50 protein-coding genes (1 of these 50 running past the window's edge) are annotated in these 57,671 nt (G+C 35.3%); 38 read left to right on the top strand and 12 right to left on the bottom strand.

Going from position 1 to position 57,671, the window contains the following annotated elements:
• From BM157_RS01115 to BM157_RS01095, 5 genes are all read left to right on the top strand, one after another.
• Positions 1-1,508: the 3' portion of a SpaA isopeptide-forming pilin-related protein gene (locus BM157_RS01115; protein ID WP_055306383.1), read on the top strand. Its footprint begins 1,468 nt before the window's first position; only the last 1,508 of its 2,976 coding nucleotides appear in the window; its start codon lies off the left edge, out of view; the stop codon is at positions 1,506-1,508.
• A gap of 16 nt (positions 1,509-1,524) precedes the next feature.
• Complete coding sequence (locus BM157_RS01110) at positions 1,525-1,908, top strand: signal peptidase I (RefSeq protein ID WP_022503003.1); 384 nt, start codon at positions 1,525-1,527, stop codon at positions 1,906-1,908.
• Between the two features lie 131 nt (positions 1,909-2,039).
• Positions 2,040-2,753 (top strand): hypothetical protein, encoded by a 714-nt coding sequence (locus BM157_RS01105; RefSeq protein WP_022503002.1) that lies wholly within the window; start codon positions 2,040-2,042, stop codon positions 2,751-2,753.
• Between the two features lie 247 nt (positions 2,754-3,000).
• Complete coding sequence (locus BM157_RS01100) at positions 3,001-4,068, top strand: GGDEF domain-containing protein (protein ID WP_090139595.1); 1,068 nt, start codon at positions 3,001-3,003, stop codon at positions 4,066-4,068.
• A gap of 131 nt (positions 4,069-4,199) precedes the next feature.
• Positions 4,200-4,556: a PilZ domain-containing protein gene (locus BM157_RS01095; RefSeq protein WP_022503000.1), complete on the top strand. Its 357-nt coding sequence runs from the start codon at positions 4,200-4,202 to the stop codon at positions 4,554-4,556.
• A gap of 165 nt (positions 4,557-4,721) precedes the next feature.
• On the opposite strand, the gene BM157_RS01090 is transcribed toward BM157_RS01095, so the two are convergent.
• Positions 4,722-6,302, bottom strand: a complete 1,581-nt coding sequence (locus BM157_RS01090; protein ID WP_022502999.1) for an LCP family protein — start codon at positions 6,300-6,302, stop codon at positions 4,722-4,724.
• A gap of 186 nt (positions 6,303-6,488) precedes the next feature.
• Here BM157_RS01090 and upp point away from each other — a divergent pair, with 186 nt between their 5' ends.
• Positions 6,489-7,133 carry a uracil phosphoribosyltransferase gene (gene upp / locus BM157_RS01085; protein ID WP_022502998.1) on the top strand — a complete coding sequence of 215 codons (645 nt, stop codon included), beginning with the start codon at positions 6,489-6,491 and terminating at the stop codon, positions 7,131-7,133.
• 157 nt (positions 7,134-7,290) lie between these two features.
• Here upp and BM157_RS01080 read toward each other — a convergent pair whose 3' ends face one another.
• The gene (locus BM157_RS01080; protein WP_090139592.1) at positions 7,291-8,700 is read right to left on the bottom strand and encodes a uracil-xanthine permease family protein; all 1,410 of its coding nucleotides are present in this window, start codon (positions 8,698-8,700) and stop codon (positions 7,291-7,293) included.
• A 257-nt stretch (positions 8,701-8,957) separates the two neighbouring features.
• On the opposite strand from BM157_RS01080, the gene BM157_RS01075 reads away from it, so the two are divergent.
• The 3 genes from BM157_RS01075 (at position 8,958) to BM157_RS01065 (ending at position 13,600) form a co-directional block, all read left to right on the top strand.
• Positions 8,958-10,526: an O-antigen ligase family protein gene (locus tag BM157_RS01075; RefSeq protein ID WP_090139590.1), complete on the top strand. Its 1,569-nt coding sequence runs from the start codon at positions 8,958-8,960 to the stop codon at positions 10,524-10,526.
• Positions 10,527-10,606: 80 nt separating this feature from the next.
• Positions 10,607-12,589 (top strand): methyl-accepting chemotaxis protein, encoded by a 1,983-nt coding sequence (locus BM157_RS01070; RefSeq protein WP_090139588.1) that lies wholly within the window; start codon positions 10,607-10,609, stop codon positions 12,587-12,589.
• A 33-nt stretch (positions 12,590-12,622) separates the two neighbouring features.
• Positions 12,623-13,600 (top strand): sugar ABC transporter substrate-binding protein, encoded by a 978-nt coding sequence (locus BM157_RS01065; RefSeq protein ID WP_090139587.1) that lies wholly within the window; start codon positions 12,623-12,625, stop codon positions 13,598-13,600.
• A 158-nt stretch (positions 13,601-13,758) separates the two neighbouring features.
• On the opposite strand, the gene BM157_RS01060 is transcribed toward BM157_RS01065, so the two are convergent.
• Entirely contained in the window at positions 13,759-15,249 is a 1,491-nt protein-coding gene (locus BM157_RS01060) for an AAA family ATPase (RefSeq protein WP_055175703.1), read from the bottom strand.
• 163 nt (positions 15,250-15,412) lie between these two features.
• Between BM157_RS01060 and BM157_RS01055 the strand changes: the two genes are divergently transcribed.
• The 6 genes from BM157_RS01055 to BM157_RS01030 all read left to right on the top strand — a co-directional run bounded on the left by BM157_RS01055 (position 15,413) and on the right by BM157_RS01030 (position 20,067).
• Positions 15,413-15,631 carry a hypothetical protein gene (locus tag BM157_RS01055; protein WP_090139586.1) on the top strand — a complete coding sequence of 73 codons (219 nt, stop codon included), beginning with the start codon at positions 15,413-15,415 and terminating at the stop codon, positions 15,629-15,631.
• Positions 15,621-16,256, top strand: a complete 636-nt coding sequence (locus tag BM157_RS01050; RefSeq protein ID WP_090139585.1) for a hypothetical protein — start codon at positions 15,621-15,623, stop codon at positions 16,254-16,256. The genes BM157_RS01055 and BM157_RS01050 overlap by 11 nt, the downstream gene beginning before the upstream one ends.
• Before the next feature lie 161 nt (positions 16,257-16,417).
• Positions 16,418-17,278 (top strand): DUF3737 family protein, encoded by an 861-nt coding sequence (locus tag BM157_RS01045; RefSeq protein WP_055175695.1) that lies wholly within the window; start codon positions 16,418-16,420, stop codon positions 17,276-17,278.
• Between the two features lie 73 nt (positions 17,279-17,351).
• Positions 17,352-17,912: a flavin reductase family protein gene (locus BM157_RS01040; protein WP_055175692.1), complete on the top strand. Its 561-nt coding sequence runs from the start codon at positions 17,352-17,354 to the stop codon at positions 17,910-17,912.
• Between the two features lie 257 nt (positions 17,913-18,169).
• Positions 18,170-19,024 carry a DUF6033 family protein gene (locus BM157_RS01035; protein WP_022502990.1) on the top strand — a complete coding sequence of 285 codons (855 nt, stop codon included), beginning with the start codon at positions 18,170-18,172 and terminating at the stop codon, positions 19,022-19,024.
• A 65-nt stretch (positions 19,025-19,089) separates the two neighbouring features.
• Positions 19,090-20,067, top strand: coding sequence for a hypothetical protein (locus tag BM157_RS01030; protein ID WP_055175688.1), 978 nt, complete (start codon positions 19,090-19,092; stop codon positions 20,065-20,067).
• 152 nt (positions 20,068-20,219) lie between these two features.
• On the opposite strand, the gene BM157_RS01025 is transcribed toward BM157_RS01030, so the two are convergent.
• The 4 genes from BM157_RS01025 to BM157_RS01010 all read right to left on the bottom strand — a co-directional run bounded on the left by BM157_RS01025 (position 20,220) and on the right by BM157_RS01010 (position 22,952).
• Positions 20,220-20,966, bottom strand: a complete 747-nt coding sequence (locus BM157_RS01025; protein ID WP_055306391.1) for a DUF4097 family beta strand repeat-containing protein — start codon at positions 20,964-20,966, stop codon at positions 20,220-20,222.
• Between the two features lie 27 nt (positions 20,967-20,993).
• On the bottom strand, positions 20,994-21,965 hold the full coding sequence (locus tag BM157_RS01020; RefSeq protein WP_090139583.1) for a permease prefix domain 1-containing protein: 972 nt from the start codon (positions 21,963-21,965) through the stop codon (positions 20,994-20,996).
• Positions 21,966-21,968: 3 nt separating this feature from the next.
• The gene (locus BM157_RS01015; protein WP_022502986.1) at positions 21,969-22,307 is read right to left on the bottom strand and encodes a PadR family transcriptional regulator; all 339 of its coding nucleotides are present in this window, start codon (positions 22,305-22,307) and stop codon (positions 21,969-21,971) included.
• A 237-nt stretch (positions 22,308-22,544) separates the two neighbouring features.
• On the bottom strand, positions 22,545-22,952 hold the full coding sequence (locus BM157_RS01010; RefSeq protein ID WP_022502985.1) for a MerR family transcriptional regulator: 408 nt from the start codon (positions 22,950-22,952) through the stop codon (positions 22,545-22,547).
• Between the two features lie 291 nt (positions 22,953-23,243).
• Between BM157_RS01010 and BM157_RS01005 the strand changes: the two genes are divergently transcribed.
• The 5 genes from BM157_RS01005 (at position 23,244) to BM157_RS00985 (ending at position 26,457) form a co-directional block, all read left to right on the top strand.
• Entirely contained in the window at positions 23,244-24,014 is a 771-nt protein-coding gene (locus tag BM157_RS01005) for an NAD-dependent protein deacylase (protein ID WP_090139581.1), read from the top strand.
• Positions 24,015-24,121: 107 nt separating this feature from the next.
• Complete coding sequence (locus BM157_RS01000; RefSeq protein WP_055175674.1) at positions 24,122-24,550, top strand: SseB family protein; 429 nt, start codon at positions 24,122-24,124, stop codon at positions 24,548-24,550.
• Positions 24,551-24,595: 45 nt separating this feature from the next.
• On the top strand, positions 24,596-25,180 hold the full coding sequence (locus tag BM157_RS00995; RefSeq protein WP_082421601.1) for a GNAT family N-acetyltransferase: 585 nt from the start codon (positions 24,596-24,598) through the stop codon (positions 25,178-25,180).
• 27 nt (positions 25,181-25,207) lie between these two features.
• Positions 25,208-25,444, top strand: coding sequence for a hypothetical protein (locus BM157_RS00990; RefSeq protein ID WP_055175670.1), 237 nt, complete (start codon positions 25,208-25,210; stop codon positions 25,442-25,444).
• A gap of 11 nt (positions 25,445-25,455) precedes the next feature.
• A complete protein-coding gene (locus BM157_RS00985; RefSeq protein ID WP_055306394.1) occupies positions 25,456-26,457 on the top strand; it encodes an asparaginase in 1,002 nt (333 codons plus the stop codon).
• Positions 26,458-26,600: 143 nt separating this feature from the next.
• Here the strand turns inward: BM157_RS00985 and BM157_RS00980 are convergent, their stop codons facing one another.
• Positions 26,601-28,082, bottom strand: coding sequence for a methyl-accepting chemotaxis protein (locus BM157_RS00980; protein WP_055175666.1), 1,482 nt, complete (start codon positions 28,080-28,082; stop codon positions 26,601-26,603).
• 306 nt (positions 28,083-28,388) lie between these two features.
• Here BM157_RS00980 and BM157_RS00975 point away from each other — a divergent pair, with 306 nt between their 5' ends.
• On the top strand, positions 28,389-30,008 hold the full coding sequence (locus BM157_RS00975; RefSeq protein WP_055306395.1) for a glycoside hydrolase family 43 protein: 1,620 nt from the start codon (positions 28,389-28,391) through the stop codon (positions 30,006-30,008).
• Positions 30,009-30,152: 144 nt separating this feature from the next.
• A complete protein-coding gene (locus BM157_RS00970; protein ID WP_318255715.1) occupies positions 30,153-32,939 on the top strand; it encodes a glycosyl hydrolase family 95 catalytic domain-containing protein in 2,787 nt (928 codons plus the stop codon).
• Positions 32,940-32,991: 52 nt separating this feature from the next.
• On the opposite strand, the gene rfbC is transcribed toward BM157_RS00970, so the two are convergent.
• The 3 genes from rfbC to rfbA form a co-directional block, all read right to left on the bottom strand.
• A complete protein-coding gene (gene rfbC, locus BM157_RS00965; protein ID WP_022502976.1) occupies positions 32,992-33,597 on the bottom strand; it encodes a dTDP-4-dehydrorhamnose 3,5-epimerase in 606 nt (201 codons plus the stop codon).
• A gap of 87 nt (positions 33,598-33,684) precedes the next feature.
• Positions 33,685-34,704 carry a dTDP-glucose 4,6-dehydratase gene (gene rfbB / locus BM157_RS00960; RefSeq protein ID WP_090139577.1) on the bottom strand — a complete coding sequence of 340 codons (1,020 nt, stop codon included), beginning with the start codon at positions 34,702-34,704 and terminating at the stop codon, positions 33,685-33,687.
• A gap of 77 nt (positions 34,705-34,781) precedes the next feature.
• Positions 34,782-35,681: a glucose-1-phosphate thymidylyltransferase RfbA gene (gene rfbA, locus BM157_RS00955; protein ID WP_055306398.1), complete on the bottom strand. Its 900-nt coding sequence runs from the start codon at positions 35,679-35,681 to the stop codon at positions 34,782-34,784.
• Positions 35,682-36,035: 354 nt separating this feature from the next.
• Here rfbA and BM157_RS00950 point away from each other — a divergent pair, with 354 nt between their 5' ends.
• The 13 genes from BM157_RS00950 to BM157_RS00890 all read left to right on the top strand — a co-directional run bounded on the left by BM157_RS00950 (position 36,036) and on the right by BM157_RS00890 (position 53,393).
• Positions 36,036-37,280, top strand: a complete 1,245-nt coding sequence (locus BM157_RS00950) for a MerR family transcriptional regulator (protein WP_022502973.1) — start codon at positions 36,036-36,038, stop codon at positions 37,278-37,280.
• 133 nt (positions 37,281-37,413) lie between these two features.
• Entirely contained in the window at positions 37,414-38,703 is a 1,290-nt protein-coding gene (locus tag BM157_RS00945; RefSeq protein WP_022502972.1) for a glycosyltransferase family 4 protein, read from the top strand.
• An 80-nt stretch (positions 38,704-38,783) separates the two neighbouring features.
• Positions 38,784-39,575 carry an ABC transporter permease gene (locus tag BM157_RS00940; RefSeq protein WP_022502971.1) on the top strand — a complete coding sequence of 264 codons (792 nt, stop codon included), beginning with the start codon at positions 38,784-38,786 and terminating at the stop codon, positions 39,573-39,575.
• A gap of 48 nt (positions 39,576-39,623) precedes the next feature.
• Positions 39,624-40,898 (top strand): ABC transporter ATP-binding protein, encoded by a 1,275-nt coding sequence (locus tag BM157_RS00935; protein ID WP_022502970.1) that lies wholly within the window; start codon positions 39,624-39,626, stop codon positions 40,896-40,898.
• Between the two features lie 21 nt (positions 40,899-40,919).
• The gene (locus BM157_RS00930) at positions 40,920-41,987 is read left to right on the top strand and encodes a hypothetical protein (RefSeq protein ID WP_022502969.1); all 1,068 of its coding nucleotides are present in this window, start codon (positions 40,920-40,922) and stop codon (positions 41,985-41,987) included.
• Positions 41,988-43,571 (top strand): MBOAT family O-acyltransferase, encoded by a 1,584-nt coding sequence (locus tag BM157_RS00925; RefSeq protein ID WP_055175645.1) that lies wholly within the window; start codon positions 41,988-41,990, stop codon positions 43,569-43,571. It begins immediately after the preceding gene.
• A 46-nt stretch (positions 43,572-43,617) separates the two neighbouring features.
• On the top strand, positions 43,618-44,028 hold the full coding sequence (locus tag BM157_RS00920; RefSeq protein ID WP_022502967.1) for a hypothetical protein: 411 nt from the start codon (positions 43,618-43,620) through the stop codon (positions 44,026-44,028).
• Between the two features lies 1 nt (position 44,029).
• Entirely contained in the window at positions 44,030-45,109 is a 1,080-nt protein-coding gene (locus BM157_RS00915) for a glycosyltransferase (protein ID WP_022502966.1), read from the top strand.
• Between the two features lie 5 nt (positions 45,110-45,114).
• Positions 45,115-46,293, top strand: coding sequence for a glycosyltransferase family 4 protein (locus BM157_RS00910; RefSeq protein WP_055306401.1), 1,179 nt, complete (start codon positions 45,115-45,117; stop codon positions 46,291-46,293).
• Between the two features lie 14 nt (positions 46,294-46,307).
• Positions 46,308-47,501, top strand: a complete 1,194-nt coding sequence (locus BM157_RS00905; RefSeq protein WP_022502964.1) for a glycosyltransferase family 4 protein — start codon at positions 46,308-46,310, stop codon at positions 47,499-47,501.
• Positions 47,482-49,257 (top strand): hypothetical protein, encoded by a 1,776-nt coding sequence (locus BM157_RS00900; protein ID WP_090139576.1) that lies wholly within the window; start codon positions 47,482-47,484, stop codon positions 49,255-49,257. Before BM157_RS00905 ends, BM157_RS00900 begins: the two co-directional genes overlap by 20 nt.
• A gap of 227 nt (positions 49,258-49,484) precedes the next feature.
• Positions 49,485-51,323: a thiamine pyrophosphate-binding protein gene (locus BM157_RS00895; protein WP_022502962.1), complete on the top strand. Its 1,839-nt coding sequence runs from the start codon at positions 49,485-49,487 to the stop codon at positions 51,321-51,323.
• Positions 51,324-51,407: 84 nt separating this feature from the next.
• Entirely contained in the window at positions 51,408-53,393 is a 1,986-nt protein-coding gene (locus BM157_RS00890; protein WP_090139574.1) for a hypothetical protein, read from the top strand.
• A gap of 177 nt (positions 53,394-53,570) precedes the next feature.
• On the opposite strand, the gene BM157_RS00885 is transcribed toward BM157_RS00890, so the two are convergent.
• A complete protein-coding gene (locus BM157_RS00885; RefSeq protein WP_090139572.1) occupies positions 53,571-55,649 on the bottom strand; it encodes a hypothetical protein in 2,079 nt (692 codons plus the stop codon).
• A gap of 199 nt (positions 55,650-55,848) precedes the next feature.
• On the opposite strand from BM157_RS00885, the gene BM157_RS00880 reads away from it, so the two are divergent.
• The 3 genes from BM157_RS00880 to BM157_RS00870 form a co-directional block, all read left to right on the top strand.
• Positions 55,849-56,034 carry a hypothetical protein gene (locus tag BM157_RS00880; protein ID WP_055175633.1) on the top strand — a complete coding sequence of 62 codons (186 nt, stop codon included), beginning with the start codon at positions 55,849-55,851 and terminating at the stop codon, positions 56,032-56,034.
• A gap of 151 nt (positions 56,035-56,185) precedes the next feature.
• Positions 56,186-57,256 carry a mannose-1-phosphate guanylyltransferase gene (locus BM157_RS00875; RefSeq protein WP_022502959.1) on the top strand — a complete coding sequence of 357 codons (1,071 nt, stop codon included), beginning with the start codon at positions 56,186-56,188 and terminating at the stop codon, positions 57,254-57,256.
• Between the two features lie 35 nt (positions 57,257-57,291).
• On the top strand, positions 57,292-57,671 hold a 380-nt coding region (locus tag BM157_RS00870; RefSeq protein ID WP_318255714.1), incomplete at its 3' end, for a GDP-mannose 4,6-dehydratase.

Genomic DNA, 57,671 nt, shown 5'->3' with positions numbered 1-57,671 from the left:
TAGCCACACTCACTGACAACAGTGGAAATGTAATTGCTGTTACAAGAACTAAAGTACAGTATATAGACGGCAAGAAGAGTTATGCGGTTGAAAATGTATTTAACAGCAGTATTGTCAATACAAGAAATGTAAGCATAGAGGATTTTATCGTTGATAAGCAGGTAAGGGTAGAGGATTGGGATAACCGCACATATAAGATTAATCTTATGACAGGTATCAGCAATAATAATGGAAGCTATGCAGAAGGTGATGTGATTAATAATGTAATAATAAGAGATTACATTGATTCGAGATTTGACATTATAGCTGATAATAACGAGATAGTTACGGCTGATAAAGCGGCTGACCAGCCATACAGTGTGAATGGCGGTAATATAAAGTATGATAAGGAAAGAAATCTTCTGTATGTAGAATGGGATAACCAGTCAGTACAGTATTCTGATAGTAAGCTGTATACCTGGGAGAAAAGCATATTCGTAAAGGCAAAGGACAATTATATAGGTGGTAATAATGTCACGACTAATGCTTCGGCTTCTGGTGTAATTATCAATGGAGGTATTAAGGAATTCGATACACCGACGGTTAATGTAAAAGTCAACGGAACTCTTAAGTGCAGGGAAAATGTAATATTTTACGGAGAAAATATTACCTCAGCAGATTATGAAATGTCCGAAATGTTCAAACTTAACGGCAATATCCGTGAAGACGGAAATGCATTAACAGAGCAGGATTATTATACGGAGTGGTATGAGGATAATAATGGAACATTAGGAAGTGTTATAACTAAGGCAGATGTTATTAACAGAATTAATAGTAATGCCAGCACAGGAAGTGACAGCGTATATTATGTGAAAGGATTTTATAATGTAACACCTGTAAGTAATAGCGATGAGTGTACTATTAATACAGATGGACATATAGCAAGCAGCATAATATACAACAATGACGAGCCAGGTGATCATTATGGCAGTGATTGTGCGTGCTATAGAATAAAGGTTGTTAAGGGGCAGCTTGATATAACTAAATATATTGATGAGCAGTATATTGATAACAAAGTTATAAGAGCTAACCAGACATTTATATTCAGAATAGAGCAGTATGGTGTTGTGAATGAAGATAATACAGAGAACAAGGGTGCATTAGAGGCGGTATTCTATGCCACAGCTTCATTTGATGCCAATGGTGATGTATTGTCAGCGACAAGTACAGTGACTGGTTTAAAGAAAGGCTTTTATAGTGTTATAGAGGAAGAAAGCTGGACACCGGAATATACCTTAATTAAAAAGAGTGATAACTATTCTGGCAATGACTCCTATAAGGAATGTGAGGATATATTTATAGGAAAGAGAATAGATGGCACAAAACCGGAATTCTTCGGGCTTGATAAACTGCATTATGGAAATACTGCTGATGGAGATAAGGCACAGGCAGATTTTAGCAATGTTATTAAGAAGAATTATAACTGGTTAAGAGATGCAGCATCAGCAGTTAATAAGTTTATAAGATAATGCACGAGAGGGGAATATGAAAAGGTTTATTAAAATTGTCACTGATATTTTGTTGGTGATTGTGTTGGTTATAGCGGCAGTTCTATATATTCCAAGGCTTATGGGACTTAAGACTTATAAGGTGCTGTCGGGAAGTATGGAGCCTGAATATCACGTTGGAAGTGTTGTATATGTGGAGAAATCATCAATTGATGATATTGAGGTGGGTGATGTTATTACATTTTATATTAATGATAATACAGTCGTCACCCACAGGGTTATTGATAAAGATAATGACACAGAGAGCTTTCACACCAAAGGTGATGCGAATGAGACTGAAGATGGCGGAAGTGTAGCTTATGATAAGGTTGTGGGGAAAGTGGTATTAAATGTGCCGTATCTTGGATACATTTTAAGATAGAGAGAGCCTTATAGCTATTAAGCTTCTTGATAGTTATACAGTAATATTATGAATGGTTTACAGGTTAAAAATTTATAAAGTCCATATGAGGTAATAATTAAAAAAAATAACTGGAAGGAAGTCAGAAGTATATGGGAAAGTTAAAAAAGACTGCACTGGCGGCTGGGATAACTGTATTACTTATGGGTGCTGCTGCCGGGACTACTTATGCCCTGCTTAATACAAGGACAGTGACAGTGGCTAACCAGTTCGCAGGTGCGGCGGTTAATATAGGTGTAGTTGAGCACTTCAATGATGATAATATAATAATATATGAAGATATGGGTGAACAGCTTACGGATAATATTAATGATGTTTATGATAGAATTAGAGACGACAATACTACGAGAACCAAGGAAATAGCTGTAAAGAATATTGATTCGGATGAGTATCCAACAACTGATACTTATGTGAGAGTAAGGTTAGTACCTATGATTGTATATGATGACAGTAAGGAAAATATTAAGGCAGGAATTGCAGGAAATATAGCCGCTGTTGATATGAGGGGCAAGGTCAGTTATTCGTATGCCAATGAGTTAAAGAGTAAAGCTGATGTTGATAAAGCTATGAAGGATAATGAAGATTTAACCGGAAGCTGGTTCTATATGGATAATTCTTCATCTGACGATAATGAGAGATATTATTATTATAGTGTGCCGGTTGCACCGGGGGATATGACCTCACGTTTGATTAATAAGGTAACATATACAGGTGATATTCCAGAAAATGCACATTTTGAATTAAAGGTACTTGCAGAGGGGGTGTCTTCTAAGCAGGAAGACAGCAGGGCAGACTGGGGCTTATAGTTATGCAGTTTAATGCTGATATTATTGATTATATTATAGCAATGTAATATTATTCTATATTTGAAATATAAATATATAGTAAATACTACAGGGACTAAGGTACAGATATAGTACTTTAGTCCCTAATTATTCATACTTTTTTCTTAAACTTCTATTGCCTTGTATAAAGGTATATTGTATAATGCAGTTTATGTTTGGAACTTATAATATTTAATTGAGAGCTAATAAAGATTAAGAAGGTAGTATAATGGTTAATAAAGATCTTAAGAAAAACAGTAAGATAAGAACAGTAAATATGATGATACAGAGTGCATTGATTATTATACTTATTGTATTGGTTGCTAATATGATGGTAGAGATTAAAAATCTTCAGGGAACTGCAAGAGTAATTAATTATGCAGGACTTGTGAGAGGTGCAACACAGAGGGCAGTTAAGCTTGAGGTTATCGGTAATTCCGATGATGAGCTAATAGAATATCTTGATGATGTCCTTGCAGATTTGAAGTATGAAGATGGTGAGTATAATCTTGTAAGCTTACGCGATACAGACTACCAGAAGAAGCTTGATATACAGATTGATTACTGGGGTAAGCTTAAGAATGAGATTAATAATGTAAGGGAAAACGGAGTTGATAATTCAGATATTGTTGATATGAGTGAGATGTATTTTTCGCTTGCAGACCAGACAGTATCTGCGGCAGAAAGATATTCAGAGGATATAGCCGACAATATCCATTTTATAGAGACAATTACAGTTATTGATATGGCAGGGCTGCTTTTACTTATAATTATTCAGATGATACAGGCAATTATAATTGTAAGAAAGAATAAAGTGCTTGAACAGAAAGCATATCTGGATGCTCATACAGGACTTCCTAATAAGAGCAGATGTGAAGAGGTATTCCACGATTTAAGATTTCTTGACAGGAATGTTGCTTGTATAATGTTTGACCTTAATAATCTGAAGATTGCAAATGACACATTAGGACATTCTGTTGGTGACCAGTTGATTGTTAATTTTGCCAATATATTAAGAAATGTCATACCGTCAAAGGAATTTGTTGGAAGATATGGCGGAGATGAGTTTGTTGCAGTTATCAGGGATATGCCTAAGGAAGATGTTATTGGCTTGCTTGAAAAGTTAAAGGAAGAGGTTGACGATTTTAACGACCACGGAAAGAATATTAAGATAAGTTATGCGTATGGCTGGGCATTTTCTGATGATTATACAGAATGTACGCTTAGAACATTGTTTGACAGGGCGGATAAGCATATGTACGAGAATAAACGCCTTGTAAAATTAGCACAACAATAAAATATTAATTTATACAAAATTAATAAAAATGTAATAAAATATTATAAATAATAGAAATATGTCGAATAATGTGATAATATATACAAGTATTATACAATTTTATATTATATTGAATGGGAGATGGATGTAATATGGGTGCTGAGATGAGAAAAGCAAGGAGAACAGATATAGATGTAACGGTATCACTTAATCAGCTAGGGGTAAATGCCGCAGATCGTATTCAAAATAAAGCTGATGTTCACGTTGTAGACATATCTAAAGGTGGGATAGCATTTAAGTCTGGCTATGATTTTAAAGTTAATTCTTTTTATGACACGGTTATAACTCTTGCTAATGGCGAAAAGCTTTACGTTGTAGTTGAAATTCTACACAGAGATTCTTGTGAGAATGACGAGTATATGTATGGCTGTAGATTTGTTGGAATAGGTGCAGAAGACCAGTTCAAGATTGAAGCCTACCAGATAGTAGATACAGGTAGTGCGATATAGATATTATTATGTAACTACATATAACTGGACATAATTTTATATTTATAGTAGTGACATATAATTATCTATGACAAATTAATATTTAACATATAAATCCCCATTGAAATGTTTGCTTTCAATGGGGATTTATATGTGTTTATTTTAAATATTATTTAATAAAGCTTATTAGTTATCTGAATTAAGGTATGTGTCAACATCGAAGGTTTCACCAGCGATAACCTTATTCATAAGCTTGGTTGCTGTGCTTATATCTTCTTCGTATGGAAGTACGATAGAAGCACCATATACATTAGATACCTCAAGATGACGATATTCATCAGTCTTACCAGATATACTGTATGTCTGTATATTCCAAGGTGTGCTGTTGCTTAACTGTAACTTTACAAGGTCAGATATTGCACTTGAAGGTATATTTGTTAAGAACATATCACTAACTGTATCCATAACTGCTGAGTAGCGTGTAAGTATTGCAGGTGATGTGGCCTTTTGAATAATACCTTTAATAACGGCTGTCTGATTACGTCCACGCTGGAAATCACCAGCTGCAAAGGCTTTACGTTCTCTTGCGAAAGCAATAGCCTTTTCTCCATCACATTCATTAGCACCCTGAACAAAATGGTAAGAAACAGGAGCAGCTTCCCATCCATTGGTAAATTCTATCTCTGATTCAATTGTAATACCACCGAGGGCATCAATAACTGCCTGTGAACCAGCAAAATTAATCTTTACATAATAGTCAATATTAATTCCGTACAGATTTTCAAGGGCTTCGATAGATTTATCGACACCATAAGAACCTGCGTGTGCAAGCTTGTCATAACCGGTTACACCTGATGAATTACTGATTTTAATATAGGAATCACGAGGTGTAGTAACAAGTAATACCTGCTTGGTTTCTGGATTGATAACTGCAAGAATATTAACATCACTTAATGCCTTGCTTGCAAGCTTGGTATCTTCGCCGTCATCACTTGATATACCTGAAACATATATAATGAAAGGATCACGTTTTACATTTACATTAGAGGCATCAAGTTCAACCTTTTCTTTGTATTCATAAGTCTTAATTATCTTTATGCTATCCTCAAAATCAGGAAATTCCTGAGATATAATACTCATCATAGAGTGATTGATAACGATAGCCTGAACATTTTTATTATCATAAAGTGCATTAACAAGATTAGACCAGTTAGTATATTCAGTTGGCTTGATTGTCTTGCCGGTTTCTGAACTAATGCTTTCAATGGAGGTATTGATATTGGCATTGCTTGCAGTTGAATTAATGGCAAATTTGTAATTAGCTGCATCATTTAAGTTCTGTGCCTTGTCATTTGAAAGCACGCACACATCAACAATGTCTATCTCAACATTGGCAGCACCAAGTTTGTCCAGTACGGAGTCAAATTTGGCGGCAAACAGATATGTGAATAATATAAGGCAGGACAGCATAACCGATATAAGCTTTCCTAGTATGTGTGATTTCGTGAATTGTGATGTAAAATCATACAGTACTAATAATATAAGTATGATATTAATCATAAATAAATATTTAAACGGAAGAATATCAAGTTTAAACATTTTTAGTAAAAATAACACTGTCAGGACAAGCTGTATAAGAACCAGCACAGAGCCAATAGCGAAAGCCCATGCACGGCGTTTCTTTTTACGTTCGATTTTTGAGAGTGATACCTTAGGTTTGAAAAGGTACTGCATATCATTCTTTACAGAAAATGTATTTTTAGCCATAACTTTTTTCCTCATAGATTTATAATATAGTTTAAATACAAACATAAGACAGTTTAGCACAATATGCTGTAAAAATAAAGAAAAATATGGCAGGTGGAAAATACCTTTTGACCCTGATACTGCATATATGGTATTATATAAAATAATGAAACAAAATGCGTACGGCGCACAGGCAAGGAGAATGATATGGATTTAAGAAACGAAGAGAATATTACAGTGTTTGAACACCCTCTTATTCAGCACAAGATTTCATTACTTCGCGATAAGAAGACAGGAACTAATGAATTCAGAAAGCTTGTAGAAGAGATAGCAATGCTTGAAGGGTTTGAGGCTATGGGTGACCTTGAACTTGAAGATATTGAAGTTGAGACACCAATTGAAACTTGTATGACACCAATGATAGCAGGAAGAAAGCTTGCTATTGTACCAATATTAAGAGCTGGTCTTGGTATGGTATCTGGTATACTTGCACTTGTTCCAACAGCTAAGGTTGGTCATATTGGTATGTACAGAGATGAGGAAACACACGAGCCACACGAATATTACTGCAAGCTTCCAGATCCAATTGAGGAAAGGCTTATTGTAGTTACAGATCCAATGCTTGCAACAGGTGGTTCTGCTGTTGATGCAATCGACCAGATTAAAAAGCATGGTGGTAAGAAGATTAAATTTATGTGTATCATAGCTGCTCCAGAAGGTTTAGAGAAGCTTCACAAGGCACATCCGGATGTACAGATATATGTAGGACATCTGGACAGACAGCTTAATGAGCAGGCTTATATCTGCCCAGGTCTTGGAGATGCTGGCGATAGAATATTTGGTACTAAATAATAATATTCAATATAAAACAGCTTGCCATAATGTATCTTAACCTGATTAAGATACATTATGGCGGGCTGTTTTTAATTCTTGTAGTATTAATGGCACAGAAAAAGCAAATGTATATTTATGGTTCATTGCTTTCCTGTGCCAATTATTATATAGATATTTATTTATTGTCTGTATTGCTTACATATACTCCACGGCTCTGGTCACCTTCTGGATTAACACCAAAGTTGTAGTCATTGCCAGGAAGAATTGCATTAAGGATAATACCAGCAATAGCGGCGATAGCGAGTGCTGTAAGTGTGATATGTGTTTCTCCGATAGTGAATGTAAGACCATCAGAAAATCCAAGTCCACATACGAATATAACACCTGCGATTATAAGATTACGTGACTTAGTAAGGTCAACTCTGTTTTCAACAACATTTCTTACACCGATAGCAGATATCATACCATATAGCATAAATGATACACCGCCGATGATAGCAGTTGGCATTGTTGATATAATAGCTGAGAACTTAGGGATGAATGAAAGTATAACAGCTAATACAGCAGCAATTCTTATAACTGCTGGGTCATAAACCTTTGAAAGTTCAAGTACACCAGTATTTTCTCCATAAGTTGTGTTAGCAGGACCGCCAAGAAAACCTGCAAATGCTGTGGCAAGACCATCACCCATAAGTGTGCGGTGAAGACCTGGCTCTGCGATGAAGTTCTCATCAACAGTTGCAGATATAGCTGACATATCACCAACGTGTTCCATCATAGTAGCAATTGCGATAGGAGCCATAACAAGTATAGCAGTTATATCGAATTTACATATCTGGAACTTAGGTATTCCAACCCAGCTTGCAGATGATACTGAAGCGAAATTAAGTATTGCAGAACCATCAGGGTTAGTAACACCAAAGGCATTAAGTATTAATGCGAATACATAGGAAATAACTACACCCATAAGGATAGGTATAATCTTAAACATTCCTTTGCCCCATATATTAAATATAACGATTACAGCTAATGCAACAAAGGCTAAAAGCCAGTTAGTAGAAGCATTGTTAATAGCTGATGAAGCAAGTGATAAACCTATACATATAATGATAGGACCTGTAACAACAGGTGGAAGAAATCTCATAACTCTGTTGACACCAACAATCTTAAAGATGAGGGCAACAATAAGATAGAATAAACCGGCGATAACTATTCCACCGCATGCATAAGCGGCTTTATCGTTGGCGCTCATATCTGTATATATTCCTGTATTTAAGTTGGCAACTGTGTAGAAACCTCCTAAGAATGCAAATGATGAGCCTAAAAATGCAGGTACTTTAAATTTGGAACATACATGGAATATAAGTGTACCAATACCAGCACAGAATAAAGTTACAGAAACTGTAAGACCTCTTGTTAAAGGTTCATTGCACGCACTCTGGAAGTATCCTGCTACAAGTATTGGAACAAGTATAGTTGCCCCAAACATTGCGAACATATGCTGTATACCAAGTATAAGCATTTTAGGAATACCGAGCTGGCGGGCATCACGAACAGCTTCCTGATTTTGAGTCTTTTCGTTCATTTGAGTCTCCTTTTTATTAAATTTTTTCTATGATACCATAACAATTTATCCTTGAAAAGAAAATATTAAAAATAATTATGGATAATATTTATGACTAATATCTGAATGTATGTTAATATTAAGTATATTTATTTTTTAGTATTTTAATATAATGTTAATATGTTTTTAATATAGTGGTGCGAGATATAAATAAAATAATTAAGATATGAATAATATAATCAAATATAATAAGATGACAGGATAAAGGAAGAAGTAAGATGAATAAGCAGAATATATATGAAAATGTGCGTTATTATATAGGAAAGATTACCGTGATACTTATGATGGTGTTATTCCCATTTGTTATGACAGATAAGCTTAATAATGTTACGAAGACAAGATATGTATTCTTTGTTATTATTGCACTTGTGGGCTGGATTGCAATGCTTATTAATGAGGTTGTATTCAGAATAATTATATCTGGTGATTATCCGGGGGCAAAGAAGTCTTTAGATATAAAGAAAAACTTCAATATAAAGATAATTTACAATATAAAGAATAGGAAGCATATTATATATTCGGTATTATTGATAGCCAGTTCAATAATATCTTATCTTGTATCTCCGTATAAGAATATAGCCTTATATGGTGCAGGTTCAAGATATATAGGTATGATATTTTTTATTGCAGTGGCATTGCTTTATTGGACAGTTTCGGAGTGTTATGAGTTTAAAGAGATAGATGTAATATTAATTCTGGCGGCTTCGATTATGGTACATATTGTTGCTGTGTTTAATTATATGAATATTGATATATTGCATTTGTTCAGTAATCTTACTATAAAAGAGCAGACAGTGTATATGTCAACGCTTGGAAATATTAATGTATATGGAATGTATACAGGACTTACATTGTCTATTGCAATTGCTGCATATTACAAGGCAGAAACAGCAGCTAAAGAAATATTCTATTATATTGCAGTAATATCTGGAATAATTGGAATTATAATATGCGACAGTGATATGGCACTTGTGGCTGTTGTAATTCCGCTGGTTATTCTGTTTCCATATTCAATTAAATCGGTGGCTTTAATAAAAAAATACATAGTGACGCTTACGGCAGTTCTGCTTGCAGGACGTGTTGCAGGGTGTATTAAGCTTATTATTCCGGATAGAGTAAGGAAGCTCAGCAATATAATGTCAGGGCTTATATCAACTAATAATATATTTAATATCATAATTATAGTGTTATTGCTTCTATATGTATTGATAGTACTTAGTGATAACAGAATGCAGAAGCTGCTTGACAATATTAAAATCCGCATAGTCCAGATAATATATTGTGTAATGGCAGGTGGATTTGGAATATATGCCATAGTCCGTGTGATTAGTGATAATATTAATAAAATTGGAGCATTTTATATAACAGATAACTGGGGTTCAGGACGAGGTTACATATGGAGTAATCTTATCAATGGCTATAAGAATTATCCATTTATATATAAAATATTCGGGTTGGGTGAGGGAACGGTTAGAAAGAATCTGAGCTATTATTCAGACAGCCACTGGGATATTTTATATGGAAATGTAGTTGATAACGCACACAGCATATGGCTGCAAATGCTTGTTACGATGGGTTGTGTCGGCGTAATTATTTTATTAGTTATTTTCATTCATACATTGGTCAATTCAGCAAAGCATGGTGTGTCAGATATAATTGCAGGCTTTGGAATGGCGGCTTTAGTGTATGCTGTGCAGGGTGCAGGTAACATTTTGGAAGTGATAACATTTCCAATGTTTATATGTGCAATGGCAATAGTGAATTGTAATAAAAAGATTGTTAAATAATTGTAAAGTGATATAATAAATATAGTGTATTTGCGTGAAAATTATATACAATTGAATACATAAGAAAGGGGTTTTCAACTATGAAGAAACAAAGGAAAATATCAATCAAAGCCAGGCTTTTGGGAAGCATAATGCCAGTCGTTATTGCTATCGTAGCAGTACTTGTGCTTATTGCTTATCAGGCATCAGCGGGCATAATTGAAGATTATTCACAGAATTTGCTGGAGTCATCGGTAAGTAACCAGTCATCTAAGATAGAAGCCTGGTTAAGTGAGAACCTTGCTTCTTTCCAGATGGCAAAGACCACAATAGAAAATCTTCACCCAGATGATACACAGCTAAAGGCTATTCTTGATGGATATTATAACTATAATGATAATTATCCAGATGGTTTATATGTATCTGACTCTAATGGTAATCTTATAAAGGCGGATAAGTCAACTAAGAAGGAGAGCAATCCTGTACAGAGCATATGGTATAAGGAAGGCCTTACAAGGGTTAATATGGCTGTTGGTTCGGCATATAAGAACGCTGAGGGGGTTAATGTAATTAGTGCTTCAGGTATTCTTAATGACGGAACTGATAATATAAGGGTAATATCAGCAGATATGACACTTGACCGAATTACTATAATTGTCAATTCTTTCATTGATATGGATAATGCAGAGGCATTTCTTGTTGATAAGAATACAGGAGTTATACTTGCTGACAGAGAATCTTCATTAATATCACAGAAGCTTGGTGCTTCCGGACAGAGTGAATATTATCAGAAGGTAGCAGCCCAATTTAATTCTAATGATTATGATTTTACAACTATTGACGGTAACATGACGGTATTTAAAGAGGTCGATGGCACTGACTGGGTATTAGTATCATATATTCCTAAGAATATTGTACTTGCAGAGCTTATACGTTTAAGAACTATTATGATAATTGTAGGAATTATATGTATAATGGTTCTTTGTGTTCTTGTTGAAAGAATGACTAATGTGGTAGTTAAGCCAGTAAAGAATATGACTAAAGCTATCACACAGATGGCTTCTGGTGATTTTACTGTATCAGTTAATGTTAAGGGCAATGATGAGATTGCGGTTATGGGACAGAGCATACAGAAGTTTATTCAGGCTATGCGCCAGATGATAGCCCAGATTGGAGATGTATCAGTACGATTAAAGGAGCAGGCAGTCTCAAGCAAGAATGTATCAGGCGAGATGAATACTGCGGCAGATATACAGTCTAAGTCGATGCGTGAACTTAACGACACAGTTGACCAGTTATCAGTGTCAGTTAATGAGATAGCAGAAAATGTTACACAGCTTGCAGGTGTTGCCGCAGAAACTAAGAACGATGGCGACTCAGTTGATATTAAAATGCGTGAGACAGTTGAAGTGTCCGAAAAAGGACGAATGGATATGGAACACGTCAGCGAAGCACTTAACAATATTGAGTTATCAATAAGAAGTCTTGAGGAAGCTGTTAATAAAGTTGGCTCGGCTTCTAAGGAAATAGTCGATATTATTAAGCTTATAGGTGATATAGCTGATGAAACTAACCTCTTATCACTTAATGCATCTATTGAAGCAGCAAGAGCAGGAGAAGCAGGAAGAGGCTTTGCAGTTGTTGCTTCTGAGATAGGTTCACTTGCAAAGAACAGTACAGAGTCTGTAGGACACATTACACAGCTTATCACAGAGATTAACAAGCTTGTTGAAGATGCTGTAAGTCAGGCGGGGGACAGTGTTGGAGAGATTGGTGACAGTGCAGTATTAATTCATACAGCAGTAGATACATTTAATACAATATTCAATAATATTAAGGCAACCAATGAACTTATGGCAAATGTTGTTGAGAAGATTGGACGTGTTGATGAGGTTGCTACTAATGTTGCTGCTATATGTGAGGAACAGGCTGCAAGCTCAGATGAGATTATGGCAACATCTGAGTCAATGTTAGGACAGGCTAATAATATTTCTAAAAATAGTGGACAGGTGGAAACCTCAGCAGAAGAATTAGCAGCTTCGGCAGAACAACTTTCTAATCAGGTACAGCAGTTTCATATATAGAGAAGATAAAATATCTGGAAAAGAGGTTATAGAATGAAGAAAAGGTTATGTTTATTAATATGTCTGGTAATGCTTGTATTAGGTGTTGCCGGCTGTGGCACTGGTACTAATACATCTTCAACAGGCAGTAAGAGCAGTGTAAAAATGTTAATGACACTGGCACAGGCTGATACATTTAGAACACAGTTAGTTAATAAAGCAAAGGAAACAGCACAGGAGAATAATGCACAGCTTGATATATTAGATGCCAATAATTCAATTGAAAAGCAGGTTGAGCATATTAAGAAAGCCGTTTCAGAGAATTATGATGTAATTCTTTGTAATATGGTAGATAAGGATACTTCATTAGAGCTTGAAGCTCTCGCAGGAGATATTCCTATTGTATTCTTTAATGTATCACCAGATGAATCAAGACTTAAAGCTGGCAAGTATATGTATGTTGGCTCAGATGAGTACACAGCAGGACAGTTTCAGGCAGAATATGTGCTTGATAAGTTAAAATCATCATCAGAGATTAATGTTGCTATAATTAAAGGACCATCAAGCCATTCAGCAACTAAGGGAAGAACTAAAGCTGTTAAAGAGATACTTAACGCTTCTGGAAAGAAGATTAATTATGTATTTGAAGACCACGCTGACTGGGAGCAGTCAAAAGCAGAGGAAATGTTTAATATATTCTTAAAGACTAACCAGAAATGTGATGTTGTTATATGTAACAATGATACTATGGCACTTGGTATAGTAGATGCGTGTCGTAAAGCAGGAAAGAGTAATATATTAATTCTTGGTATTGATGCGACAAGCGATGGCTGTAAGGCAATAGAAGCAGGAACAATGTCATTTACAGTATACCAGTCTGCTGACGGACAGGGAAAGAGGCTTATAGAAGCAGCTATAGCACTCGGAACAGGAAGCAGTACGAGTGGCATTGAAGGAATATCAGATGACGGATTATATGTATGGGTACCATTTGAAAAGGTAGATTCAACTAATGTATCAAAGTATAAATGATAAAAAATAAAAATAATAAAAGTTATAAGTGATAAAAAATAAAAGTAAAAAAATACAAGTGATAAACTAGTGGATTTACTGGTTATAATTTATAGTTGATATAATAAAATGCGTGGCATAGTTAATATCTATGTCACGCATTTCATAACAGCAGTTTATTAGTGGTGTGTAGAGAATAATTCCTTAACCATATCTGCGTTGTATACAACCTCTTTAACGTGGTCAACTTCTATTAAATAGAGTGCGTGTGCGGCAAGGTGTTCAGCAGCCTGTTCAAGGTCACGGATACCTGTTGTGTCTTTGAATATATCAAGTACAACATCAAGTCCTTCATCAAGTATAGTACATTCATTCTCGTGAAGACCAATCTTCTTTAATACCTTAGGAAGAGAGAACTGCTTAAATATAGTCTTCTTTTCTTCTCTGGAGTAATCTGGAATATCAATAACTGCAAATCTTGAAAGCAATGGAGCACTAATCTGTTCCTTGTAGTTAGCAGTTGCAATTGGATATACACCAGATGTAGGAATAAGACATTCCATATAATTATCTGTAAATCCAAGGTTATCAAGCAGTGTAAGTAATACATCGGCAGGGTTCGCATTGCCGTTGCTTGAAGTTGCCTTATCAAGCTCGTTGATTATGAATACAAGATTAGATTCACCAGCGTTGTTAAATGCTTCCATAATAATACCAGGCTTGGCATTAGAGTATATTCTTGAACTTCCTGTAAGCTGTTCGGCATCATTGATAGAACTCATATCAAGAGTTGTCCAAGGCATTTTAAGGATTTTTGCAACAAGGTAAGCAATCTGCGATTTACCAGTACCAGCAGGACCTACAAGAAGAATTCCATATGAAGGAAGTGTATGTGTACGGTTAATCTGAATTACAGTTTCAATAATTCTCTGCTTAACAGATTCCATACCAAAGAGTTCTTCATCAAGAATACGTCTTGCCTCAACAGGATCGATTGATTCAAAATAGTTGCTTTTCCACTGTATGTTAAGCATTATTGAAAGAGCTCTCTGTGCGTGACGTTTCTCCTCAGGAGTTACCTCGCTTGAACGAGCAACTGCAAGATTTCTTCTAGCCCATAATCTTATGTTATCAGGAAGAGTTATTCCGGCACAGTTAAGGAAATCAGAAATGCTTGTAATACTTGTAAGCTTCATACTGTCGCCTGACTCGTCTAATTCGTCATCAGGAATATCCTGAGCCACGATACTACTGTCTAAAAGACGTTCTATCATATACTGTAAAAATCCGTCTTCAGATGATAATTTCTGGCTGTTGTTAAAAGCAATCTCTCTTATTCTGTATACAGCATAACCATCTTCTACATTCTTACCTGAAAGCTTAACCTTAATGCGGTTCTCACCAAGCCATTTGATAAGGCTTGTAAATCTTGCATCTACCTTAATAATATTGCTTAAGATATTGCCGTCATCTGTCTGGAATTCAAATGCAGTCTTTTTGTATGGATTGGCAAACATTCCGATAGTTTCTGCAGCCCAGTTATGTTCACTGTTATCAAGAACGAATATAGGGTGTTCTGGTGAAGCTGTCTTATTGTCAGATGAAAATGTTGTATAGGTACATTCAAAAGATGATTCTTTTGAAGCATTCTTAAAATCAAATACTGGCATATTGTAATCTCCTGTGTAATTATATATTTATAATATGGACAGTTATAATTGATAGTCACATATGTTTTATAATAACACATTTTAAATAATTAGGAACAATAAATTATGGAATTGTAACAGATGTTGTATTGACTTGGAGTGAGCTTCAAGGATTAATATTCAATTGGATACAAAATGTAATGCAGCAGATATAGTAATAATTACAATTAAATTAAGAGGTTATGGCAAGAATATGACAATTAATGAGGCAGGAGAACGCTATAATATTACTATACATATTCTTAAGCTGTATGAAAGCTGGGAGTGGTGCAGAGGTTCTGTTAAAGCAGAATTGTTATTAATATTTATTGGGGTTAAAAGGAGAGTAAGAAATGGCAAATAAACCGGGTGGAAAAATGTTACTTATTATAACAACCTGTATGAGTGTAATTGCGGCATTCAGTCTTTTTAATAATGGACCACAGCATTTGCTGGCTGGTACAAAGACAGCATTATATAATGGACAGAATGTTGTGTATGACAGTCAGAAAGCTGGCGGAAGTCAGGTGGCATATAAGACTTATTGCACAGATAGTAATTGTACATTTCAGTATGCAGGTGAAGGTTCAGATAAAAAGATTGCTGTGATTAATATGGACAAGGAAAGTACAGTTATGAGCGAGCTTGCTGAAATTGTTGATGCTGACCTTATTGATATGCCAGATGATGTTAGCAATATTAATATCAGCCAGTACAATACTTTATTTGTTAATCCGACATCTGATGATTACAGAGTATCGGATGATATAAAGGAATTTGCCGGCAAAGCTAATCTTGATGGTAAGACAATCGTTGTAATATATGATGTGGCACAGGATATTATTAATGGTGTATCAAGTGCGGACGAGCTTATGGATAATACGGTATGGCTTACTGGTGGTAAGCTTTCTGATAATGCTGGTGATGAAGAAATTAAGAACTGGGTTAATGGGCTTGGAATGGAGCTGATAGCTGATGATGAGGAATAGTAAGTCAGGATGGGATTCCAAGTTGTTCAATGGATTTACACAGGTATATTCTTATAATTTTATTATAATTTAATAAACATATCAGACTGGTTGGTAAATATATGTGTTAAAATATAATATATATTCAACTTAAGTTAAAAAGATAGGAATTGGAGTAAATTATGAAAGAGATAAATAATGGTTATTTCACTGGGGAACGCTCATTGTTTAATAGTGAAGATATTAAAATTAATAATACAATATTTGGCGAGGGCGAATCACCATTGAAAGAATCGGACAATATTGAACTTAATAACAGCAGCTTCCAATGGAAATACCCATTATGGTACTGCAAAGATGTAGTTGCTAATAACTGTTCGTGGGCAGAGATGGCAAGGGCTGGAGTATGGTATACAGATAATCTGCTGATTAAAGATACCTTAATTGAAGCTCCTAAGAATTTTAGAAGATGTAAGAATATTACATTGTCGAATGTGGTTATGCCTAATGCGGCTGAGACACTGTGGAACTGCGATGATGTTACAATGCAGAAGGTCAGTGCCAAAGGTGATTATTTTGCAATGAACAGCCATAATATGAAGATATTGGATTTCCAGCTTGCTGGTAATTATCCATTTGATGGTGCTGAAAATGTAGAAATCCATAATGCCAAGCTTCTGTCAAAAGATGCGTTCTGGAACACGAATAATGTCACAGTATATGACTCATTTATATCAGGAGAGTACCTTGGCTGGAATTCTAAAAATCTTACACTTATTAACTGTACAATAGAAAGCCTTCAAGGTATGTGTTATATAGATAATCTTGTTATGAAGAATTGTACATTGATTAATACTACACTTGCGTTTGAATATTCTAATGTAGATGTGCAGGTTAATGGAAAAATTGATAGTGTTATGAACCCATCAAGAGGAATTATAAGGGCAGATGAAATTGGCGAACTTATTATGGAAAAAGATAAGATTCATCCTGAGGATACAGATATTGAATGCCCGGTTATTTCAAAAAGAACACAAAGATGATTATCTGTAAAATATTATTTTGCAGTTATCAGATATATTATAAATTTATTGAACCGAAAGGAGAATATATATTATGTCAAGAAAGAATTTTGGAGCAAAGCCATTAACTTATCCACAGCCTGTATTTATTATTGCAACATATGATGAGAATGGTAATGCAGATGCTATGAACGCAGCATGGGGTGGAATAAGCGAAGGTGATGAGTTATCTCTTTGCCTTAGTGCAGGACATAAGACAGTTAAGAATTTATTAAAGACAGGTGCTTTTACAGTAAGTATGGCAGATGCCAAGCATGTCGCAGAGTGCGATTATGTAGGTATTGTGTCAGCTAATACAGTTCCTGACAAGCTTTCAAAGGCCGGTTTTACAACAACTAAGAGTGAGAATGTCAATGCACCAGTTATCAATGAACTTGCAGTATGTGTTGAATGTAAGGTCAAAAGCTATGATGAGAATATATGCAGACTTGTAGGACAGATAGTTAATGTAAGCGTTGATGAAGCTACACTTACAGATGGTAAAGTAGATGTTGCTAAGGTTGCACCAATTACATTTGACCCATTTAATAATGAATATTATGTACTTGGTGAAAAGGTTGGTAACGCATTTTCTGATGGAAAAGCTATCAAATAATTCAAAATAAGTGTTAAGTAATCAATTAACAGAATATTAGTATGTGAAATCCGCATTTATTCAGACAGTAATGTCTGGATAGGTGCGTTTTTTATAAGGAATTGCGATTATATTAAGCTTAAATTAAGATGGAATATTTTATAATATAAATATTTATAAGTACTGTTATACTTTGTAGTATTTTGCCGATATATTGTATGTAAATAATGTCAGAACGGATTTTGACAGATTGATTTTTCATTCAAGGAGGAGTGGATATGAGTAATACAATTTACAATGGAAGTTATCCTTCAATAGCAGAGAATTATGTTTACAGCAGTACAGGCACTTCAAAGGTAAAAACTAAGAGTGATGCAGGTAGCAATACTGCGAAGACAAGCGACACAGCATCTATTAAGGATACTTCGACAGTTAATAACACAAAGGCAGACGGAAAAGTTGCTGTAAATGGACAGACAATTGGCAATCCAAGATTAAGTGAGAAGGCATCTAAGTATTATGACCAGCTCAAGAAGAAATATTCTAATATGAATTTTATTCTGGTAAGTGAGGACCAGAAAGAATATGCAAAGGCACAGGCTTCAAACTATGCCAATGCTAATAATATGGTTGTTCTTATTGATGAGGATAAAATTGAGCGAATGGCTGAAGATGAGAATTACCGCAAGCAGTATGAAGGAATAATTGCCAATGCCGCAAGTGGTCTTTCACAGCTAGGACAGAGCATTGCCGCAACTGGAGCTAATGTTAAGGGTTACGGTATGCAGGTAAATGATGGTGGAACAGCTTCATTTTTTGCTGTACTTAAGAAGTCAGGGGCAGCACAGAAAGAAAGGATAGCCAAGAAAGCTGAACAGAAAAAAGAAGCTAAAAAGGCAGAAGCAAAGAAAGCTAAGAAGAAGGAAGAACAGGAACGTCTTGAGAACAAGAAAGACAGCAGGATAGATGATAACAGTGGAATAGAGGAAGATGAGGATACAGTAACTATAACAGCTTCTTCTATGGAAGAATTGTTACAGAAGATACAGGAATATACACAGAAGTATATGAACGATGATGTAAAGACTGATGATGAAAAGAAGGTAGGTCAGCAGTTCGATTATTCTGTGTAAAATATTATTGCAAAAGTACAATGGAAAGATAAATATATTTCTTTCATTAGAGAAAGGGGTTATGTATGGCTTTGAGTATTAATATTAATGTCAATAATTCAGATATTAGCATTAAGAACAGTAAGACTGGTGCTAAGAAGAATATTAAGTCTATATCAGCAGGTAATCTTAACGATATGACGGATAGGGAATTTAATATCAGCCAGAAAAGAAAGGTTGCCAGAAAGCAGGCCATGAAGCTTATTTCAGATGCATGGGATAAGGATAATAAAGCAGCACAGGGTATTAAGGATATGGAGTCAGAGAAAGCAGATATTGCTAATATTAATGCTGATTTAAAGTCAAAGCTGAAAGATATAGATAAAAGTCAGAAGGATTTGCAGGAATTATATGGCGTACATTCAGAGTCACAGGAGCAGAAGGATCTTGAATTATTAAAGAAATATCAGGATAACAGAAATGGTGTATCTAATGACAAGTTTAGCAAAGAAGAAATTGACAGATTAAAAGAATTGCAGAATGAGCCATTAACAGAATATCAGAAGAAAGCCCTTATGATTAACAGTTCTAAAGATGCCATAAGGTCTCAGATAGACCAGAATGATCTTAAAGCAATGAATAAGACTATGTCTATCAATAATGCCAAGTTAGAGCAGCTTAAATCTCAGGATATGTTAAAAGCAGGAGATGCGGCAGACAGTATTATTGAAGCTGCTGATAAAGATATATTTGGTATGCTTGTTAATGAAGGTAAGCAGAATATAGATGATAATATGAAGGAACAGCAGGAAGAAGCTAAGAAAGCAGAAGAAGAGAAGGAAAAGAAGCAAGAGCAGATTGATGAAGCCAAGAAGAAACGTCAGGAAGAGAAAGAGCTTCTTGAAAATGAACAACAGGCAGACAAGCTTGAGCTTGATAATTCAATTAATAGTCAGGCTGTAGACCATTTATCAGAAGCACAGCAGCAGGTTGAGCAGCTTATGAAGAATAATAATATGGTTAATGAAGATATTAAAGGAATTGAGATTGACCTTAATTTCTAATTGACATTTTGTAGTAAATTCGTCTGGCAATTTGTTAGGCAATAATTATTGAAGTTAATAAAAAGCTGTCGTAGAAGACATATTTTTACAGTATATAGAGTTCAATAGCTTCTATATATTGTATAAAATGTTTCATACGGCAGCTTTTATTACTAATTATTAATTGATATATTTCCCATATTTACAGTGGCTTTTAGCAGAGTAGAGGAACTAAGATTATTAGTGTATGTGTTGGAGCATTTATTATTATATAATGTGATGTTACCCATATCTACACTAAGGTCGTAACCACAATCTTTATTCTCAGGCATACGGATGGTTAAATTACCCATATCTACATTAATAATTGCTGACTTATATGTGCAGTTATCAAATTTGCAGTTACCCATATTAATCTCTGCGTTAATCTTTTCAATATTGCTGTTAGAAGCTTTAAAGTTACCCATATTTAATGAAGCTGTTAAATAACCAATATCTATAGAGTCGATTTTAACATTTCCTACATTAGAAGATAAATGCAGGTCGCTTATAGACGCATTTTCGGGTATTCCTATTGTTATTGTACAATCTGCATTTTTAATATTACCAAGGAAATGTTCTGTAGATTGTGTCACATTAAGAGTACTGCCGTTAACAACAGCAGTAGCTTTAAAACGCTCTCCGCCCTCATATTTGAAGCTGTAAGTATCGTCTTTTACAATATTGATATGAGCTACAGTGCCATCGATTGTAATATTAGAAAATGCTTTTAATTCTTCGTAGAAATCGCAATTGTTTCCAGAAGAGGAAGCGGTTAATCGGTTGAATGGTGCGGCATTAAATATATTTCCTAATATACCAGCTATTATACATAAAGCGGTTATTATATATATGATAATAAGATAAATTCTTTTATTCATAGTGTTCTCCTATCTTAGACCCTCATATTATTTTCTTAAAACATTTTTTAATAAAGCATAGATTACCCCGGCAATAGGCCATATAACCCAGGTTATGTGCCAGTAGAATGTTAAAAAGCTGATAGAAAGGTAAATACAGCTTACTGTTGACCAGTATACGGACATAATAGCGGTGGCTGTAGGATTAATATATTCAACAGACTTATTAGCTGGTTTGGCATAATTGCCAGCTATTGTGTCAGGGTTGTTAAGTGATAGAAGCACTTTATAGGCTTTTGAAGCATTTGCTTGATATACAATTAAGAACACACCAATGCCGACAAAACATAATACTCCGGCACCACCAAGGTCGTCAAGAATTTCAAAGTTAAGTGCATCAATTATTATTGGAGGTATAACGCTCATGACACATAATGCAACACCAATGCTTAGACACAGCGAATGAATTGTACGCATATGGTCACATTCATTCTGAATATATGAGGCAGACTGGTAGTCAACGCGGCATTGTTTGTATTTGATATCATCAAACTGCTTAAGCATAATACCTGATAATACGAAAAATCCGACTGCAATTGCAATTACTGCCAACATAACAGCGACCATAATGTTTTCAATAAAGGTAAATCCAATCATATCCCCAATAATAGGAAATATAGGGCTTATAATACATAAAAATACGCCGATTGCAATGAGAATACTTTTCACATTGTAAGCTCTTATGTATTTCTTGATTTCTTCTATCGAAAGACATCTTCTGTTATCAGAAGGTGTATTGTACTGTTGTCTGTTAAGTCCGAGTGTTTCGGAAAGTTCATCAAGATTGCCGAATTCAGATATAACAGTTCCAACAGCTTCATTCTCACTTAAACCTTCTGATATCAGCTCATTGTATTTGTCTTCCATCATTCCCCATAGTTCCTGCTTGGCACGAAGAACTTCAGGAGTGTTCGGCATATTGGCGAACATAGTTTCAAGATAACTTTTGATTGTTTCCATAAGTTAATTCTCCTTCTTAATAAATTGTTCAACGACTTCTTTGGTAAGTGCCCATTCTTCACAGCGGGCTTTGTAATACTCTCTTCCGGCATCAGTTATGCTGTAGTAAGTTCTTTTCTTTCCACCATTGTCACCTACACCAGGGAATGAAGTTATATATCCATTCTTTTCCATTCGTGTAAATGCAGAGTAGAGAGTTGTTTCTTTCATAATATACTTTTCATTGGATAGAGCTTTAATCTGCTTAGATATTTCATATCCATATGATGGTTTGTCTAATAGAAGATAGAGTATCATAGTGTCGTTGTAACCTCTGATAATGTCACTACTTATACCAGCCATAAAACCTCCAAAAAAAATACTACGACTGGCATACTACGTTAGTCGTAGTATGTCTGTCGTAGTATTATATATCATAATATATTATATACTGTCAATACATTTGGTATGAAATGTTATATTGGTTGGAATATAATGCTTTAGCTGCCGTAAATAAAAAGAGGGTTCTGTAGTCAGAAACCCTCTTTTGTCGTGTAATATGCCGAATATTGATTAAATTATATGCTGTATAAGCTTATATCAGCTATGTTTGATATTTATATCTTCAGGACAGTCATCCCAGCTTAATACACCAGTTTTTACGGCATTTTCATATCTTGAAATTTTATATTTCAGACGTTTCATAGTTGCTTCAATCTGTGCATGCTGTTCTTTAAGGGCATCAAGCTGTTCCTGTAAAAGCTGTCTTCTTGCTTCAAATGTTTCATCGCCTTCCTGATAGAGTTTCACATATTCAATAAGTGCTTCAATAGGAACTCCAGCATTACGCATACAGATGGCATTTTCAACCCAGCCAAGGTCATTTTCTGTGTAATTTCTTATGCCGCCGGAAGTGCGGGCAACAGTTGGTATAAGACCAACACGTTCGTAGTATCGTAGTGTATCTTGTGAAATATTATATTTCTGGCTTACTTCTTTGATTGTCATAATATCCTCCATTCCTGTCCGGTTATTGAGCTGATTATTATATTGTTATATTAACACTTAGAGTCAGCTTAAAGTCAAGTGTATTGTGAATGAATTAAAAAAATCAAGTGGATAAGCACAGGAAATGTGGTATACTGTCATATAAAAGACTGTCCTATAAGCTAGATTAGCTAAGCGTTCTTATACGTACACTGCGGAATGAATGATTATAATAACAGATAAGTGCAGACAAAATCCGTTAGTGCAGGACAGAGTTGTGATACAGTAAGGTGTTTGGAAAAGAGGTTTATTATGGGTTATGATAATGAATTTGATAATAAAATAAACAAGCTTACAGATTTTATTAATGAGTGTAATAGCATAGTGTTCTTTGGAGGTGCTGGGGTATCGACAGAGTCTGGAATACCAGATTTTCGTAGTAAGGACGGTTTATATAACCAGCACGATGTTGAATTTGATATGTATGAGCCAGAATATCTGCTCAGTGAAGAGTGTCTTCATCATAAGCCTAAGGTATTTTTTGAATTTTACAGACAGAAAATGGATGCAAGAAATGTAAAGCCTAATATAACGCATTATATGCTTGCCAGATTAGAGAAGCTTGGAAAGCTGGATAAGATTATTACACAGAATATTGATGGACTTCATCAGATGGCTGGAAGCACTAATGTGATTGAACTTCACGGTGCAACTACAAGAAATTATTGTGAAAAATGCGGTAAAAAGTATCCGGCAGATTATATATTTGAGAGCAGGGAAGCAATTCCAAGATGTGTTGAGTGTAACCATATGATACGACCAGATGTGACTTTGTATGGTGAACAGCTTCCAGCAGGTGCATATGAGAGTGCGGTGGAGGCTATAAGAAAGGCTGATATGTTAATAGTGGCAGGAACATCATTAAAGGTATATCCAGCGGCAGGACTTGTATGGGAATTTGCTGGAAAGCATCTTGTCGTAATGAATAAAGAGCCGTTGGATTTCAAGCTGGATATGAATAAAGACATAGAGTTTAATTGTGCGATGGGTGATGTGTTCAGGGCACTTGATAAGAATATATAAATAAACACACTTTACGGGGCTGCTTAATTAAAGTTGACTTGCTCACAATCAAATGTTATGTTGATATAGCATTTTAATAACGAATGTAAACAGAATGGAGAAAGCACATGTCAGGGAATAAAGAGCAGATAGATGTTTCATTAATTGGTAATGACAAAATAGAAGAAGCAATTGTTAACATACAGAAAGAACCGACAGAGGAAAATCTTGTAAGAGCATTGTCTATAGTAAGGCACAGAATGAATGATAAAGGTCAGCTGATAATAGCAGTAGAGCCGCCATTGCCAGATGGTAAGCTTAATTTGAAGGTTATAAAGACAGAAGACGGACAGATGTGGTGGATAGCTTACACAAGCTTTGATGAAGAATTAAAAGGTGCAGATAACATTAAATCGACGTTTTTAACAGATATAGATAAGCTGTTGAATTCAGCTTTGCAGGTTGATGAGATTAGCGGCATTATAATTAACCCTTGGAATAAGACGCTTATGATTGATAAAGAACTTATAAAGATTATAATAGGAAAAGAACAATAAAATGTTATATAAGTTTATAAGTATGAAAAAGAGGCGTAAGATAATATGCAGGAATTAAATAAAGCGATAGATGATATACGGTCAAAAGGTGAATTGTCAAATGGGATAACAACACGCTATGCTGTGCCTGAAGATGCAAAAAGACTTCTTGAGATATATGCACCATATGTAGAGAATACAGCAATAACATTTGAATATGATGTACCAACATTGGAAGAATTTATTGAAAGAATCAGACATACACTTGAAAAGTATCCATATATTGTAGCGTTGAATAATGGCACAATCGTTGGTTATGCGTATGCTGGAATGTTCCACGAAAGAGAAGCATACAGCAGATGTGTAGAAACATCTATATATGTTGATAATAATATGAAGCATATGGGCATTGGTGGAATACTTCATAAGACATTAGAAGATGAGTTAAGGAAAGATGGCTTTCTTAATATGTACGCCTGTATAGCCTGCCCTAAGAAAGAAGATGAATACCTTAACAGAAACAGCATAGAGTTCCATAGTCATCAAGGATACAGGCTTGTAGGAGAATTCTATGACTGCGGATATAAATTTAAAAGATGGTACAATATGGTCTGGATGGAAAAGCTCATCGGGGAACATACTGATAAATAAAATATATGTGCAGGAAAGAGGAGTAGTATGAAAAGTACATTAATTAAGGATACAACTAAATCAGAGAGAATAGAGCTTGTTAAGCAGTGGGAGGAAAGTGAGGGCTGTGAGAGCAGTGGAATAGATCTTATGGAATTCTTCCGTGATTATATTGACGGAGTTAAGGAGATTTCAGAGGTCAATGCAGCATTTACAGCAAGATACATTTCTGAAATTCCTGATGATAATTCAGGCATAAGCTGCGGAATGGGCGGCAGGAGATAAGGGGAACTGGCGTGAAGAATATATTATTAATAGCTACTGGTGGAACAATAGCCTGTTCGTCCTCTGATGAAGGGCTTACACCATCAGCTAATGTCAACGAACTGCTTTCATATATACCGCATATTAAAGAAAAATGTAAGCTTTCAGGAATTTCAATAATGAATATCGATAGTACCAATATGAATCCTGAACTTATGATGAATATTGCAAAGACGATAAAAGAATACAAGGATGATTATGATGGATTTGTCGTGGCACACGGAACGGATACAATGAGTTATACCGCTGCTGCACTTGTATATATGCTGAATAACTTTTATAAGCCTGTTGTTATAACTGGATCACAACTGCCAATGGAAGCAGAATATACAGATGCGAAGAAGAATTTATCAGATGCGATAATATATGCGTGTGAGGGAAGGGCTGGTGTATATGTGGCATTTGATGGGTGCATAATTAATGGTGCACATGCAAGAAAGGTTAAGACACGCAGTTATGATGCATTTGAGAGTGTTAATTATCCAGTTGTTGCACATATTAAGCATAGCAGGATAACACATAATGAGGCTGTGCAGGGTGACTATAATAAGTCTGATAACAGCGGAATAGAGCCGGAGTTATGTTCAGATGTGATGCTTATTAAGCTGTTTCCGGGAATAGATAATAAGATATTTGAATTTATTAAGGGACACTATAAAGCTGTTGTTATTGAAAGCTTTGGGATTGGTGGAATTCCGAATATAGATAACAATATTGTAGAGGAAATTCACAAGCTTATAGAGGCTGGTGTTGCAGTTGTTGTGACAACACAGTGCAATTATGAGGGTGTTGATCTTGATATATATGAGGTGGGAAAGAAGCTGGCTAAAGAAAATGTTATTATAGCCGCTGATATGACGACAGAAGCGGTTGTTATGAAGCTTATGTGGGCATTGGCACATTTTGGTAAAAATGCAGTTACAGATATTAAGAAATATATTGAAACACCGGTATTCTGTGACAGAAGTTATTAACAGCAGGGAGCTTATGACAGCTTCAATCAATGAATGCAGACGGAATAATTAAAGAATATTATATAATATAAAATACCCTGTTATGTAAGGATTAACTCCAACAAGTTTATTCTTACATAACAGGGTATTTTGTAATATGTTGATTATTGATTATTGTGCTTAATAGTGTCTATAAGACTATGCATTCTTGTATTGATTGATTCAAGAATCTTCATATTGGCATCTTCTGTATTAGTGGTTTCAGCAGCGTGTGCAGAGAGCTGTTCAGATACAGCTGATATTGTCTGTATAGAGTCAACAATTACGCTGTTAGCCTGTTTGAGTTCATCAATACTTGATGAAAGTCTTGAAACATTATCACGGACAGTATATGTATTAGTCTGAATATTATCAAAGCTTTTGGCTGTATTCTCAGTAGAAGACTTTTCAGTATTAATTCCGTCTATCATAGTGTAGATAACTGATACAACATCTTCAATAGCTGATGACATATTATGTATAAGCTTTGTTATATTCTCAGTTGCATCACCTGTCTGTGTTGCCATTTTGGAAATCTCAGAAGCAACAACGGAGAAACCTTTTCCAGCTTCACCAGCTCTTGCGGCTTCAATACTTGCATTTAATGCTAAGAGTTCTGTCTGGGAAGCAATCTCCTCAATCATAACAATAATAGAATGCATCTGTGAAATATGGTTGTTAAGGTAAGTAAGCTTATCAGCAACCATTTCTCCGTTCTTAACAGATATATCAACTGTAGTAACAAGATGCTCAATATCTTTACTGCTCTGTGTAAGGATATCAAGGGTTTCTGCCATACTTGCAGAGATTTCATTAGCGGACATATCTACAAGTTCAACTTTTTTCTGAATTGCATCTGTCTGTGTAAGCTGGTTCTGTACGGCATTGGCTGTATCAGTTGCACCGTTGGATACGTCAGACATAGTTGACTGTGTGATCTTTGAAGATTCCTGTAACTTTTCTAAATCAGCATATACTTCAGAAATACCATTCTGCATTGTAGCAGACATTTCTGATATCTGACTAAGAAGCTCATCACTCTGCTCTTTTGATTTAGAAATGTTATTAATCTTCTGGTCTGCATTAGCTTTAGTTGCAAGAGCAAGCATACAGGCATATATACCAGTTATTAATACAATTATGAGCTGTATAACGGCGGCATCAGTTCCAAGATAGCCCATTCTGCCAGTTCTTGCACCGATAATAATAGTGATAATATTTTCAATAACTACGCCAAAATTGACAAGAAACATAAGACGGAATTCGTTATATAATGAAACAATAAATACCATAGGAAGTGCAAAGGCATACATAGTAATACTTGTTGTTGTAAATATGTTGCAGGTATAGAAAACAGCATATCCTATAGCTACTAAGTGCTTGATTGCATTAGTTTCGTGGTTCTTGTTCCAGAAAATAAATTCAGCAATCACAGGTGCCATTCCGATAGCAAAGATAATAATTGCGTAGGCGAATGATGTTATACCAACTGCTGTCTGCATAAAAACAAGAAGGCTGATAACAAGCACTTCTATTAAGTGTGCTAGCATAGCTACACGATTGTTTCGTTCCATTTCGGGAACTTCTCTTTTGATTTTGATAGGCATAAGTACCTCCTGATGTATATTGTTATTTAAGTGCCTAGAATACTAACCCCCATTATAATATATATAATTTGATATTTCAATGATACATTTATGGTTCTTCCGACACAGATAGCTTTTATATAATAATTACATTTTTTGTCAGATTAATGCTGTCTTTATAATATTATATTGATTGTTTCGTTTTGAATATTTATAGGCATTATTTCTGTAAAATAATATGAAACAGCGATATTTCACCTTGAAATAATACAATAATAATTATAATATACATTTATAAAATAAGTTTATAAAAGTTGGAGGTGCCATATGTTATTTAAAAATCCAATTATTCCGGGATATAATCCTGATCCAAGCATATGCCGTGTAGGAAGTGATTATTATATTGTGAATTCCACATTTGAATTCTTCCCAGGAGTGCCTGTATATCATAGTAAGAATTTGGTTAACTGGGAGCTTACAGGATATTGTCTGGACAGGCGTTCACAGTTAGAACTTGAGGACTGTCGTAATTCGGGAGGAATATATGCACCAACGATACGATATCATAAAGGTATGTTTTATATGATAACAACAAATGTTACTGATAAAGGTAATTTTGTTGTTCATACAGAAGATATTAACAGCGAATGGTCTGAGCCAGCGTGGATTGACCAGGGGGGAATTGACCCGTCATTATTCTTTGATGATGATGACAAATGTTATTATTGTTCAACGGGAATAATTGACGGTGTACGTGGAATTGTTGCATTTGAGATAAATCCGCTTACAGGTGTGATATTATCTGAGAAGAAGCTTATAAGTGAAGGTTGTGGTGGACAGTGTCCGGAAGGCCCACATATTTATAAGAAGGATGGCTGGTATTATCTTATGATAGCAGAAGGTGGAACGGAATATGCACACCGTGAAACAATCCAACGTTCGCATAATGTATATGGTCCATATGAGGCTTGTCCGGATAATCCTGTTATATCTCATAAGGAATATAAGAAATCAGAGATTCAGGCGACAGGACATGCGGATTTATTAGAGGATGAGAATGGTAACTGGTGGCTTGTGTTTCTTGGAATAAGAAGATTCAGCCATGCTTTGCTTCATAATCTTGGGAGAGAAACATTTCTTGCACCAGTAAAGTGGGAAAATGGCTGGCCGGTTGTTGGTTATAATGGCAATGGAACAATTGAGCTTGTAATGGATGCACCACTGCCTGGACTTGATTGTGAAGAGAGTTCTGCCAATATCCGTATTGATAAGCAGTCCGGACAGCCAATTCTGTACGAAGACCACAGTGTGGATATAGATTTTACAGATGAACTGCTTGATAAAAGGCTTCAATATACAAGAAATCCTGATATGTCAAAGTATATATATGATAATAAAAATGCTGTGCTTACACTTAAGGGAACAGATATAACACTTAACACGGCTGGCAAATCACCAACAATTGTGTCATTTAAACAGCCGGAATTCACGACAACTTTATATGCGTGTCTTGATATAGCAAGATGTAATGCAAAAAGATGTGGCGTTGCGGCATATTACAATAACGATTATCATTATGAGATATACATAGGCAATGATGATAATGGCAGGTATATAGGATTTTATAAACATATACACGATATGGGTGTTGAGCTTGAAAGAATTCCCATTAATAATGAAGATATGAATTCAAAGCTTTTGATAAAAATAGATACAGACAGGGAAAAGTATACATTTTCTTATGCAATAGCTGACACTGCTAATCTTGGTGCAAGGGTGGCATACAGGCAGATAGGTTCAGGACTTAATGCAGGACTTAGCACGGAGGGTACGCGGACAATGACATTTACGGGTACATTGTTCTCGTTATTTGCGGAAAATGGAGATGGTGTATTTAACATAGGGGTAAAGCTTTTAATCAATCCAGATGAGAATTATACATTATAATATAATTATATGAGCTGAGGTTTTGGAGGATTGAGTGAATTGTGTAGCAATGTATCAATCCAGATATAAGGGTGTGATAAAAGTATCTTTTGCTTCTGGGATAATTATGTCTGTAGATTAATGTATACAGAAATGAGGGTAATTATGGGAGATAATAACTGGTCATATTCAAAAATATATAAAGAAATTAAACCCTATGAGGAATATGGTATGTATGATGTTGCGTGGCACGATGGTATGTCAGCGGCAGATGGCCACATAGGTGTAATTACATCGTGTGCACCTTTAAATGACAGCTTTATATTCCAGAATGTTGAGTATATTATGCCGTCAGAAGAGCCAAGATATGTGCCTTTAGAGGTTGAAGGACAGCTGGATGAGGCAAGGCAGTCAGTTATTAATATGGACGATACCTGGGATATACACAACAGAAAACGTACCAATATGTATTGTCATCATCCAGGACACCAGCTCAGGGTGAAATTATGCAGGAGTGCTGATATAACAGATACTAACGCATTAATATCAGAAGCTGCAAAACACCCTCATATGACACGAAATGATGATATAAATATTACGGATTATGAACGATATACAGATTTTAACAGGTCTGAGATTGTTGTTAAATATAAGGCAGATGGAAGAACTATAACTAAAAGAACTTTTGCATCCTTGACTGATGATGTTGTTATTACAGAGATTACAGGAGCGAAGGATTTTATCGTTAATATTTCAGTTGATGATTTTGAGGCAATGCATAAGTTTGGTATGGATAAGAATAAACAGGCAACATCAGAGAGAGGAATGAAGTATTCGCGTTTTGTTAAAGATGATATAGTTGGTGTTGTGGCACATTATCCTTCATTTGAGGGAAGTGAGCTTGCAAATGGAGGGTTTGCAGGTGCAACCAGATTTATTACAGATGGTATAGTCAATATGATAGAATTGAATAAATCAGACAAGGCATATACCTGTATAGATAATATAGTACCAATTATTCAATTGAATAAATCGGACAAGATTATTCTTATAACATATCTTGATTGGACAGATAAGCTTGGCAGGCTTGAAGATTTCCAGTCAGAATGTGAGAGTGGCAGTATATTTGATACAGAGCTTATTAGAAAATGTTTTGCAAAGGTAAATGATAGTTTAGGCACAGCTGATAAAGCGTTTTTTAATAATAAAGAAATTTTCTATGATGCTGCAATCAAAGAACATAGTATTAAAAGTGCTGAAAGATATAACAGGGTATCATTATATTTATACGATAATACTGATTGTATATCTAATAAAAATGATAAAGAAAAGAAATATTATGATAATGTCTCTAAAGCTGATGACAATAGTAAATGCGCAATAGCTGATAATGAAGATAGGTACAATATATATAATATGGCAGCTAATGAGGAGCTTCTAGATAAGCAGAAAGAAGTTCCAGATATTCTTATTCCGCTTCTTGAAAGAATATATAATAATGCAAGATATGGGCTTATGTCAGGGGCTGGCTATACAGCACCAAGGCTTAATGGACCAGGTGTTGGAGAGTGGAATCTGATGTGGCGTAATGCGTATACCATGGATGCTAATGTTAATATTCAGGTATCGGGAATTAACAGTGGCAATATGTATGAAGCTGGCGTTGGGTATATATGGTTCGTATTAAGACAGCTTAAAGACTGGGAGATTAATGCTAAAAAGGTATATGGAATGAAAAATGCCCTGTTAGCACCTATCAATACTGACGGACAGAGGGCAATGATGGTTGAGTATGACATTAACTATCCGTTCCAGTATTGGAATACGGGTGCAAGCTGGATGATACTTCCTATAGCAGAATGGGTTGACTGCTATGGTGATGTGTCAATTACAACAACTGATCAAAAGATAATAAAGCAGTATAATCAGGCTGTCTTTAATGTAAAGAAGGATATTCTTATGCCGCTTCTTCAAAAAACTTATAATTTCTGGGAGCAGCTTTGCACACCTGAGTACTTCACAGATATTGAGGGCAATGCAAGATATGAAAAGGGTAAGACACATTTATTTACTGGTGAGAAGTATCTTATAATTCCGTCATTTTCACCAGAGAACAAGCCGCTTGGCTATAAGAGTGCAATAACAGCCAATGCTTCAATGGATATAGCTGCGGCAAAAGATATTATAGCTATGTATATTGATATGGAAAATGAACTTCAGAATGAAGGATACAAGGAAAGAATTAAGAAGGCTGAAAAGTTAAATAATGAGCTTCCGGATTATCAATATGATGAAAGTGGTGCAATAAGAGAGTGGGCTATGAAAGAGTATCAGGAAAATAATGCCCACAGGCATATAAGCCATCTTTATTGTGCGTGGCCGGCATATCAGACACAGCATAATAATAAACTTGCCAATGCCTGCCGGCAGGCAATATTAAACCGTAATAAGGAGAATTCTGGAAAAGATGACACGGCATCACACGGCTGGATTCATAAGGCACTTGTTGAGGCAAGGCTTAAGAATTCAGAGGAAGTGTATAATATATTAAATATGCTTGTGCATAGCGATATATTTTATTCAACATTATTTACCGATCATAATACGAACAGGGCTAAGGGTGTCGCCTGCACAGATACATTATATGGAATAACTGGAATTATTAATGAAATGCTAGTGTATTCGGATAAGAACACGGTAGAACTGCTTCCTGCATTAAGCAGTAATATACCAGCAGGAAATATAAGCGGACTTTTAACACGTGCTGGTGTGAGAGTTGATTATTTAAGCTGGGATGTTGATAAGAGAAATGTAAAAGCAGACTTAACTGCATTACGGGATACAAGCTTTAATGTTGTGCTTAATAATAAAGCGTATATTGGTGAGGAAAATGAAAGTAAATGCGTTGCAGTTCAGTTAAAAAAGGGTGAAATGTACTGCTTTATGGGTTGATAGTGAAAATGCGGAAACACCGATATAGTAGAGTGTTTCCGCATTTTTTATTTTATTTGAACTTGAATGTATTCTCAAGTGTCTCCCACTTGGTATCTTTCTCGCTGAAATTAAGTGGGGTTCCGTCTTCAAGCTTGTATCCAGATGGGTCAGCACTGCCTGGATATTTGCCTGTAACCTGTGGCCATTCAATGCCAATGCTTGGGTCGTTCCACGCAAGACCGCCCTCATCACCAGGATGATAGAAGTCAGTTACTTTGTAGCAGAACTCAGCTTCGTCACTTAATACGAGGAAGCCGTGTGCAAAGCCTTCGCTTATATAGAACTGCTTCTTGTTCTCTTCTGTAAGTTCTACGCCAAACCATTTGCCGTATGTCTTAGAACCTGCACGAAGGTCAACAGCAACATCAAATACGCTTCCTTTGATTACACGTACAAGCTTTCCCTGAGGAAATTCTTTCTGGAAGTGTAAGCCACGAAGAACACCCTTAACAGAGCGTGACTGGTTATCCTGAACAAATACCATATCAAGACCGGCTTCGTGCATATCATTCTGATTGTAAGTTTCCATAAAATATCCGCGGTTATCGCCGTGAACAGTAGGTTCTATTATATAAAGTCCTTCAATATCGCAAGGAGTTACTTTAATCTGTCCCATAGTTATTACCTTTCTTTGATTAATCTAAAAATACTGCCACCTGACAGATAAAAATAAATTGTCAGGTGGTATATAAAAATATATTAATTATCGGTTAGAATACATTTTCTCATAGTAGTTCTGGTATTCGCCTGAGATGATAGTTTCCCACCATTCCTTGTTGTCAAGATACCACTGGATTGTCTTCTTTATGCCGTCTTCAAACTTAGTTTCTGGTAACCAGCCAAGTTCGTTGTGGATTTTAGTAGGGTCGATAGCATAACGCATATCGTGTCCCTTACGGTCGCCAACGTGAACGATAAGTGATTCAGGCTTGCCAAGTTCTTTACAGATAAGCTTAACGATGTCAATATTTCTCTTTTCATTATGTCCACCGACATTGTATACTTCACCGACACGTCCTTTGTGAATGATAAGGTCAATAGCCTTGCAGTGGTCTTCAACATAAAGCCAGTCACGGACATTAAGACCTTCACCATATACAGGAAGTGGTTTATCATTAAGAGCATTGGCAATCATAAGAGGAATAAGCTTTTCTGGGAAATGGTATGGTCCGTAGTTGTTAGAACATCTGCTTATAGTTACAGGAAGTCCATAAGTTCTGTGGTAAGCTAATACTAAAAGGTCAGCACCAGCCTTTGATGAGCTGTATGGACTTGATGTATGTATAGGTGTTTCCTCTGTGAAGAAAAGGTCAGGTCTGTCAAGTGGAAGGTCACCGTATACTTCATCAGTAGATACCTGATGATAACGCTTAATTCCGTACTTTCTGCACGCATCCATAAGAACAGCAGTACCTTTGATGTTAGTGTCAAGGAATACTTCCGGGTTCTCGATAGAACGGTCAACGTGTGACTCGGCGGCAAAGTTTACAACCATATCTGGGTGTTCTTCTTCAAAAAGCTTGTATACAGCTTCTCTGTCAGTGATACTTTCCTTAACAAATCTGAAGTTAGGATTATCCATTACAGGAGCAAGTGTTGAGAGATTGCCCGCATATGTAAGGCAGTCAAGACAGATAATTCTGTAATCTGGATATTTCCTTAACATATGGAAAATGAAGTTGCTTCCGATAAATCCGGCACCGCCGGTAACAATAATATTCATATATAATCCTCGTTTCTGTGCACATATTAATAATTAAAATGGTGCAGTGTGCGCTACACACCAAATGATAATATATTCTAGCTATGAAGTACGTCAATATATTTGCCGTCAAGCACATCTTTTAAATACTGTCCGTACTGGTTTTTCTTTAAGACTTCATAAGTCTTAAGTACGTCCTCTTTAGTTATCCAGCCGTTAAGATAAGCTATCTCTTCAAGGCAGGCTATTTTACGGTGCTGATGTGTTTCAATTGTCTTAACGAAGTTAGTAGCTTCAACAAGGCTTTCGTGAGTACCAGTGTCAAGCCAGGTAAAGCCCTGACCTAAAAGTTCTACATTGAGGTTGTTGTTCTCAAGATATATACGGTTAAGGTCTGTTATTTCAAGCTCACCTCTTGCAGATGGCTTTAAATTCTTCGCATACTCTACAACCTTGTTATCATAGAAGTAAAGACCTGTTACACAGTAATTGCTCTTAGGCTTAGCTGGCTTTTCTTCTATAGATATAGCCTTGCCGGCTTCGTTAAATTCTACAATACCAAATCTTTCAGGGTCATCAACGTAGTAACCAAATACTGTAGCACCTATGCCTTCTTCAGCGTTTTTAACAGCATTTTTAAGACGTTCCTTAAGTCCGTTGCCAGCGAATATGTTATCGCCAAGAACCATAGCAACAGTGTCATCGCCGATAAATTCCTCACCGATAATGAAAGCCTGTGCAAGTCCGTCAGGTGATGGCTGTACAGCATAAGAAAGATTAACACCGAACTGGCTTCCGTCACCGAGAAGCTCTTTGAATCTAGGTGTATCCTGTCGAGTAGATATTATAAGAATATCACGAATTCCAGCAGTCATAAGAACTGACATAGGATAATATATCATAGGCTTATCGTATATAGGAAGAAGCTGTTTACTTGTTACCATTGTGAGTGGATAAAGGCGTGTGCCAGAACCACCAGCGAGAATAATACCTTTCATAGTCATTCCTCTTTTCTTAATAAATAGTGTGTTTTAAATAAATTAATACCTGTTTAGCAGATTAGTGCTTACTAAGCAGATTATAGTTTTTTAGTAAATTGATATTTGCTTTTTGTTTTGATATATATATAATAAAAGGTGACGTAACGTTATCTTCAAGTATTTTTTGCGATACAAGAAGAAATTTTATCATTATTTATGATTTTTATGGTTTCAAACAGATCTTCAAATAGGATTTTAATAGTCCTTAAAATATAATTTCAAATAAGCTTTCAAATAGGATTTGCAATAAGTTTTTAAACAGAATTTCAGGTATGATTACAGTAAAATATACCATAAAGAAAAGAGGAAGTTATGCATAAAGAAGGTTATTATTCTTCTGGTGAGTTTGCCAAGAAAGCAAATGTCACAGTAAGAACTATAAGATATTATGATAAACAGAATATTTTAAAGCCGTCACTTCTTACAGAGGACGGAGTAAGGTTTTATACGGATTCAGATTTTACGAGGCTGCAGCAGATACTGTTGTTTAAGTATCTTGGGTTTTCGCTTGAGGATATAAGAAATATGACTATCGGTGATTCAGATTATAACATCCTTCTTAATTCGCTTAATTTGCAGTTTAAGCTTATTCAGGACAAAATAGCACAGATGGAGCTTGTAAAGAATGCGATTGAAGACACGATAGATACATTTAAAAATAACAAATCAGTAGATTGGAGCAATATGCTTTCGCTTATCCACCTTACTAATATGGAAAGCACTTTAAAGACACAGTATCTTAATGCTGGAAATATAACCGCAAGAATTAATCTTCATGCAGAATATTCAGTTAATAAGCAGGGTTGGTTTAACTGGATATATGAACAGAGCAATATACAGACCGGACAGCGTATTCTGGAGATAGGCTGTGGTGATGGAAGACTGTGGGTTGATAATAAGAATAATGTAAGAGAACTTTCAGGGCTACAGGTGTTCTTAAGCGATATATCCGATGGTATGGTGAATGATGCAAGAAGAAATATAGAAGCGGAATATGCTAACGAGAATGGGGCGGATAGTACTGCACATAAGACAGGACAGTCTGTATCATTTAAGTTTAATACATTTGACTGTGCGGATATTCCTTATAGGAATAATTATTTCGATATAGTTCTTGCTAATCATGTATTATTTTACTGTGATAATATAGAAAGCGTTCTAAAAGAAGTCAAAAGAGTGTTAAAACCGGGTGGAGTATTTATATGTGCAACTTATGGGGCTTCGCACATGAAAGAGATTAGTGATCTTGTAACAGAGTTTGATAAAAGAATTGTTCTTGCTGCGGATAATCTGTATGATAAATTCGGGCTGGATAATGGAGAGGATATATTGATTAAGCATTTTAATAATGTAGATGTCAGAAAATATAATGATCACCTGTTAGTTGATAAAGCAGAGCCGCTTATTGAATATATTCTTTCCTGCCACGGCAACCAGAACCAGTATCTTCTTGACAGATATTCCGATTTTAAAGCATTTATAAGAAATAAGCTTGCAAGGAAGCCTTTTAAGATTACTAAAGATGCAGGATTATTTATATGTAAAGATATATGGTAATTATATTAATAATGTGGTAAAATTATACAGCTATTGCAATTTACGCGATTAAATATCTATTATAATGGGAATGTTATTTATAACAGTATAATGATAGGCAGATTATTAAATTATAGAAGAATAGAGGTATACAATGGCGTTATCCAAATTATTTTTAAATGCAGGTGAAGCGTTAAGGCCAGTTCTTGTAAAAGTGCTTCCGATGAAACTGCTAAGTAAGCTGAAGGCGGGAATTATTAATAATGCAACAGAAAAGCTGTCGGCAGATACTATAGAAAAGTATGTACCGGGACGATACAAGGAAGGTGCTAATATAATAGGCAATATAAAGGGGGATAATGGATTAGGACAGAGTGCACGTATTATGTGCAGTCTGCTTGATGAGAATAATGAGCCACACGTTATAAGGGATTTCTTTGTTCCACCGGGAGGCTCAAGAACCAATGATATGTATGACAGCAGGCTTACAACACAGCTTCCATATGATGTTAACATAATACATGTTAATGCAAGTGAGTTTATGGTAGCATATTTAAGCCTTGGCAAAGATGTATGGGATTACAGATATAATATAGGTTACTGGGCGTGGGAATTAGAGACATTTCCAGAGGAATGGCTTCCGGCATTTAAGCTTGTCGATGAAGTGTGGACACCATCGGATTTTGTTACTAATACACTTAAGAAATATACTGACAAGCCTGTGGTTACGGTTCCACATTGTATAGAACCTGTTGCAAGTGCACAGTATGGCAGGAAGCATTTTAATCTTCCAGAAGACAAGTTCCTGTTTTTAATAATGTTTAATAGTGGAAGTGTTATGGAAAGAAAGAATCCATTGGCAGCTATTAAAGCATTTAAGCAGGCATTCCTGAAAGATGAAGCAACTAAGAACAAGTATAAGGATGTAGGTCTTGTAATTAAGATAAGTGAGTCAGAGCTTTCAGCAGACGATGAGAAGATTATAAGCTCTATTGTAGATAAAGAAGATAATATTTACTTTATGTGTGGACAGATTAATAAGACAGAAGTTAATTCTCTTCTTAAAGACGTAGATGTATATGTATCACTTCACCGCTCAGAGGGCTTCGGGCTTGTAATGGCGGAGGCTATGTATCTTGGAACACCGGTTATAGCAACGGCGTGGTCGGGTAATACAGAGTTTATGAATGATCATACGGCGTGTATGGTTGGATACGATATGATAGAACTTGATAAGGACTATGATGTATTTAAGAAGGGCAATGTGTGGGCAGATGCACACATTGATGAAGCTGCTGATTATATGGTAAGGCTCTATGAAGACAAAGAGTATTACAACACCAAGGTAGTTAATGGACAGGCATATGCCAGAGAACATCTTGCATACAAACGTTCAGCGGATATTGTGAGTGAGCGTTTAAGACAGATTCATTCAAAGTCTTAAGGGTTTTAAATTATTCGTTTGACAAAGAAAATGATTGTTATTATAATATGCAGGATTTAGATATAGAGGAGAAATTTCTGATGCAACATATTAAAGAATTATATGAATATAGGGAAATGATTATAAGTCTTGTAAGAAAAGACTTAAGAGGAAGATATAAGGGTTCTGTTCTTGGATTTCTTTGGACATTCGTCAACCCTTTATTACAGCTTATCGTGTATACAATTGTGTTCTCAATAATTATGAGGGCAAGCTATGAACAGTATTATTTGTTCCTTTTCGTGGCACTTGTGCCTTGGATGTTCTTTTCATCAAGTGTAACTGACGGTGCGGCAAGTATATTAAAAGAGAAGGATATGGTTAAAAAGATATACTTCCCAAGAGAGGTTCTTCCAATATCAACAGTTACAAGTGCATTTGTTAATATGATACTTACATTTGTTGTTGTATTTATAGTTGTTATTGTATCAGGAAGAGGTATTAATCCACTTGCATTATTATGTCTTCCTGTTGTTATGGTTGTAGAGTATGTACTATGTCTTGGTATTGCACTTATAGTATCATCACTTACAGTATATCTCAGGGATTTACAGTATATTCTTGGAATATTTGTTATGGCACTCCAGTATATGACACCGGTAATGTATGGCGTTGATATGGTAGAGAATTCTGGTGCTGGTGACTGGCTTATTTTAATATTTAACTTAAATCCTATGACACCTATTATTAAAATATACAGACAGATTATTTATTATGGACAAGTTCCAGAACTTGGTTCGCTGGCTCTTGCATTAATAATAGGTATTGTATTTATAGTTGTCGGAGAAGTTCTGTTTAAGAAGCTTCAGAGAGGTTTTGCAGAAGAATTCTAATTAGAATAGTATAGACAATTAGATATATAAGCAGAAATGAGGATTATGATGGATAAAGATAATGCAATTGAAGTAAAAAATATAACTAAAGATTTTAAAGTGTATTATGATAAGGGAAGCGAACTTAAGGAAAAAATGCTTTTCTGGAAGCGCAACAGATATGAGAAAAGACATGTTCTTAATGGTATAAGCTTTAATGTTAAGAGAGGTGAGGCTATAGGTTTAGTAGGTAAGAATGGCTGTGGTAAAAGTACAACACTTAAAATGCTTACTAAGATTATATACCCTGACTCAGGAACAATTGAGATGCGTGGAAGAGTATCAAGCCTTATAGAGCTTGGAGCAGGTTTTCACCCGGATATGAGCGGAAGAGAAAATATATATACTAATGCTTCTATATTCGGACTTACCAAGAAAGAGATAGATGCAAGACTTGATGATATTATAGCATTTTCAGAACTTGAAGATTTCATAGATAATCCAGTAAGAACTTATTCTTCAGGAATGTATATGCGACTTGCTTTTGCAGTTGCTATCAATGTAGATGCTGATATTCTTCTTATTGATGAAATCCTTGCCGTTGGTGATGCTAACTATCAGGCAAAGTGTTTCAATAAGTTAAGAGAGATTAAGGCAGAGGGAACAACTATCGTTATTGTATCACATTCATTAGGTCAGATTGAGCAGATATGTGACCGTTCTATATGGATAAAAAATGGTCTTATAGAAGCGGAAGGAACTCCAAAAGATGTCCATCTTAAATATCTTGACTATATGAATCAGGAGAGAATGGAACAGGCTGAGAAAGAGCAGCTACGTCAGGCAAAGCTTGAACGTGAGCAGATGGAGAAGAAGAAAGAAGAAGAACGTATCAAGAAAGAGCGTGCGAAGGTTAATTCAAGATACGGAAGTGAAGACGCAAGATTTACAGATATTCATATGTATAATGAGGCTGGCGAGGAGAGCAGAATATTCAAGACAGGAGAGAAAGTTATACTTGACCTTGGTTATCACGTTGATAATAAAGTTACTGATGCAGTATTTGGATTTGGTATATTCAGAAATGATGCTCTCTGGTGCTATGGTACTAATACAAGAATAGACAGAATAGAGAATTTTGACATTGATAAAGACGGAAGATATAAGGTAGAACTTGAAGATCTTAATCTTATACCTGGTAATTACTGGGTAGATATAACTATTGAATATGGAGAGGGTATACCTGTTGATTATTATAAGCAGGCTCTTAAGTTTGAGGTTGTATCTAATATAACAGATGTTGGCGTTACAAGAATTCCACACAAGTGGGAATTACACATTTAAGATGAGGAGATAAGAATAATTATGAAAAGGGCAGTGCCATGGATAAGAGTGGCTGGATTTATTGTTGGGCTTGTTGTACTGGTAGCAATATTTGATTACGCGTTTGCACAGACAGGATATGTAAGATATGTGCTTACATATTTCCAGAATTCAGATGAGGATATAGATACACTTGTATTAGGTGCATCGCATGCAAGAAGTGCAATTGACCCGCAGAAGATAGATGATGTTAACGACACGAATTCATTCAGTCTTGCAATACCTGGTGAGATGGTAAAGGATTCTTATTATGTGTTACAGGAAGCGTGCCGCAGTAAGAAGATTAAGACACTTATATTTGATGTGGATTACCAGTATTGGATGGAACCTCAGGCAGAAGGATATTTTCAGGAACCATTCATATACAACCAGCTTAGCTGGTCATCACCAGTAAAGTGGAAGTATATGGCAGAGAATATGCTTAATCTTGATGTTAGGAATGCATTTACGAAGAGAAATGTATATCTTTGTACTCCATCATCAGTAAAGACTAATATTTCACAGAAGCGTTCGCAGGAATATAAGGATGCGGATATCTACTCAATAGAGGTACCAGATGCCAATGGCCCATATATTGGAAAGGGATTTTTCTATCGTGAGGTAAGCGGACTTAAGCCTGGTGGTGATGCTTATGTTGATGGCTGGGTAGGCAGAGAGAATGATGGTCTTTCAGAGGTGGCTGTAACCAAGTTCAAGCAGATAAAGAAGTTCTGTGATGATAATGGTATTGAGCTTATATGTGTTACATCACCAATAACACCAAGCGTTATGCAGAAGCTTGGAATGGGAACTGTTAATGATGTACTTTCACAGTTCTTTGAAGAACAGAATGTACCTTATTATAATTTTAACAAAGCCAGATTATCAGTTCTTGACAGAAGTGATCTTGATTATGGAGATAAAGAAGGTCATATGGGTGGAGAACTTGCAGAAGAATATTCAGAAGTATTAGCAGAAGTGTTAAAAGGACATTTTAACGGAACATTAGATGAAACAAAGTATTTTTATAATACCTTTGATGAGATGTATAAAGAGATGGAGGAACAATAAATGTCATTCACAACAGTAGCCTTTTTTGTATTTTTATTAGCTGGAATAGTTGTTTATTATGTTCTTCCCAAGAATGTACAGTGGATATGGCTTCTTATATTAAGTTATATATATTATTTTACATTTAGTATTAAAGCTTCTTTATTTATGGTATTTGCAACTGTAACTATATATTTCGGAGGCATTTGGCTTCAAAATATACAGAATACAGGTGACAGATATTTAAAAGATAATAAAGAAACACTTTCAAGAGAAGATAAGAAGGCTTATAAAGAAAGCCTTAGAAGAAAGAAAAGATGGGTGTTGTTCCTTATACTTCTTTTGGATTTTGGAATGTTAGCAGTTGTAAAATATAGTAATTTTGCAATAGAGAATATTAATTCCGTACTTGGACTTATAGGTAAAGAACCAATAGGTCTTCTTGGAATGGGACTGCCACTTGGAATATCGTTCTTTACATTCCAGTCTGTATCATATGCAATTGATGTATATCAGGGAAAGTATGAGTGTGAGAAGAACATATTTAAGATGGGATTATTCGTATCATTCTTCCCACAGCTTTTACAGGGTCCAATTGGAAGATATGACAGATTAGGAAAGCAGCTTTACAGTGGACACAGCTTCAATTTAAAGAATGTAGAATACGGACTTCAAAGAATCGGCTGGGGACTTTTTAAGAAGGTTGTTATTGCAGACAGGGCGGCAGTGCTTGTTCTTAATGTATTTAATAATTATGAGGCATACAGCGGATTTCATTATATTATGGCAGTGCTTATGTACTCTGTAGATTTATATATGGATTTCTCTGGTGGAATAGATATAGTTATCGGTGCTGCACAGATGTTTGGAATTACAATGGATGAGAATTTCAGACAGCCATATTTCTCTAAGTCAATAGGTGAATTCTGGAGAAGATGGCATATTACACTTGGTACATGGATGAAGGATTACATATTCTATCCGATGTCACTTTCTAAGAAGATGAATAAGTTCGGAAAGTGGGGAAAGAAGCACTTTGGCAATACATTTGGAAGAACACTTCCTATATGCTTTGCTAATATAGTAATATTCTTTATCGTAGGTATATGGCACGGAGCAGCCTGGAAATATATTGCATATGGACTTTACAATGGCTTTATTATTGCAATAAGCAATCTTTTAGAGCCTGTATACAAGAAGCTTCTTTCAAAGTTTCATATTAATGCAACAAGCAGGGGCTGGACTTTATGGCAGATTATAAGAACATTTATACTTGTTAATATAGGCTGGTACTTTGATATGGCTGACAGTGTAAGTCAGGCATTATGTATGATAAGATGGTCAATTCAGGGATTAAGCTTTTCACAGCTTAACAGTTCATTATTAGACCTTGGAATAGAAGCAAGAGATTATATAATTATAATCGCTGGATGTATTATAGTATTTATTATAAGTGTACTTAAAGAAAAAGGTATAGCTATAAGAGAGAGCATAGCGGCCAAGCCATTAGCGGTAAGATGGATTGCTTATTATGCGTTGATAGCTGTTATATTAATATTTGGATATATAGGAGCAACACAAGGCTTTATATATGCTAATTTCTAGCTTGTAAATGTAAGTGGTGTATCAGATACACAGAAATGAGGAGTATATGTCAGAACAGATTAATGTAGAATCAATTATGAAAGAGATTAAGAAAGAGATTGAAGTTAAAGGTTATACTAATGACTTATTAAGCTTTGATGATGTTATTGTTGATGTTGGTTCAATGAATGTTAATAAGTTTGATAAAGTAAAATTCAATGAGGATATATATGTTGCCAACCACGAATGGGAAGTTAATCCATACAGACCATTACAGGGTGGAAAAGTAACAGTATTCTTTAAAAAGGCAATAAGAAAGCTTGTATATTTCTTTGTAGAACCTATCGTTATGGCTCAGGATGGATTTAATGCTTCAATTGTCCGTTTGATGAACCAGATGAACTGTTATATAGAAGAAAAAGATAAAGAGATAGCTGAACTTAAGAAAGAGATAGAAGAATTAAAGGGCGGAAAGTAATATGCGTATTTTTCAGTTATTATCTACTATTGCTTATGGCGATGCTGTTAGTAATGATACAGTAGCTATGGAAAAGGCAATCAAGCAGATGGGATATCAGACAAGAATATATGCCGAAAGCATAGTACCACCACTTGATAAAAAGACGGCACTTGCAATTTCAGAATTAAAAGATGTATCGAATGATGATATTATAATATTCCATATGTCAACAGGAAGCCGCCTGAATTTTGATGTGGCTAAGTATCCTTGCCGTAAAATTGTAGTGTATCATAACATAACACCACCAGAATACTTCAAGAATAATGATGAAAGATTCAGTGATATATGTGAGTATGGTCTTAAAGGTGCTAAGTCATTAGCTGATAAGGTCGATTATTGTCTTGCTGTTTCAGAATTCAATAAAAAGGATCTGCTTAATATGGGTTATAAATGCCCTATTGATGTACTTCCAATTATTATACCAATGTCTGATTATGATAAAGCACCAGACAAATCAGTTGTAAAGAAATATTCTGATGACTATGTGAATATATTATTTACAGGACGTATTGCACCTAATAAGAAGCAGGAAAATCTTATATCAGCATTTTATTATTACAACAGGCTGTATAATAAGAAGTCACGTCTTATACTGGCTGGTTCGTTCAGATATGATGATCCATATTATATAAGGCTTACAGAATATACTAAGAAGCTTGGTATGGGTGGAACAGTTATATTTACAGGACATATAAAGTTTGACCAGATACTTGCTTATTATAAGACAGCAGATGTATTTCTATGTATGAGTGAGCATGAAGGCTTCTGCGTTCCGATTGTTGAGGCAATGAAGTTCAAAGTTCCAATAATTGCTTATGGCAGGGCTGCTGTGCCTGAAACTATGAACCATAAGGGTATGATATTAGATGATAATAATCCACAGTATGTAGCTGCCTGCATTGACAAGATGGTTAAAGATAAGAAGTTAAGGGATTATGTTATAGAAGAACAAAATGAAAGACTTGAATATTATAGCTATGATAATATATCTGCAATGTTCAAGGAGTATTTGTCAAAGTTTATTGATAAGAAGGATTGAGCATTATGAAGAAAATTGGATTTGTAGTTCCATGGTATCATAAGGATATACGAGGGGGAGCAGAACAGGAATTAAGAGGAATTGTGACCCACTTGAAAGCCAATAATGTTGATTTGGAAATAATAACAACCTGTGTAAAAGAGTTTACTGCTGACTGGACTGAGAATTATTTCAAGGAAGGTGTAGAGATAGTTGATGGAATTCCAATAAGAAGATTCAAAGTAAGAAAAGGCAATATGAAAGAATTTCATAGAATTAATGCCAAGGTTATGCAGGGAAAGACAATATCCTATGATGAAGAAGATATATTCATAAGGGAAATGGTCAATAGTCCTGATATGTATGATTATCTCAGGGAGCATAGTGAGGAATATCATAGATATGTGTTTATTCCATATATGTTTGGTACAACTTATTATGGGATACTGGCGTGTCCATTTAAGTCAATTCTTATTCCGTGCCTGCACGATGAGGCATACGCTTATTTCAGACATTATAGAGAGACATTCAGGGATTTAAGAGGAATTATATTCCACGCAAGACCGGAGATGGAACTTGCCAATAAAGTGCTTGATTTAAGAAATGTTAATCAGGTGCTTTTAGGAGAAGGCGTAGAAACAGATTTTGAATATAATGCTGACAGGTTCAGAAAGAAATACAATATTAATGAACCATATATAATATATGCAGGACGTAAAGATGAAGCCAAGAATATATATACACTTATAAAATATTTTGGCGAATTTACAAGAAGAAATCCTGATAAGAACTTAAAGCTTGTCTTAATAGGCGGAGGAGATATTAATATTCCAGAGGATATTAAAGATAAGGTAGTTGATCTGGGATTTCTTGATATACAGGATAAATATGATGCCTGTGCAGGTTCGGTATGTCTGTGCCAGCCGTCAAAGAATGAAAGCTTCTCTATTGTAATAATGGAAAGCTGGCTGTGTGAAAGACCAGTTCTTGTTAATGCGGCTTGCAATGTAACATCTAATTTCGCTAAAGAGTCTAATTCAGGATTATATTTTAATGATTATTTTGAATTTGAAGGATGTGTTAATTATTATATGGACAATCCTGTAATTGCTGAGACTATGGGTAAGACAGGACGTCAGTTTGTATTAGATAATTTCAAATGGGATGTAATTGTTAAGAGATTTCTTGATTTTTTTGAAAGTTAGAAACGGAGATAAATATGAAAAAGATAGCTATTATAAATCAAAGATACGGATTAGAGGTTAATGGCGGTTCTGAACTTTATTCAAGACAGATTGCTGAAAGACTTAAGGCTAAGTATGAAGTAGAAGTTCTTACTTCCTGTGCTGTTGAATATGTTAAATGGCAGAATTATTACAAGGAAGGTGTTGAGGATATTAATGGTGTAACTGTAAGAAGATTTAAGACAGTACACGAAAGAATTCCTAAGGTATTCTCAGCACTTGATTCTGAAATGCTTTCTAATCCCAATGCGGGCGAAGAATTATCGGACAGATGGATAGAGCATATGGGACCATATTGTCCAGAGCTTGTAGAATATGTTGATGAACATCAGGACGAATATGAGGCAATTATTGTTGTAACTTATCTTTACTATACAGCGGTTAAGAGTATTGTAAGAATTAAGAATAAGGCAATATTTATTCCTACAGCACATCAGGAACCATTTATACATTTTGATATGTATAAAAAGGTGTTCGGGGCTGCGGATGCGTTTGTATTCCTTACAGACGAGGAAAAGGATCTGGTACACTCAATATTCCATAATGAAGATGTTCCATACGAAGTATGCGGTGTTGGTGTAGATGTTCCAACAACTGTTGATGCTGATAGATTTAAGAAGAAATATAACCTTGATAATTATGTTATATATGTAGGACGTATTGATGAAGGTAAAGATTGTCCAAGACTTTTTAATTATTTTATGGAATATAAGAAGCGTAATAAGAATAATCTTAAGCTTGTGCTTATGGGCAAGGCGGTATGTGAGATACCTAAGCACCCTGATATTATAAGTCTTGGTTTCGTTACTGATGAGGATAAATTTGACGGAATAAGTGGTGCTAAGGCACTTATACTTCCATCTAAGTTCGAGAGTCTTTCAATTTCAGTATTAGAAGCTATGACATTATCAAAGCCAGTTATAGTTAATGGTATATGTGATGTGTTAAAGGGACACTGCGTTAAGAGTAATGGTGGTCTTTATTACAAGAATTTCTTTGAATTCGAAGGCTGTGTTAATTATCTGCTTGAACATACAGATGTATATGAGATTATGTGTAAGAATGCACGAAAGTATGTTGAAGATTACTTCCAGTGGGAAGATATTATGAAGAAGTTTGATGACATAATTAAGCTTGTGGGAGAGAAGAATGAAGCAGAAAATAAGTAATCATGTGAAGAATAACTGGCAGGAATATGCAAGTGTTATACTTATGCTGTTTATTATAACAGTGGCAATGATTTATAAGTTTAATCTATTTAATTTTGATATAACATATCCAATAGCATATTCAGGCGGAGATGACCTTAGTATGCTTGTAGATGCCAAGATGTTCTCAGAACAGGGCTGGATTATGACAACGGACAGGCTGGGTGCACCAAATGGAACACAGATGTATGATTTCTCAGCTAACTATCTGCATAATGCCGGAATGGTTATAATGAAAATATTTGTATTCCTTGCTGGCGGTAATGCTGTTGTAGGATTTAATCTTACATATTTAAGCATATTTATATTTGCAGGAGTTGTGTCATATATCGTAATGAGACAGATTGGAATTAACTGCTGGATTTCAGCATTGACATCAGCAGTATATGGAATGTCACCATTTATGCTTGCAAGAGGTGTGGGGCATATGGTGCTTGCAGAGGCTTATTTTGTGCCTTTATCATTCCTTTTATGCTTTTATATTCTTGAAAGAGAAGAAGTGTTTAAGTTTGATAAGCAGTTCTTTAAAAGACCAATCAATTATGTTGTAATTGTAATTGCACTGCTTATTGCTAATAACGGAATAGGTTATTATCCATATTTCACCTGCTTTATACTTCTTGTAACAGGTGTATGCAAGTGGTTAAAGAATAAGAAGCCGGAAGGGTTTGTCAGAGCACTTTCAATATGTGTAGTTATTGCAGTATTCTTTATTCTTTGTATGGTGCCGGCCAAGATATATAATTTACAGCATGGTGATAATCAGGATGCTGTATCAAGAGCTGGATTTATCGAGACAGAGATGTATGGCTTAAAGCTCATTATGCTTTTTATGCCTAGAAATGCACACGGCATAGGCATAATACAGAAGGCTATTGATATGTATGACAGCAATACTACATATCTTAATGAAAATGTTACAGAGTACCTTGGAATTATTGCAATCATTGGTTTCTTTATACTTATGTTCACTTTGTTTATGAACAGGGACAGTGCATTAAAGAAGAGATTAGGAGCACTTTCTGAGATTAATATTATGCTTGTGCTTCTTGGTACAACAAGCGGACTTGGAACTATGATAGCATTTCTGATCACAGATAAGATAAGAGGCTATAACAGAATTTCGATATTTATTGAATATGTATGTATATTGGCGGTGGCTATGCTTATGGGAGCTATTGTTGATAAGCTTAAAGCTGATAAACGCACAGCTTCAATTATTGTAACAGCAGTGACAGGACTTGTATGTGTGTTTAGTATATGGGAAGGCTGCGGTGGCAAGACACCAACAGAAACCTATGAGGCAATACAGGATGAATATGCAAGTGATGATAAGCTTGTGTCATACATTGAAAGTTCAGTTGATGAGGGCTCTATGATTTATCAGCTTCCATATCATAAATATCCGGAGGGTGAGTCACAGAATGATATGTGGGATTATCATCTTTTCGTTGGTTATCTTCATTCAGACAAACTTAAATGGAGCTATGGTTCTGTTAAGGGAAGAGAAGGCGATAGCTGGAATGAAGAAATCGGAAGCCTGAAAGCCGATGATATGGTTAAGGCTTTAAAGGAAGCGGGTTTTGCTGGAATATATATTGACAGAAGAGCGTACCTTGCAGAACAGATAGAACAGTTAGAAAGTGATTTGACAGAAGCAACAGGAACAAAGCCGGTTATAAGTGATAATGGCTGTCTTAGCTTCTATAAGTTTTAGATGACATAGCTCTGGATAGAATTAAAAATGGTTTAGTGATGATAATAATGAAGCTATGATTTATATTGCTCATATGTGTATGTGGTTCACGTCTGCGAAATAGAAGATATAAGCGATACGATTTTGGGCGACACAGAGAATCCGGTAGAATTATATATTGACGATATACGAATATTTGTAAAGTATAAGAATAATTATAAAATGATTAATAGAATGGAGATTAGAGTATGAGAATACGTTTAGCTGATTATGTTGCAGATTTTCTTGTAAGCCACGGTGTTACAGATGTGTTTTCTGTAGTAGGTGGAGGAGCTATGCACCTTAATGATGCACTTGGACACAATGAAGGGCTTAAGGTAACTTATAATCATCACGAACAGGCTTGTGCTATGGCGGCTGAAAGCTATGCAAGAATTGATAACAGAATTGCAGCAGTATGTGTTACAACTGGACCGGGTGGAACTAATGCACTTACAGGTGTAGTTGGCGGCTGGCTTGATTCAATACCGATGTTTATAATAAGCGGACAGGTAAGATATGATACAACAGCAAGGTATGCCTTATCGTATACTGAAACTCCGTTAAGAGCTATGGGTGATCAGGAATATGATATAGTAAAGTCAGTATCTAATATGACTAAATATGCAACTATGATTGAAGACCCTAAGGATATAAGATATGCTCTTGAGAAGGCATGGCACCTTGCTACAACAGGAAGACCAGGTCCTGTATGGATAGATATTCCGGTTAATTATCAGGGTGGATATATTGAAACAGATGAATTAAGGGGTTATGATCCAGAGGAAGATGATAAGCTGCTTCCACCGCCTGTTGAGGATAGCGTTGTCAAGGCTGTTCTTGAAAAGATTAAGAATGCGAAAAGACCAGTATTTCACGCAGGTTATGGAATAAGACTTTCGGGTGCATATGATGTATTCCGTTCAGTTGCCAAGAAGCTTAATATTCCTATTGTGACATATTGGAATGCAGTTGACCTTATTGAAGATGATAATCCTCTTTATTGTGGAAGAGCTGGTAATATGGGTGACAGACCAGGTAACTGGGCTATACAGAATTCTGACCTTATATTAGCAGTAGGAACAAGAATATCAATCCGCCAGACAGGATATAACTGGAAGACCTGGGCGAGAGCCGCAGAAGTAATAATGGTAGACATAGATAAAGCTGAGTTAAAGAAGCCAACTATCCACGTTGAAATGCCAGTATGGGCAGATGCAAAGGATTTCCTTACAAAGCTTGATAAATACGCTTCAGATATAGCACCTGTATTCAGAGGAGATGAGTGGTGCAGTACAACATTGAAGTGGAAAAAGGAATATCCTGTCGTACAGCCAAAGCAGTGGGAGGAAAATGGAAGCACAGCTAATGTATATGCATTTATCAAATACTTAAGCAGCCAGCTTCCAGAGAACAGCCTTACAGCAGTATCTAATGGGGCGTGCTGTGTTGTAGGTAATCAGACTTATGTTATAAAAAAAGGCAGCCGAATGGCTAATAACAGTGCTGTTGCCAGTATGGGATACGGACTTCCGGCAGCTATCGGTACTTGTATAGGTGGTGGCAGAAGAACTACTATATGTCTTGAGGGTGACGGCAGTATTATGATGAATCTGCAGGAACTCCAGACAATAATTACTAACAAGCTTCCGATTAAAGTATTCCTCATTAATAACAACGGTTACCATTCAATAAGACTTACACAGAACAATCTGTTTAAAGAGCATTGCAAAATAGGAATTGGTCCAGAGTCAGGAGATTTATCTTTCCCTGAATTCAAGAAGATTGCTGAAGCATTTGGTTATGATTATTACAGTGCTTCATCTAACAAAGAGATGATGGAAACAGTTGATAAGGTATTAGAGGCAGATGGTCCTGTATTCTGTGAAATATTTACAGATACCAAGCAGGTATGGGAGCCAAAGAGCAGTACTAAGAGATTAGAGGACGGAACACTTGTAAGTCCTCCACTTGAGGATTTAGCTCCATTTTTATCAAGAGAAGAACTTAAAGAGATTATGTTTATACCATTATTGGATGAAGAATAAATCAGACAATGAAATTATGAATATAAAATAGCTGGTTGTAATAATAATCAGTAATAAAGAGTTAATAATAGAGAGTTAATAATAATGAATAGTGAGAATAATTTAATAAGAAAAATATTCAGCATAGGCATAGCATATCTTGTTGCATTAGCTGGCATTGAGCTGTATGTATATAAGATAGAGGGCAATCCTGTATACAGTGGAAAGATTACATCAAATATAATTCCATATGCTGTATTTCTTCTTGTGTTCTGCCTGCTGGTATGTATTATTATGAACATTCCGGCAGTAAAGAACAGATTAAAGTTATCAGGCAGTAATAATAAAGTGTACAGTGTTATATCAGCTCTTATTATATTAGTTGTATTCGGCATACTTATAGGCTGTTATCTTAATGAGGTTAATCTGTTTGACGGACCGGCAGCAGATGATTACCTGTATCACGCTAATGAAAAGATTACTGTGATTGCATTGACAGCTATATTTATAATAATGCTTGCTGTTATTAAGAAAGAAAATGCAGTGGTACAACCGGTTAAGAATAAGGTGTATCTGTATTTATTTGCGGTAGCAGCAGGGCTTATATATGCTTATTCATTTTATCTGCCTAATGTGTATTCAACAGATTATAATGTATATCATTTTGATGCGTATTTTAATACAGTGTATTCAGCGGTTAATGGTGTTGCAAGAAGCGGTCTTAATTCAGGTGTGTATGGATATTATGCACTTATATTAGCCCCAATATTAAAGCTTATTGGTGGTGGTATTAATACATTTATGATACTTATGGCAGCCTTGTCAGCATTTTCATATATGGCAGCTGCCTATGTAATAATTGAACTTGTAAGTAACAATGCAGTCAGAATAATGGCGGTTACTGCACTTATTGTTGTTAATTGTTCACTGCATACAGGAGTTTACTTCCAGCTTGTACCACATAGAACATTATTTGCAGGCATAATACTCGCTTATTTATTCTTTGGTGTTAAGAGAAAATACTGTTATAAGCCTGTATATATAATTATTAATGTATGTCTGCTTATGATATCAGTAATATGGAACTTTGAAACAGGCATTGTATACACTATAGCAGTAGCAGCATACTATATTATTGATAATGTCAAAAAATATAATTTCAAACAGGCAGGTCTGTATACAAACACATTGATTGTTGTATTGGCACTTATAGGAACAATAGCAGGAGCGTGGGTTATTACAGGAATTATCAATGTTCTTATGGGTGGAAGCTTTATAAGCATTAAGCAGTTCATATTCCCACTTATGAATTCAGACTATTTTGATTATCTTAGATATGAATACCAGAAAGGTATTGTTGCATGGCTTATAACAGCATTTTTTGGATTGTTTTTTATAGGGAATGTCTTCTTTAATTCTAATCTTAATACAGGTGATAAGAATATTGACGACAGCAGATATGATGCCTTTATGGCAGTTGTTGCAGTTATGGCACTTGGGCAGATGACATATTATATTAACCGTACAGCGTATGGTAATCTTACAATTGTTCATTTTACAACAGTGATTATGATTGCTGTATTTGCAGATTATTGTATAAAGAATTACCAGAAGAGCAAGGCAGGATATCTTTCGATACTCTTAAAAGGCTTTGCGGCATTGTCAGCAGGGATACTTCTTGCTATGTGTGCGGCAGGAGTATACAACTATTCATATGTTGAGGGCGGTAATGAACTGTCAGATATGAGAAATACAGAAGTATATAACAGTGAGATACAGCATATAGCGGATGTATGTGCTAAAGACACTAAGGCGATAGGATTTTCAATTCCTATGGTATATTACGAACTTGGCTGGGATAGTGGATATTATTTTATAGACTTTGCAGATTTAGATGTATATCCTCAGTCATTGGAATATTTACAGAATGAACTTGATAACATTGATGAGCCGATAATTATGGATTATAATGCACATTATACTTTAACTGATAAAGGTGTTAATCTTGATAAATTCTATGAACGCTTTGAATTATCAGATGAATTTACAGTAGGCTCAGCAGTGCTTGAATACTGGGTTCCAGTTAATTAATAATAGAGGTTAAATTATTAATTGGTTATGTCCGGTTAAAATATTTAGTTGTGTTTATAACATTATAATAATTATAAAATACCCCTTATATATTGGGTGTATGACCAGAAGATAAAAATCTTACTGGCTGTATTTCCAATATATAAGGGGATTTTATTGATATAAGATTTATTCCAGCTATTTCCTGTTAATATGCACATTCTTTAATATCAGGCTGTAGCCGTCTTTTTTGAAGCATTTAATTATTAAATCAGAAGTATCATTTACTTCGATATTATCAATTGTAGTTTCGTTATATGCTGTTGCAGAAGCCTTGGCAATAACACTGTCATCAGCAAGGTTACATATTTCAAAATAAGTATCTGAATTATTGTCATCAGATGAGTAGTTTATTGTAACGGAATATGTTCCTTTTTCAACACCAGGAAGTGTCATATTCATAATGTTGCCAGAAACAGTATCATCAGCGACAAGATAGCCATTACTGTCAAGTTCAGCCCATCCAATATCAACGCCTTCTGAATACATAAAATTAATATTTTTGGTACAGTTATTATCGAATGCAGTTAAATCAAAAGGATTGATTTCTGATACATATATAAGATAATCACCGTAATTATTAACAAAAGTATATTTGTTAACTATAAATTCAGGAAGTGTTGTCAAATCATCAAGTGTTGTGATAAGCACGGTTCTTCCTGTCCACTGGCTGTTTTCATCATAATAAAGATAATCGCCCCAGCGGTTGCTTCTCTGATAAGTATCATCAGTAAGTGTTCTGTATACAAGATTAAGATCCATTATTCTGAAATTTCTTGCATCTATCTGCATTTGCGCAGAAGTTGTACCCCATACATATGCTATAGGAACATCAAGAGTATCGACTTCTTCAAGAAGAGGAACAAGAGTATCGGAGTCTATAGTCTTTTCGTGATAGAGCCTGAATAATCCAACGCTTTCACATAAGAGCACGAATGATATTGCAAATGTAATGAGTGCTTTAAATATATGCTCATCACTGAGCTTATTAATAGCCTTTAAGCATATTACAATCTGCATAAGGTATACAATAATAAGGTAGCGGTATTCAAAAAAATATCCATCATATAAAGTATAAGAGAATATGAATATTGCGATATTAACTAATATTATTGTATATGGAATTATCTCTGTAAAGTCGATATCCTTCTGTTTTATTTCTTTAATAATGCGTTTAACAGATATTACCATAAGAATTAATATGAATAATATAAAGCCTATGGATAATATCTGGATTATTCCCCTGAATGAGAAAAGGCTTGTTGTTGTTTCAATAGAAATTCCACACAGTAATTGCAGATATCCCATTATAAGACTTCCTATGTTGTGCCAGAATTCATATATACCTGTTAATACCATAGAGCTTTCTTTAGACTGGAAAACAAATATATGACTTGATATGGCTTTGCAGGCAAATGTTAATACAAGCTGTGCCATAGTAAATATAAAGCCATAGTCTTTAAGCACCTTTAAAGAATTCTTATAGATAATCTTAAAGACATAGTAGAACACACAAGGAACTAATATTGTAATAGCAACATATATTCCACTTGAAATTGCTGTAAGCATAGAGAAAAGTGTTGCAAATACAATTGATATATATAATTTGATATTGTTGTGCGATACATTTTCTGAGCCAGCCTGTAAAGCTTTATTATTACGGTGTTCTAACTGTACGACAACCCATAATAAAAGAAGCATAGTTATTATCTTTACGCTGTAAGAGCCCTGCTCGCCAAGAACCATTGCAAAATAAGAAAGGTTGTTATCTATGAAATGGTCTGGTGTCATAAATGGACATAAAAGGAAGATAAATCCAAGAGCAATCTCAAAAGCGGATAATTTGAATTCCTTTAATAGGTTATAGAATATAACAGCTATTACAACATCAAGTATAATATTGGCGATTCCAAATCCGAGAAAGATATTTCCTGTAATGCCGTAGAAAAGTGCGGCAAGCGGAGTCGGTGAATCAAGACCAAGAGTAGTTGTCAGTGCAAAGGTTGATGGAACTAAAGATTTACATCTCCATATTTCAACAGCCTGCAGATAAGCTGATGAAGCATCAAATCCAAGGTGATGTTCAAGTTCAAATAAGTTACTGTAAATAATTATTGCAGACTGTACAACAATAACGAACAGCATAAAAATAAAAAGGATACCCTTAGGTGTTATTTTATTATCCTTTTTGAACTGGTTAATTAAGTTATATGACATACATTATCTCCTATTATTTATAGAATATAAAAGCTTTAATGCCAGTTGGCGTTGCTGGAAAGCTAATGATTTATTATATAATATCATATAGAAAATGTCTAATAAAACAGATACATATTGTTGAATAATAAAGTCCAGTTTGATAAAATTATTATAAATATAATTAATTAAGGAAATAGTGAACTGATTAAAGATAGACTTGGCAGTGTGTGCAGGCGTTAAAGAGCAAAATCCAGATAAGGGGCTTATGACACAAGAAAGAACTGCCCAATGGGAGAATGATAAAGAGTTTATTGGAAGGATAGAGAGCCAGCTTACAGAAAAGCTTGGCATTTCACCAATTGTAAGTAATGATGGCACATTAAGTTTCTACAAGTTAAGATAATGTTATGCAAAGACCATAATTCAGTGAATATAAAGCCAGGAAAAATTGACAAATAGGGTCTGTTGGGATATAATTTTAAAGCTTATAGAAAGGCGTAGTGTGCCTATATTGAAACGTTAAATATTCAGTTATTTAAGAAATGAGGTATATCATGAAAAAAACAGCATTGATAATGGCAGGTGGAAAAGGCGAGAGATTTTGGCCAAGGAGTAGAGTGAACCTTCCAAAGCAGTTCTTGTCATTAACAGATGACGGTAAGACGATGATTCAGCTTACGGTGGAAAGAATAAGTCCATTAGTTGACATTAAAGATGTATATATTGCAACAAATGCTAATTATAGAGAGCTTGTTAAAGAACAGCTTCCAGGTATTCCAGAAGAGAATATTCTCTGTGAACCAATAGGAAGAAATACAGCACCTTGTATAGGTCTTGGAGCGGTACACGTTGCATCTAAATATGATGATGCAGTTATGATAGTTCTTCCATCAGATCATCTTATTAAGCATAATGATATATTTAAAGATACATTTGTTAATGCCTGTGAGGTTGCTGAGAGCGGAGCTAATCTTGTAACAGTAGGTATTACACCTAATTATCCAGAGACGGGCTATGGTTATATCAAATATAATAAGGATAACAAGGAAGGTGTGAGCTATTCAGTTGAAAAGTTTGTTGAAAAGCCAGACCTTGAAACAGCCAAGTCATATCTTGAAGATGGTTCTTATCTTTGGAATTCAGGTATGTTCGTATGGAAGGTTTCAACAATACTTGACTGTTTTAAGAGCTTTATGCCATCAACATATGATGGACTTATGAAGATTAAGGCTTCTGTTGGAACAGCTGATTATCAGGCTACACTTGAGAAAGAGTTCCCTGACCTTGAATCACAGTCAGTAGATTATGGAATTATGGAAAAGGCTGATGATATATATACATTAGCTGGTAATTTTGGCTGGGATGATGTTGGCTCTTGGCTTGCAGTCGGTAGAATTAAAGAGAACAATGAAGATGGCAATGTTGTCAACGGCAATGTTGTTACTGTTAATACAAAGAACTGTGTAATTGAAGGAGCAGACAAGCTTATAGCAACAGTAGGCTTAAGAGATATGATTGTTGTTGATACTAAAGATGCGACACTTATTTCAACTAAAGAGAATGCTGGAGAGATAAAGAAAGTCCTTGCAAGTTTAAGAGAAGCAGGAAAGAATGAATATTTATAAAATATGCAGACTAAATTAAAGAATGGAGTAGAATTATGAAAAATGCATTAATTACAGGTATTACAGGACAGGACGGCTCTTATTTGGCAGAACTTCTTCTTGAAAAAGGCTATAACGTATATGGTCTTATGAGAAGGAAGAGTGTCGTTGATTATGGTAATGTAGACCACATTAAGGATAAGATACATTTTATATATGCAGATATGCAGGATATCGTATCATTAATATCAGCTATGAGAATATCACAGGCAGATGAGGTATATAATCTTGCTGCACAGTCTTTTGTAGCTACATCATGGGATACACCTTGTACAACAGCAGATATTGATGCTATCGGTGTAACTAATATGCTTGAAGCTATCAGAATAGTTAAGCCAGAGTGCAGATTTTATCAGGCATCAACATCAGAGATGTT

This window comes from [Lactobacillus] rogosae, from assembly GCA_900112995.1.
Taxonomy (GTDB): domain Bacteria; phylum Bacillota; class Clostridia; order Lachnospirales; family Lachnospiraceae; genus Lachnospira; species Lachnospira rogosae.
The sequence above is the reverse complement of the archived record's forward strand: the minus strand, read 5'-3'. Positions and strand labels throughout refer to the sequence as shown.

Excerpts from the sequence above, each read along its gene's own strand:
- BM157_RS01110 (WP_022503003.1), top strand. The coding sequence starts at position 1,525 with ATGAAAAGGTTTATTAAAATTGTCACTGATATTTTGTTGGTGATTGTG.
- BM157_RS01105 (WP_022503002.1), top strand. The coding sequence starts at position 2,040 with ATGGGAAAGTTAAAAAAGACTGCACTGGCGGCTGGGATAACTGTATTA.
- BM157_RS01100 (WP_090139595.1), top strand. The coding sequence starts at position 3,001 with ATGGTTAATAAAGATCTTAAGAAAAACAGTAAGATAAGAACAGTAAAT.
- BM157_RS01095 (WP_022503000.1), top strand. The coding sequence starts at position 4,200 with ATGGGTGCTGAGATGAGAAAAGCAAGGAGAACAGATATAGATGTAACG.
- BM157_RS01090 (WP_022502999.1), bottom strand. The coding sequence starts at position 6,302 with ATGGCTAAAAATACATTTTCTGTAAAGAATGATATGCAGTACCTTTTC.
- upp (WP_022502998.1), top strand. The coding sequence starts at position 6,489 with ATGGATTTAAGAAACGAAGAGAATATTACAGTGTTTGAACACCCTCTT.
- BM157_RS01080 (WP_090139592.1), bottom strand. The coding sequence starts at position 8,700 with ATGAACGAAAAGACTCAAAATCAGGAAGCTGTTCGTGATGCCCGCCAG.
- BM157_RS01075 (WP_090139590.1), top strand. The coding sequence starts at position 8,958 with ATGAATAAGCAGAATATATATGAAAATGTGCGTTATTATATAGGAAAG.
- BM157_RS01070 (WP_090139588.1), top strand. The coding sequence starts at position 10,607 with ATGAAGAAACAAAGGAAAATATCAATCAAAGCCAGGCTTTTGGGAAGC.
- BM157_RS01065 (WP_090139587.1), top strand. The coding sequence starts at position 12,623 with ATGAAGAAAAGGTTATGTTTATTAATATGTCTGGTAATGCTTGTATTA.
- BM157_RS01060 (WP_055175703.1), bottom strand. The coding sequence starts at position 15,249 with ATGCCAGTATTTGATTTTAAGAATGCTTCAAAAGAATCATCTTTTGAA.
- BM157_RS01050 (WP_090139585.1), top strand. The coding sequence starts at position 15,621 with ATGGCAAATAAACCGGGTGGAAAAATGTTACTTATTATAACAACCTGT.
- BM157_RS01045 (WP_055175695.1), top strand. The coding sequence starts at position 16,418 with ATGAAAGAGATAAATAATGGTTATTTCACTGGGGAACGCTCATTGTTT.
- BM157_RS01040 (WP_055175692.1), top strand. The coding sequence starts at position 17,352 with ATGTCAAGAAAGAATTTTGGAGCAAAGCCATTAACTTATCCACAGCCT.
- BM157_RS01035 (WP_022502990.1), top strand. The coding sequence starts at position 18,170 with ATGAGTAATACAATTTACAATGGAAGTTATCCTTCAATAGCAGAGAAT.
- BM157_RS01030 (WP_055175688.1), top strand. The coding sequence starts at position 19,090 with ATGGCTTTGAGTATTAATATTAATGTCAATAATTCAGATATTAGCATT.
- BM157_RS01025 (WP_055306391.1), bottom strand. The coding sequence starts at position 20,966 with ATGAATAAAAGAATTTATCTTATTATCATATATATAATAACCGCTTTA.
- BM157_RS01020 (WP_090139583.1), bottom strand. The coding sequence starts at position 21,965 with ATGGAAACAATCAAAAGTTATCTTGAAACTATGTTCGCCAATATGCCG.
- BM157_RS01015 (WP_022502986.1), bottom strand. The coding sequence starts at position 22,307 with ATGGCTGGTATAAGTAGTGACATTATCAGAGGTTACAACGACACTATG.
- BM157_RS01010 (WP_022502985.1), bottom strand. The coding sequence starts at position 22,952 with ATGACAATCAAAGAAGTAAGCCAGAAATATAATATTTCACAAGATACA.
- BM157_RS01005 (WP_090139581.1), top strand. The coding sequence starts at position 23,244 with ATGGGTTATGATAATGAATTTGATAATAAAATAAACAAGCTTACAGAT.
- BM157_RS01000 (WP_055175674.1), top strand. The coding sequence starts at position 24,122 with ATGTCAGGGAATAAAGAGCAGATAGATGTTTCATTAATTGGTAATGAC.
- BM157_RS00995 (WP_082421601.1), top strand. The coding sequence starts at position 24,596 with ATGCAGGAATTAAATAAAGCGATAGATGATATACGGTCAAAAGGTGAA.
- BM157_RS00990 (WP_055175670.1), top strand. The coding sequence starts at position 25,208 with ATGAAAAGTACATTAATTAAGGATACAACTAAATCAGAGAGAATAGAG.
- BM157_RS00980 (WP_055175666.1), bottom strand. The coding sequence starts at position 28,082 with ATGCCTATCAAAATCAAAAGAGAAGTTCCCGAAATGGAACGAAACAAT.
- BM157_RS00975 (WP_055306395.1), top strand. The coding sequence starts at position 28,389 with ATGTTATTTAAAAATCCAATTATTCCGGGATATAATCCTGATCCAAGC.
- BM157_RS00970 (WP_318255715.1), top strand. The coding sequence starts at position 30,153 with ATGGGAGATAATAACTGGTCATATTCAAAAATATATAAAGAAATTAAA.
- rfbC (WP_022502976.1), bottom strand. The coding sequence starts at position 33,597 with ATGGGACAGATTAAAGTAACTCCTTGCGATATTGAAGGACTTTATATA.
- rfbB (WP_090139577.1), bottom strand. The coding sequence starts at position 34,704 with ATGAATATTATTGTTACCGGCGGTGCCGGATTTATCGGAAGCAACTTC.
- rfbA (WP_055306398.1), bottom strand. The coding sequence starts at position 35,681 with ATGAAAGGTATTATTCTCGCTGGTGGTTCTGGCACACGCCTTTATCCA.
- BM157_RS00950 (WP_022502973.1), top strand. The coding sequence starts at position 36,036 with ATGCATAAAGAAGGTTATTATTCTTCTGGTGAGTTTGCCAAGAAAGCA.
- BM157_RS00945 (WP_022502972.1), top strand. The coding sequence starts at position 37,414 with ATGGCGTTATCCAAATTATTTTTAAATGCAGGTGAAGCGTTAAGGCCA.
- BM157_RS00940 (WP_022502971.1), top strand. The coding sequence starts at position 38,784 with ATGCAACATATTAAAGAATTATATGAATATAGGGAAATGATTATAAGT.
- BM157_RS00935 (WP_022502970.1), top strand. The coding sequence starts at position 39,624 with ATGGATAAAGATAATGCAATTGAAGTAAAAAATATAACTAAAGATTTT.
- BM157_RS00930 (WP_022502969.1), top strand. The coding sequence starts at position 40,920 with ATGAAAAGGGCAGTGCCATGGATAAGAGTGGCTGGATTTATTGTTGGG.
- BM157_RS00925 (WP_055175645.1), top strand. The coding sequence starts at position 41,988 with ATGTCATTCACAACAGTAGCCTTTTTTGTATTTTTATTAGCTGGAATA.
- BM157_RS00920 (WP_022502967.1), top strand. The coding sequence starts at position 43,618 with ATGTCAGAACAGATTAATGTAGAATCAATTATGAAAGAGATTAAGAAA.
- BM157_RS00915 (WP_022502966.1), top strand. The coding sequence starts at position 44,030 with ATGCGTATTTTTCAGTTATTATCTACTATTGCTTATGGCGATGCTGTT.
- BM157_RS00910 (WP_055306401.1), top strand. The coding sequence starts at position 45,115 with ATGAAGAAAATTGGATTTGTAGTTCCATGGTATCATAAGGATATACGA.
- BM157_RS00905 (WP_022502964.1), top strand. The coding sequence starts at position 46,308 with ATGAAAAAGATAGCTATTATAAATCAAAGATACGGATTAGAGGTTAAT.
- BM157_RS00900 (WP_090139576.1), top strand. The coding sequence starts at position 47,482 with ATGAAGCAGAAAATAAGTAATCATGTGAAGAATAACTGGCAGGAATAT.
- BM157_RS00895 (WP_022502962.1), top strand. The coding sequence starts at position 49,485 with ATGAGAATACGTTTAGCTGATTATGTTGCAGATTTTCTTGTAAGCCAC.
- BM157_RS00890 (WP_090139574.1), top strand. The coding sequence starts at position 51,408 with ATGAATAGTGAGAATAATTTAATAAGAAAAATATTCAGCATAGGCATA.
- BM157_RS00885 (WP_090139572.1), bottom strand. The coding sequence starts at position 55,649 with ATGTCATATAACTTAATTAACCAGTTCAAAAAGGATAATAAAATAACA.
- BM157_RS00875 (WP_022502959.1), top strand. The coding sequence starts at position 56,186 with ATGAAAAAAACAGCATTGATAATGGCAGGTGGAAAAGGCGAGAGATTT.